45 protein-coding genes, 1 tRNA gene and 1 pseudogene are annotated in these 52,682 nt (G+C 64.3%); 25 read left to right on the top strand and 22 right to left on the bottom strand.

Annotated features, from left to right (window positions below; genetic code table 11):
* Window positions 1–260: pseudogene (locus AB2B41_RS16050) on the top strand (recombinase family protein); the annotation flags it as partial.
* 183 nt (window positions 261–443) lie between these two features.
* Here the strand turns inward: AB2B41_RS16050 and AB2B41_RS16045 are convergent.
* The 4 genes from AB2B41_RS16045 to AB2B41_RS16030 all read right to left on the bottom strand — a co-directional run bounded on the left by AB2B41_RS16045 (window position 444) and on the right by AB2B41_RS16030 (window position 3,648).
* A tRNA-Gln gene (locus AB2B41_RS16045) sits at window positions 444–518 on the bottom strand.
* A 61-nt stretch (window positions 519–579) separates the two neighbouring features.
* Complete coding sequence (locus tag AB2B41_RS16040; RefSeq protein ID WP_367878826.1) at window positions 580–1,899, bottom strand: mechanosensitive ion channel domain-containing protein; 1,320 nt, start codon at window positions 1,897–1,899, stop codon at window positions 580–582.
* Window positions 1,900–2,041: 142 nt separating this feature from the next.
* A complete protein-coding gene (locus AB2B41_RS16035) occupies window positions 2,042–3,031 on the bottom strand; it encodes an NADPH:quinone reductase (protein ID WP_367878825.1) in 990 nt (329 codons plus the stop codon).
* A gap of 113 nt (window positions 3,032–3,144) precedes the next feature.
* A complete protein-coding gene (locus AB2B41_RS16030; RefSeq protein WP_367878824.1) occupies window positions 3,145–3,648 on the bottom strand; it encodes an SH3 domain-containing protein in 504 nt (167 codons plus the stop codon).
* Between the two features lie 120 nt (window positions 3,649–3,768).
* On the opposite strand from AB2B41_RS16030, the gene AB2B41_RS16025 reads away from it, so the two are divergent.
* The 8 genes from AB2B41_RS16025 to AB2B41_RS15990 all read left to right on the top strand — a co-directional run bounded on the left by AB2B41_RS16025 (window position 3,769) and on the right by AB2B41_RS15990 (window position 14,684).
* A complete protein-coding gene (locus tag AB2B41_RS16025) occupies window positions 3,769–4,755 on the top strand; it encodes a 2-hydroxyacid dehydrogenase (RefSeq protein WP_367878823.1) in 987 nt (328 codons plus the stop codon).
* 132 nt (window positions 4,756–4,887) lie between these two features.
* Window positions 4,888–6,666 carry a gamma-glutamyltransferase gene (gene ggt / locus AB2B41_RS16020; protein WP_367878822.1) on the top strand — a complete coding sequence of 593 codons (1,779 nt, stop codon included), beginning with the start codon at window positions 4,888–4,890 and terminating at the stop codon, window positions 6,664–6,666.
* 37 nt (window positions 6,667–6,703) lie between these two features.
* Window positions 6,704–8,119: an FAD-binding oxidoreductase gene (locus tag AB2B41_RS16015; protein ID WP_367878821.1), complete on the top strand. Its 1,416-nt coding sequence runs from the start codon at window positions 6,704–6,706 to the stop codon at window positions 8,117–8,119.
* Entirely contained in the window at window positions 8,112–9,734 is a 1,623-nt protein-coding gene (locus AB2B41_RS16010; RefSeq protein ID WP_367878820.1) for an acyl-CoA dehydrogenase family protein, read from the top strand. The genes AB2B41_RS16015 and AB2B41_RS16010 overlap by 8 nt, the downstream gene beginning before the upstream one ends.
* Before the next feature lie 133 nt (window positions 9,735–9,867).
* Window positions 9,868–12,363 (top strand): GcvT family protein, encoded by a 2,496-nt coding sequence (locus AB2B41_RS16005; RefSeq protein ID WP_367878819.1) that lies wholly within the window; start codon window positions 9,868–9,870, stop codon window positions 12,361–12,363.
* Complete coding sequence (locus tag AB2B41_RS16000) at window positions 12,326–13,132, top strand: hypothetical protein (protein ID WP_367878818.1); 807 nt, start codon at window positions 12,326–12,328, stop codon at window positions 13,130–13,132. Before AB2B41_RS16005 ends, AB2B41_RS16000 begins: the two co-directional genes overlap by 38 nt.
* A gap of 10 nt (window positions 13,133–13,142) precedes the next feature.
* On the top strand, window positions 13,143–13,517 hold the full coding sequence (locus AB2B41_RS15995; protein WP_367878817.1) for a diacylglycerol kinase: 375 nt from the start codon (window positions 13,143–13,145) through the stop codon (window positions 13,515–13,517).
* 69 nt (window positions 13,518–13,586) lie between these two features.
* On the top strand, window positions 13,587–14,684 hold the full coding sequence (locus tag AB2B41_RS15990; protein ID WP_367878816.1) for a PAS domain-containing sensor histidine kinase: 1,098 nt from the start codon (window positions 13,587–13,589) through the stop codon (window positions 14,682–14,684).
* Between the two features lie 11 nt (window positions 14,685–14,695).
* On the opposite strand, the gene AB2B41_RS15985 is transcribed toward AB2B41_RS15990, so the two are convergent.
* The 5 genes from AB2B41_RS15985 to AB2B41_RS15965 form a co-directional block, all read right to left on the bottom strand.
* Window positions 14,696–15,481, bottom strand: coding sequence for a glycoside hydrolase family 25 protein (locus AB2B41_RS15985; protein ID WP_420014304.1), 786 nt, complete (start codon window positions 15,479–15,481; stop codon window positions 14,696–14,698).
* 5 nt (window positions 15,482–15,486) lie between these two features.
* Window positions 15,487–16,140 carry a DUF938 domain-containing protein gene (locus AB2B41_RS15980; RefSeq protein WP_367878814.1) on the bottom strand — a complete coding sequence of 218 codons (654 nt, stop codon included), beginning with the start codon at window positions 16,138–16,140 and terminating at the stop codon, window positions 15,487–15,489.
* Window positions 16,137–17,216: an NAD(P)/FAD-dependent oxidoreductase gene (locus tag AB2B41_RS15975; protein ID WP_367878813.1), complete on the bottom strand. Its 1,080-nt coding sequence runs from the start codon at window positions 17,214–17,216 to the stop codon at window positions 16,137–16,139. Before AB2B41_RS15975 ends, AB2B41_RS15980 begins: the two co-directional genes overlap by 4 nt.
* A complete protein-coding gene (locus tag AB2B41_RS15970; protein WP_367878812.1) occupies window positions 17,213–18,151 on the bottom strand; it encodes an aldo/keto reductase in 939 nt (312 codons plus the stop codon). Before AB2B41_RS15970 ends, AB2B41_RS15975 begins: the two co-directional genes overlap by 4 nt.
* Window positions 18,152–18,231: 80 nt before the next feature.
* Window positions 18,232–18,840: a glutathione S-transferase family protein gene (locus AB2B41_RS15965; protein WP_367878811.1), complete on the bottom strand. Its 609-nt coding sequence runs from the start codon at window positions 18,838–18,840 to the stop codon at window positions 18,232–18,234.
* Between the two features lie 77 nt (window positions 18,841–18,917).
* Here AB2B41_RS15965 and AB2B41_RS15960 point away from each other — a divergent pair, with 77 nt between their 5' ends.
* Together AB2B41_RS15960 and AB2B41_RS15955 are read left to right on the top strand one after the other, a co-directional pair.
* The gene (locus AB2B41_RS15960) at window positions 18,918–19,313 is read left to right on the top strand and encodes an ectoine synthase (RefSeq protein WP_367878810.1); all 396 of its coding nucleotides are present in this window, start codon (window positions 18,918–18,920) and stop codon (window positions 19,311–19,313) included.
* A gap of 251 nt (window positions 19,314–19,564) precedes the next feature.
* Entirely contained in the window at window positions 19,565–19,867 is a 303-nt protein-coding gene (locus AB2B41_RS15955; protein WP_367878809.1) for a hypothetical protein, read from the top strand.
* Between the two features lie 55 nt (window positions 19,868–19,922).
* Here AB2B41_RS15955 and AB2B41_RS15950 read toward each other — a convergent pair whose 3' ends face one another.
* The 7 genes from AB2B41_RS15950 to xdhA form a co-directional block, all read right to left on the bottom strand.
* Window positions 19,923–21,002: a BMP family ABC transporter substrate-binding protein gene (locus tag AB2B41_RS15950; RefSeq protein WP_367878808.1), complete on the bottom strand. Its 1,080-nt coding sequence runs from the start codon at window positions 21,000–21,002 to the stop codon at window positions 19,923–19,925.
* A 47-nt stretch (window positions 21,003–21,049) separates the two neighbouring features.
* Window positions 21,050–21,970 (bottom strand): ABC transporter permease, encoded by a 921-nt coding sequence (locus AB2B41_RS15945; protein ID WP_367878807.1) that lies wholly within the window; start codon window positions 21,968–21,970, stop codon window positions 21,050–21,052.
* A complete protein-coding gene (locus AB2B41_RS15940; RefSeq protein ID WP_367878806.1) occupies window positions 21,970–23,052 on the bottom strand; it encodes an ABC transporter permease in 1,083 nt (360 codons plus the stop codon). Before AB2B41_RS15940 ends, AB2B41_RS15945 begins: the two co-directional genes overlap by 1 nt.
* A 141-nt stretch (window positions 23,053–23,193) precedes the next feature.
* A complete protein-coding gene (locus tag AB2B41_RS15935; RefSeq protein WP_367878805.1) occupies window positions 23,194–24,714 on the bottom strand; it encodes an ABC transporter ATP-binding protein in 1,521 nt (506 codons plus the stop codon).
* A complete protein-coding gene (gene xdhC / locus AB2B41_RS15930) occupies window positions 24,714–25,502 on the bottom strand; it encodes a xanthine dehydrogenase accessory protein XdhC (RefSeq protein ID WP_367878804.1) in 789 nt (262 codons plus the stop codon). The genes AB2B41_RS15935 and xdhC overlap by 1 nt, the downstream gene beginning before the upstream one ends.
* Window positions 25,499–27,886 (bottom strand): xanthine dehydrogenase molybdopterin binding subunit, encoded by a 2,388-nt coding sequence (gene xdhB, locus AB2B41_RS15925; protein ID WP_367878803.1) that lies wholly within the window; start codon window positions 27,884–27,886, stop codon window positions 25,499–25,501. Before xdhB ends, xdhC begins: the two co-directional genes overlap by 4 nt.
* Window positions 27,883–29,274 (bottom strand): xanthine dehydrogenase small subunit, encoded by a 1,392-nt coding sequence (gene xdhA / locus AB2B41_RS15920; protein ID WP_367878802.1) that lies wholly within the window; start codon window positions 29,272–29,274, stop codon window positions 27,883–27,885. Before xdhA ends, xdhB begins: the two co-directional genes overlap by 4 nt.
* 275 nt (window positions 29,275–29,549) lie before the next feature.
* Between xdhA and dnaE the strand changes: the two genes are divergently transcribed.
* Together dnaE and AB2B41_RS15910 are read left to right on the top strand one after the other, a co-directional pair.
* On the top strand, window positions 29,550–33,074 hold the full coding sequence (dnaE, locus tag AB2B41_RS15915; protein WP_367878801.1) for a DNA polymerase III subunit alpha: 3,525 nt from the start codon (window positions 29,550–29,552) through the stop codon (window positions 33,072–33,074).
* Between the two features lie 95 nt (window positions 33,075–33,169).
* Entirely contained in the window at window positions 33,170–34,102 is a 933-nt protein-coding gene (locus tag AB2B41_RS15910) for a hypothetical protein (protein WP_367878800.1), read from the top strand.
* Between the two features lie 85 nt (window positions 34,103–34,187).
* Here AB2B41_RS15910 and AB2B41_RS15905 read toward each other — a convergent pair whose 3' ends face one another.
* The gene (locus AB2B41_RS15905) at window positions 34,188–34,382 is read right to left on the bottom strand and encodes a SlyX family protein (protein ID WP_367878799.1); all 195 of its coding nucleotides are present in this window, start codon (window positions 34,380–34,382) and stop codon (window positions 34,188–34,190) included.
* Between the two features lie 53 nt (window positions 34,383–34,435).
* On the opposite strand from AB2B41_RS15905, the gene AB2B41_RS15900 reads away from it, so the two are divergent.
* The 10 genes from AB2B41_RS15900 (at window position 34,436) to AB2B41_RS15855 (ending at window position 45,574) form a co-directional block, all read left to right on the top strand.
* Entirely contained in the window at window positions 34,436–35,239 is an 804-nt protein-coding gene (locus AB2B41_RS15900) for a crotonase/enoyl-CoA hydratase family protein (RefSeq protein ID WP_367878798.1), read from the top strand.
* 70 nt (window positions 35,240–35,309) lie between these two features.
* Complete coding sequence (gene hisS, locus AB2B41_RS15895; RefSeq protein WP_367878797.1) at window positions 35,310–36,806, top strand: histidine--tRNA ligase; 1,497 nt, start codon at window positions 35,310–35,312, stop codon at window positions 36,804–36,806.
* Window positions 36,806–37,885, top strand: a complete 1,080-nt coding sequence (locus AB2B41_RS15890) for an ATP phosphoribosyltransferase regulatory subunit (protein WP_367878796.1) — start codon at window positions 36,806–36,808, stop codon at window positions 37,883–37,885. The genes hisS and AB2B41_RS15890 overlap by 1 nt, the downstream gene beginning before the upstream one ends.
* Complete coding sequence (gene hisG, locus AB2B41_RS15885; RefSeq protein WP_367878795.1) at window positions 37,882–38,571, top strand: ATP phosphoribosyltransferase; 690 nt, start codon at window positions 37,882–37,884, stop codon at window positions 38,569–38,571. The genes AB2B41_RS15890 and hisG overlap by 4 nt, the downstream gene beginning before the upstream one ends.
* A gap of 230 nt (window positions 38,572–38,801) precedes the next feature.
* Window positions 38,802–39,563, top strand: coding sequence for an ABC transporter ATP-binding protein (locus tag AB2B41_RS15880; RefSeq protein WP_367878794.1), 762 nt, complete (start codon window positions 38,802–38,804; stop codon window positions 39,561–39,563).
* Window positions 39,563–40,567, top strand: coding sequence for a branched-chain amino acid ABC transporter permease (locus tag AB2B41_RS15875; RefSeq protein ID WP_367878793.1), 1,005 nt, complete (start codon window positions 39,563–39,565; stop codon window positions 40,565–40,567). The genes AB2B41_RS15880 and AB2B41_RS15875 overlap by 1 nt, the downstream gene beginning before the upstream one ends.
* Window positions 40,564–41,634 (top strand): branched-chain amino acid ABC transporter permease, encoded by a 1,071-nt coding sequence (locus AB2B41_RS15870; RefSeq protein ID WP_367878792.1) that lies wholly within the window; start codon window positions 40,564–40,566, stop codon window positions 41,632–41,634. Before AB2B41_RS15875 ends, AB2B41_RS15870 begins: the two co-directional genes overlap by 4 nt.
* A gap of 28 nt (window positions 41,635–41,662) precedes the next feature.
* The gene (locus tag AB2B41_RS15865; RefSeq protein ID WP_367878791.1) at window positions 41,663–42,868 is read left to right on the top strand and encodes an ABC transporter substrate-binding protein; all 1,206 of its coding nucleotides are present in this window, start codon (window positions 41,663–41,665) and stop codon (window positions 42,866–42,868) included.
* Between the two features lie 83 nt (window positions 42,869–42,951).
* Complete coding sequence (locus tag AB2B41_RS15860; protein WP_367878790.1) at window positions 42,952–43,749, top strand: ABC transporter ATP-binding protein; 798 nt, start codon at window positions 42,952–42,954, stop codon at window positions 43,747–43,749.
* A 10-nt stretch (window positions 43,750–43,759) separates the two neighbouring features.
* A complete protein-coding gene (locus AB2B41_RS15855) occupies window positions 43,760–45,574 on the top strand; it encodes an AMP-dependent synthetase/ligase (protein ID WP_367878789.1) in 1,815 nt (604 codons plus the stop codon).
* A gap of 275 nt (window positions 45,575–45,849) precedes the next feature.
* On the opposite strand, the gene AB2B41_RS15850 is transcribed toward AB2B41_RS15855, so the two are convergent.
* The 3 genes from AB2B41_RS15850 to AB2B41_RS15840 all read right to left on the bottom strand — a co-directional run bounded on the left by AB2B41_RS15850 (window position 45,850) and on the right by AB2B41_RS15840 (window position 47,928).
* Entirely contained in the window at window positions 45,850–46,344 is a 495-nt protein-coding gene (locus AB2B41_RS15850; protein WP_367878788.1) for a hypothetical protein, read from the bottom strand.
* 430 nt (window positions 46,345–46,774) lie between these two features.
* The gene (locus tag AB2B41_RS15845) at window positions 46,775–47,197 is read right to left on the bottom strand and encodes a phage minor head protein (protein WP_367878787.1); all 423 of its coding nucleotides are present in this window, start codon (window positions 47,195–47,197) and stop codon (window positions 46,775–46,777) included.
* Window positions 47,198–47,496: 299 nt separating this feature from the next.
* On the bottom strand, window positions 47,497–47,928 hold the full coding sequence (locus AB2B41_RS15840) for a DUF1489 family protein (protein WP_367878786.1): 432 nt from the start codon (window positions 47,926–47,928) through the stop codon (window positions 47,497–47,499).
* A 166-nt stretch (window positions 47,929–48,094) separates the two neighbouring features.
* On the opposite strand from AB2B41_RS15840, the gene AB2B41_RS15835 reads away from it, so the two are divergent.
* Window positions 48,095–50,362: an adenosylcobalamin-dependent ribonucleoside-diphosphate reductase gene (locus AB2B41_RS15835; RefSeq protein WP_367878785.1), complete on the top strand. Its 2,268-nt coding sequence runs from the start codon at window positions 48,095–48,097 to the stop codon at window positions 50,360–50,362.
* Window positions 50,363–50,454: 92 nt separating this feature from the next.
* Here AB2B41_RS15835 and AB2B41_RS15830 read toward each other — a convergent pair whose 3' ends face one another.
* Together AB2B41_RS15830 and AB2B41_RS15825 are read right to left on the bottom strand one after the other, a co-directional pair.
* Complete coding sequence (locus tag AB2B41_RS15830; RefSeq protein ID WP_367878784.1) at window positions 50,455–50,724, bottom strand: hypothetical protein; 270 nt, start codon at window positions 50,722–50,724, stop codon at window positions 50,455–50,457.
* A 49-nt stretch (window positions 50,725–50,773) separates the two neighbouring features.
* Window positions 50,774–51,454, bottom strand: a complete 681-nt coding sequence (locus AB2B41_RS15825) for an ankyrin repeat domain-containing protein (RefSeq protein WP_367878783.1) — start codon at window positions 51,452–51,454, stop codon at window positions 50,774–50,776.
* Between the two features lie 486 nt (window positions 51,455–51,940).
* Between AB2B41_RS15825 and AB2B41_RS15820 the strand changes: the two genes are divergently transcribed.
* Window positions 51,941–52,609 carry a DUF2461 domain-containing protein gene (locus AB2B41_RS15820; RefSeq protein ID WP_367878782.1) on the top strand — a complete coding sequence of 223 codons (669 nt, stop codon included), beginning with the start codon at window positions 51,941–51,943 and terminating at the stop codon, window positions 52,607–52,609.
* Window positions 52,610–52,682: the final 73 nt, after the last annotated feature.

The following is a 52,682-nucleotide window of genomic DNA, read 5'->3' as shown; positions in this document are numbered from 1 at the left end:
CGCTCGTGCAGAACATCATCAATGCACAGAAGTGGATGTCGCTGATCCTTGGCGGAATGACATTCTCAGAGATCGCCCAAGCTGAGGGCACATCAAAGCGGCGCGTCCAGGACGTCGTTGATCTGGCGATGCTCTCACCGGATGTTCTGGATGCAATCGCTGCCGGTGAGCAGCCAGATGGCCTAACGTCCGACTACCTGATCAAGTCAGGTGTTCCGGCACTTTGGGCAGAACAGCGCGAAACGTTCGCGAAGCTGTAACCCAAGCCCCCCCCCAAACACACCAAACTCGTACCGTCGGAATGGCAAACAGAGACTGCGGGCCGAAAAGGGCCACTTCTGTGCTTAACACGAAGTCTCTCTACAAACCCGCGTGCGTTAAGCGCCTGAACTTACGCACTTAATGCGCGGAAGTGTGTCGTTGGCTGAAATCGAGGAACTGTGTGGCTGGGGTGGTAGGATTCGAACCTACGGTACACGGTACCAAAAACCGCTGCCTTACCGCTTGGCTACACCCCAGCAATGGCGTGCTAATTAAGCGGACGGGCGGTGCAGCGCAAGACCCGTTTTGGCAAATTTCCTATTCTTGGCGAGGCTCGTCCGTCAGCAGGTCACTGCGCGCGAGTTCGGCGCGCTCCTGATCGACGATCTTTTCCAGTGCCTTGTCCTCGGATGCGTCCACATCCTGAACCGGCGCGGGGGCAGGCGCGGGCTTGGCGGGCTCTGCCGCCGCGCCTGACTCAGGGGCGGGCAGTTCGAGGCCGGCGGTCTCGATCCGGTAGGTAGGGAAGGGCGCGGCCATACCGGCACCATCGAAGGCCGCCTGGGTCAGCCGGATCGCCTCGGACCGGGCAAGCACGATGTTGGTCTCGTTCTGATCGATCCAGGCGGCCATGTTCAGCGTGACCCAGAAATCGTCCACGGATTCGATCCAGACAGAGGCCTCGGGCGATCTCAGCACGAAGGGCAGGCCGTTCAGCGTATCCATCGCCAGTTGTTGTGCCGCGGTCAGGTCCGTTTCGCCCGACACGGACAGGGCAAAGGTGAAGCGACGCTCGGCATTGCGGGTGAAATTCACGATCCGGCTCTTGAACACCGTCGAATTCGGGATGCGGATGTGATTGCCGTCGAAGCTGAGCAGGATGGTCGCGCGCGAGGTCAGGCGGATCACCTTGCCCGTGTCGCCGTTGATCTCGACCGTGTCGTTGGGCCGGAAGGGCTGACGGATCGACAGCATGATCGAGGCGATGAAGTTCTCCACCGTGTCCCGCACGGCGAAACCGATGGCAAGGCCGACGATCCCGGCGGCCCCGAGGATGCCCGACAGAAGCGCGGTGGCGTTCAGGATATCGAGCGCGACGACCAGCCCCGCGATCACAAAGATCAGACGGACGATCTGGCGGTAGATGTCGGCGATGAAGGCATTGGGCGACAGACGGTCCCAGGGCTGTTTCCGGCGCGCCAGCCAGAGGCCGAAGAAAACGACGAGCAGGAATACCACGAGCGCAATCAGGGCGAGGGGCAGGAAGGCGATCAGCTGGGTCGCCCGGGCCTTGAAACGGTCCACCGCCGGGTTCAGGCGCTCGACCACATCCGTCGTCTCGATCACCTCGTTCTCGATCGCGACCACGCCTTCGACGCGGCCCACCAGCTCGTTCAGCCGCGATGCACTTGCCAGGTCGAGGGTGGTGCCGCGCAGGGTAACGATGCCGGAGGATACCGTGACACTGACATCGTTGTAGCCCTGAAGCTCTCCGAGGATGTCGCGGATGCGGTTCGCGATGGCCGCATCCGCGTTCGCGTCGTCCGTGACGTTGATGGTCCCTGTGGGCTGATCGGTGGTCTGCGCGACGGCCGCAAGCGGCAGGGCGAGGCTGAGCAGGAGGACAAGTATGCGCATTCTGAAAATCCGGTCGAGATCAATGCCGAAACGATAGACCGCCCACATCGGACAGGCAATTCCGGAGCCAACGTTTCGGCGGGCAGCCGGTTCCTTCCAAACGCGCCGGGCCCGGGCGTTTCGCCCCGGGAATGCGACAGTCCTAGCCCTGGCAATCGACCAGGATCGCACCCGCGCGCCCCCCGGCCTCGACCGCCTGGTGGGCGGCGGCGGTCTCGGACAGCGGATAGATGCGTTCGACCGGGCAGTCGAGCGCGCCGTCGGCAAGTGCTGCGTGCAATTGGGCGATGCGTTCGCGACGCTCCGGCGGGGGCAGAAGGTAGATCAGGATGATGTCGATGTTCACCGCCTTGAAGAGCAGCGGAAAGAACGGCAATGCCGGTGTCATGTTCTTGGCCGACCCATAAACGGCGAGCCGCCCGTTGGGCGCGATCACCTCGGCGTTCATCGCGACGTTCACGCCGAATTCCACCTCGATGACCGTGGGGATCTGGGCGCCCTCGTTCGCGGCGAGGATCTGCACGGCCAGATCGTCTTCGCGGTAGTCGAGTACCCTGTCGGCCCCGGCCGCTCGGACGCGGTCCGCGTCGCGGGGACTGCAGGTCGCGATGACCTTGGCGCCGCCCCATTTGGCAAGTTGCACCGCCAGAAGGCCGACGGTCCCCGCACCGCCGCTGATCAGCACGGTCTGACCGGCGATGTCGCCGCCACCAAAGACCGCTTCCGCCGCCGTCAGCCCGGGAATGCCGAGGACCGCACCGGTCTCGAAACTCACCGCAACTGGGAGCGGGACAGCCATCTCCTCGGGCAGGGTGATGAATTGAGCGGCGGTGCCAAAGGGGCGTTGCCACTGGCCATTCCATATCCACACGCGCTGGCCCACGCGGGCCGGATCGACGTCGGGACCGACCGCCTCGATCACGCCCGCGCCGTCGCTGTGGGGGATGATCCGGTCGAAGGCGGGTTTGTCCAGTCCCGGCCGCCCGGCGCGGGATTTCACGTCAGAGGGGTTGACGCCGGAATAGACCAGCCTGACCCGCACGTCGCCGGATTTCGGGGCGATGTCCTCAAGCTCCTGCAGGTGCAGGACGTCGCGGGCCGCGCCGAACTTCGAATAGGTGATTGCCTGCATTTGCCTCTCCCTCCTGTACCGGGCTGCATCAGACTGGCGCAAAGGCCGGAGGCATGCAATCGCTTGCGGTCGAACCGCTCATGCCGGGTGGAAGGAAGAGGTCAGGGGAGAGGTCACTCCCTGATTTCGTTCGCGCCCACGCCCCAGATGCGCGACTTCGGCGCCCAGCCCTTGTAGCCGCCGGTTCGCAGCTCGCACCACTCAAGGTCGCAGTCGCCCAGCCGCGCAACCACGCCCATTTCGAGTGCGGCGGTCACCGGCGCATTCGGGTCGGGCCTGACGCGCAGCTTCAGCATGTCCTGTTCGACCAGCACCGTCCGCGTGCCCGACAGAAGGGAATAATGTACCCAGCCCCCCATGCCGTCGCGGTCCTCGACCCGGCGCCAGTGGCCGTGTTCGGCGGTGATGCGCAAGGGCATGTCGCGGCGGCGAAAGACCCAGTCGATGCGGTGCGACAGGCTCGGCCCGCGCCGGACGTTTCCTTCGGAGGCTTTCATCGACACGAAGCGCGGGATCGGCAGGTTGGTGACCGTGCCGACCTCCTGCGCGTGCAGGCCGGTTGCCAGCAATACCGTCACGAGCGCCGCAAGGACGCCTTTGCGCAAGGTTGGGAACATCGGTGCTGCCTGCACTCTCATCGATTTGCTCATTTTGCGGCGCGGGGTTCTTGTGCCTCGTCGCCGCTTGCGACACCATGGGCCCTGACAAGAATAAGGCCAAGGCCCGGGAGGACGCAAATGTCAAAGAAACGGTTGAGTGTTGTAGTCACGCGACGGTTGCCTGACGCGGTGGAAACACGGCTCTCCGAACTCTTCGACGTGAAGCTGCGGCTGGACGATGTGCCGATGACGCGGACCGAGCTGTCGCAGGCCATGAAGACCGCCGATGTGCTGGTGCCGACCATCACGGACGAGATCGACGCGGCCATGATCGGGCAGGCGGGCGACCAGCTGAAACTGATCGCGAATTACGGCGCGGGTGTCGACCACATCGACGTGGCGACCGCGCGCCAGCGCGGCATTCTTGTCTCGAACACGCCCGGCGTGCTGACCGACGATACCGCCGACATGACCATGGCACTGATCCTTGCCGTGACCCGCCGCATGTCCGAGGGGATGGCGCTGATGCAGAAGAACGAATGGACCGGCTGGGCGCCCACCGCGCTTCTGGGCGGGCGCATCAGCGGACGGCGTCTGGGCATTCTCGGCATGGGTCGGATCGGGCAAGCGGTGGCGAAACGCGCGGCGGCCTTCGGCATGCAGATCCACTACCATAACCGCCGCAAGTTGCATCCGGAGATTGAGGAGGGGCTGGAGGCGACATACTGGGAAAGCCTCGACCAGATGGTCGCGCGGATGGACGTGATCAGCGTCAACTGCCCGCACACGCCATCGACCTTCCACCTGATGAACGCACGGCGACTGAAGCTGATGAAACCCGACGCGGTTCTGGTGAATACCTCGCGGGGCGAGGTGATCGACGAGAACGCGTTGACGCGAATGCTGCGGGCGGGAGAGATCAAGGGCGCGGGCCTTGACGTCTACGAACACGGAACCGAGGTGAACCCCCGCCTGCGCGAGCTGAGCAACGTCGTGCTCTTGCCGCATATGGGGTCGGCCACCGTCGAAGGGCGGCTCGAGATGGGCGAGAAGGTCATCATCAATATCAAGACTTTCGATGACGGGCACCGCCCGCCGGATCAGGTCGTGCCCTCGATGCTGTGAGCCTGTGCGGGACGTGACCCCATTGAGCGGGCTTTCGCCCGCACGCGATTTTTTTCTTGGTGATGAGGGGCTCTGCCCCTCAAACTCCCCGGGACTTTATCTGGCCAGAAAGAGACGCAAAGGAGGTGCGGGATGCGCGTGGTTCTGACGATTTGGAGTTTGATCTGGGCTGGAGCGGTCGCTGCGCAGCAGGCGGCGGATGCGGTGGCACCCGAGGCGGCGGGGGCTGGGGCCTTTGAAAACCTGCCATCCGAATTTGCCGCAGCGCTGGAAGCGAAGAATGCCGGGCAGCCGGTGACGGCGTCGGACTGGATGGTCGCGGCGGCGAACCCCCATGCGGTCAAGGCCGGTGCCGACGTTCTGGCCGCGGGCGGCACGGCGGCGGATGCGCTGGTCGCGGTGCAGGTTGTTCTGGGGCTGGTCGAGCCGCAGTCCTCGGGCCTTGGCGGCGGGGCATTCCTTGTCTGGTATGACGCGGCCTCGGGCGAGGTTACGACGCTGGACGGGCGGGAGACCGCGCCCCTTGCGGCCACGCCCAGGCTTTTCCAGGACGCGAACGGCGAACCGCTGAAATTCTTCGACGCGGTGGTCGGCGGGCGTTCCGTTGGCACCCCGGGCACGCCCGCGCTTCTGGCCGAGGTGCATGCGCGCTGGGGCAACCGGGACTGGGCATCGCTCTTGCAGCCGGGAATCGATCTGGCCGAAGCGGGCTTTCCGGTTTCGCCACGCCTCGCGGCACTGGTGGAAGGCGATCAGGAACGGCTTGCTTCCTCGGGTGTGACGGCCTCCTACTTCATGCCGGACGGAGAGGTGATCCAGCCGGGCAATATCCTGAAGAACCCCGCCTATGCAGAGACGCTCCGCAGCTTCGCGGCGGAGGGCGCGGGCGTCTTCTATGGCGGGCAGATCGGGCGTGACATCGTGGCGACGGTGCAGGGGGCGGCGGGCAATCCCGGCGTCCTGTCCGAGGTGGACCTCGCGATCTACCGGGTCAAGGAACGGCCCGCCGTCTGCGCGCCCTACCGGGGTCACGAGGTCTGCGGTATGGGGCCGCCCTCATCGGGTGCGGTGGCGGTGGGGCAAATCCTGATGGGGCTCGAGCCTTATGACCTGAGCGCCGGGCCGCAGGATGCGACCGTGCGGCGGATCATGGGCGACGCGGCGCGGCTCGCCTTTGCGGACCGTGGGCGCTATCTTGCCGACAGCGACTACGTGCCGGTGCCGGTGACGGGGCTGCTCGATCCCGCCTACATGGCCGAGCGTGCGAAGCTGCTGGAAGGCGACCGGGCACTGGAAGAGGTGGCCCCGGGCAACCCGGCCTTCGACCACGCATTGAACTGGGCGGATGACGACAGCATCGAACTGCCCTCGACCTCGCATATCTCCATTGTCGACGCCGCGGGAAATGTCGCAAGCATGACCACGACGATCGAGAACGGCTTCGGCTCGCGCCTGATGGTCGGCGGGTTCCTCCTCAACAACGAGCTTACGGATTTCTCGTTCAGTTCGCAAAGTGACGGCGTGCCCATTGCCAACCGTGTGGAGCCTGGCAAGCGTCCGCGTTCGTCGATGGCACCGACAATCGTTCTGCGGGACGGCGCGCCGGTTCTGGCCGTCGGCAGCCCCGGGGGCAGCCGCATCATCGGCTATGTCTCCCAGGCCATCGTCGGGGTGATCGACTGGGGCATGAACGTGCAGGAGGCGGCGAGCATTCCGCATGCGGTGAACCGCTTTGGCACCTATGATCTGGAGGAAGGCACCGCCGCCGCGGAGCTTGAAGAAGCGTTGACGGAGATGGGTTTCGAGGTCGGCACGCGCGCACTGACCTCCGGGCTGCATCTGATCGCCATCGGTGACGGCCTGCAGGGGGGCGCCGATCCACGGCGTGAGGGGATCGCCTACGGGCAATGAAGAACAGCGCAGCGGACCTGCGCGGGGGGAGAAGACAATGGCAGACGGCGGCGCCCTGATGCGCAACGAAGAGGGGATCAGCGCGGCCCTTGGCGTGCTGAAGCAGCAATTCGGCGAAAGGTTCCAGACGGGGCAGTCGATCCGGGAACAGCACGGGCACACAACGACGTGGATTCCGAACCAGATGCCCGACGGGGTGGTCTTTGCGCAATCCACGGCGGAGGTGAGCGAGATCGTCAAGGTATGCGCCGCGCACCGCGTGCCGATCATCGCCTTTGGCACCGGCACCTCGCTCGAGGGTCATGTGAACGCGCCTGCGGGGGGGATTTCCATCGACCTCAGCCAGATGGACAAGGTGCTTGAGGTGAACGCGGGCGATCTGGACTGCCGCGTGCAGCCGGGGGTCACCCGCGAGGCGCTCAATTCCTACCTGCGCGACCAGGGGCTGTTCTTTCCCATTGATCCCGGCGCCAACGCCTCGCTCGGCGGGATGACGGCGACGCGGGCGAGCGGAACGAACGCGGTGCGTTACGGGACGATGAAGGACAACGTGCTGGCCGTCGAGGCGGTGATGGCGGACGGGTCTGTCATCCGCACGGCGCGGCGGGCGCGCAAGACCTCTGCGGGCTATGATCTGACGCGGCTCATGGTCGGATCGGAAGGGACGCTGGGGATCATCACAGAGATCACGCTGCGCTTGCAGGGCATCCCCGAGGCGATCTCGGCGGCGCGCTGTTCCTTTCCGACGGTCGAGGCAGCGTCCAGGGCGGTGATGGCCACGATCCAGTATGGCCTGCAGGTGGCGCGCATCGAATTGCTGGACACGCTGGTCGTGAAGGCATTGAATAATTACTCCAAGCTGGACCTGCCCGAAGGCCCGCTTCTGCTGCTGGAGTTCCACGGCTCGGAGGCCAGTGTGGCCGAACAGGCCGAGACCTTTGGCATGCTGGCCGAGGAAGAAGGCGGCACCGGCTATCAGGCGACCGCCACGCTTGAGGAACGCAACAAGCTCTGGCAGGCGCGGCACGATGGCTACTGGGCGATGCTGGCGCTGCGTCCGGGATGCAAGGCCGTCGCAACAGACGTCTGCGTGCCGATTTCGCGGCTGGCCGAGGCTGTGGCGGCGTCCGAGGCAAAGGCAAACGAGCTGGGGCTGATCGCCCCCGTCGTTGGCCATGCGGGGGACGGGAACTTCCATGCCTCGCTGCTGCTTGACATGGAGGATGCCGGGGAAGTCGCGAAAGCGCGTGAGTTCGTGAGCTGGCTGAACCACATGGCGATCTCCATGGATGGCACCTGCACCGGCGAACACGGGATCGGACAGGGCAAGCGGGCTTACCTCGAAGCGGAACTGGGGGCAGGTGCCGTCGCCGTGATGGGGGCGATCAAGCGTGCGCTCGACCCTGACAACATCATGAACCCGGGCAAGATCCTCACGGACCCGGATGCTTGATCCGCGCACGGAGCTTGCCACCCACGAGGTGAGCAACCAGCCGCCGCCGCGCGGTGATCTGGACCTGTGGGCCTCCGACATGGCCCTGCGCGAGGCGGCGGCGCGCGGCAGCGGTGATATCGAGGCGCTGGCAGGCTACGGCAAGGCGCTAGGCGCGGCAGAGACCCGCGAGGCGGGGCGGCAGGCCAATCGCCATGGCCCTGAGCTGACCCTGTTCGACAGCGGCGGGCGTCGGCTGGACGAGGTGACGTTTCACCCGACGTATCACCAGATGATGCGCCTCGGGATCGGCGCGGGCTATCCTTCGATTGCTTGGAACGGCGGGCAGGGCGGTCACGTGACCCATGCCGCGATGGTCTATCTCGCCTCACAGGTGGAGCCGGGCCACTGTTGCCCGATGACCATGACTTACGCGGCGGTCCCGGCACTGGCCGCCTCCGACAGCCTGTCGGCGATCTGGCGCGACAAGCTTCTGTCACGGGACTATGACCCCAGGGTGCGCCCCGTCGCCCAGAAGAAGGGGGCCACCCTCGGGATGGCGATGACCGAGAAACAGGGCGGCTCGGACGTGCGCGCCAATTCGACAGTGGCCACGCGGGACGGCGAGGGCTGGCGGCTGACGGGGCACAAGTGGTTCTGCTCGGCACCCATGTCCGACGGTTTCCTGACGCTGGCGCAGACGGATAAGGGTCTCAGCTGTTTCCTGGTCCCGCGCTGGCTGGAGGACGGGCGCAACCCCATCCACATTATGCGGCTGAAGGACAAGCTGGGGAACAAAGCCAACGCCTCGTCCGAGATCGAGTATCATGGTGCCTTCGCGCATCTGCTGGGCGAAGAAGGCCGAGGGGTGCAGACGATCATCGAGATGGTGCATCACACCCGGCTCGATACCGCGATGGCCCCCGCCGGGCTGATGCGCGCGGCGCTGGCCGAGGCACACCACTGGTGCGCGCATCGCTCGGCTTTCCAGCGGCGGCTCATCGACCAGCCGTTGATGGCGCGGGTTCTGGCCGATCTGGCGCTCGACTGGGAAGGGGCGCTGGCGCTCGGGCTGCGCGTGGCGCGGGCTTTCGGCGGCCACGCCCCCGAGGACCGCGCCTTTGCCCGGATCGGTGTGGCGCTGGCCAAGTTCCTGTCGAACAAGCGCTGCGGTTGGGTGATCGCGGAGGCGATGGAGGCGCTGGGTGGCATGGGCTACGTCGAGGACACGCCGCTGCCGATGCTCTACCGGGAGGCACCGCTGAATGGCATATGGGAGGGCTCGGGCAATGTGATATGCCTTGATATCCTGCGCACCCTTGCGCGGGAGCCAGCGGCGGGGGAGGCGTTGCGGGCGGAGCTTGAGGCGTCCACCGGGGCGGACGAACGATACGACGCGGCGCTTAAGGCCCACGTGGATCGCTGGCCCGCCTTGCCCGAGGAGGCCGAGGCACGCTGGTACGCGGAGCGTACCGCCATGCTCCTGACGGCGGCGATCCTGATCCGCTGGGCGCCTTCTTCGGTGTCGGACGCTTACGTGGCGACCCGTGTCGCGGGGGACCGCGGTCAGATCGCCGGGGCCATGGGCGCTGTCAACACGGACGCGATCCTGTCGCGTCTCGGCGCTTCGGGGTGAAACCGCGCGTCACGCGGCCATCCGCCGCACATCAATCCGAAGGTCGGTTTTTTCACATGACCTGTCGGAGCCTGTGAGCGGGAAAACCTCCTGTCCACTAAAACACTCCCAAACGCGCCAAGGGAGTCGGCACATGAAAACGAACGTCAAAGCATTGGTCGTGGGCGGCGGTGCCGTCGGTACCTCGATCGCCTACCATCTGGCCAAGGCCGGGTGGGAAGACGTGATGCTTCTGGAACGGGACGAGCTGACCTCGGGCTCCACCTGGCATGCGGCGGGTTTGCTGCCCTATTTCAACATGTCCTACGCGACGACCCACATCCACGACTATTCCATCAAGTTCTACAAGACCCTTGAGGAAGAGACGGGGCTGAACGCCGGTTTCGCCGTCGTCGGCAACCTGCGCATGGCCCAGACGGACGAGCGCATGGACGAATACATGCTCTATGCGTCGACAGCCGAGACCTGCGGCGTGCCTTACGTGTTCCTGACCCCGGACGAGATCAAGGAACGCTGGCCCCTCATCCGCACAGAAGACCTCAAGGGCGCGCTCTACCACCACACCGACGGCTATATAAACCCCGCTGACGTCACGATGGCCATGGCCAAGGGCGCGCGCCAGCGCGGCGTGATGATCGAGCGCAAGTGGCAGGCCGATGCCTTCCACTGGACGGGTGACGCATGGGAAGTCACCTGCACCAAGATGGTGGAGAAGGGCGGCAACCTCGTGCCTTCGGACGAGCAGATTGTGATCACCGCCGAGCATGTCGTCACCGCGTCCGGCAACCACGCGCAGCGCACGGCGAAGATGCTGGGCATCAAGATGCCCGCGATCCCGGTAGAGCACCAGTTCATCGTCATGGACCAGGACCCCGAGTTGGTCAGATGGCGCAAGGAGGGTGGCAACCCCGAGCATCCGGTGATCCGTGACGCCGATGCGCAAAGCTACGTGCGCGAGGAACGCGGCGGCTGGATTCTCGGTGTCTACGAACACGGCGCCCCCGCGCGCTTCGAATACGGCGTGCCCGACAGCTTCCGCGCGGACCTCTTCCAGCTTGATCTGGAGCGGATCGAGGACCAATACGCCGCGATGATCCACCGCGTCCCCTCTTGCGAGGAATGCGGCCTGAAGGACGATTTCAACGGGCCGATCTGCTACACACCGGACGGCAACCCGCTGGTCGGCCCCGCGCCGGGCCTGCGCAACATGTGGCTGGCGGAAGGGTTCTCCTTCGGCATTACTGCGGCGGGTGGCACCGGCTACTACCTCGCGCAGCTAATGACCGAGGGCGAGGCCGAGATCGACATGGCGTCCCTCGACCCCAAGCGCTACGGCGACTGGATGACGACCGAGTTTGCGGCCCGCAAGAACGAGGAATGCTACGAGCACGTCTACATCTTGCACCATCCCGACGAAGAACGCGAAGCCTGCCGCCCGCTGCGCACCTCGCCTGCCTATGACCGGCAGAAGGAACGCGGCGCGCAGTTCGGCTGGGTGAATGGCTGGGAACGGCCCAACTACTACGCCCCCGCCGGTTTCGACGACAAGGCAGCACGCTCCTTCCGCCGGGGCGGCTGGTGGCAGTATGCCGTGGAAGAGGCGAAAGCCATCCGCGAAGGCGTGGGCCTGATCGACGCCACCGCCTTTACCAAGCATCTGGTCAGGGGGCCGGGGGCGACAGAGTTCCTCGACTGGTTCACCTGCAACAAGCTGCCCTCCGTGGGCCGCATCAACCTGACCTATGCGCTGACCGGCCACGGCACGACGCGCACGGAATACACCATCGTGCGGCTGGCAGAGCACGAATACTACCTCGTATCGGCAGGGGCCTGGACGGCCTATGACTCGGACTACCTGCGCAAGGCGATCGAGGACAAGGCGCCCGAATTCGGCTACATCGAATGCCATGACGTGACGACCCAATGGGGCGTTTTTGCCATCGCCGGTCCGAAGTCCCGCGACGTGCTGAACGAACTGGTCAAGGATGCCGATCCTGCGACGGTCCTGTCGAACAAGCGCTTCCCCTGGCTCACGATGCGCAACATCGAACTGGGCATGTGCCCGGTGCGCGCGATCCGCGTGGCCTACACGGGCGAGTTGGGCTGGGAACTGCACCACCCCATCGAGATGCAGAACTACCTCTTCGACCAGCTTGAGAAGGCGGGCGAAAAGCACGGCATGAAACTGGTTGGCGCGCGCGCGCAGAACTGGCTCCGGCAGGAGAAATCCTACCGCGCCTTCGGCACCGAACTGGGGCGCGACGCGACCCCGCTGGAGGCGGACCTGCCGCGCTTCGTCGACCTCTCGAAGAACTTCCACGGCAAGACCAAGCTGGAGGAAACCGGCATCCGCGCGAAATGCGTGACGCTGCTGATCGACGGTCCGGACGATGCCGATCCATGGGGCCGCGAGGCGCTCTATGTCGGTGACGACCGTACGGGCCGTCTCACCTCCGGTGGCTATTCCGTCGCATTCGGCAAATCCATCGGCATGGGCTATGTGAAGCCCGAACATGCCGTGGTAGGTCAGAAGCTGAAGGTCAGGATGTTCGACCAGCTTTGGGACGCCGAGATTGTGGAGGACAGCCCCTATGATCCGAAAAACGAACGGATCCGCGCCGACGGCTAATCTCATGCGCGCCGTCCCGCTCATCGGTGCGGCACTCTGCATCCTCCTTGCGCTCTGGGTCGCACGCGCCGCCGACGACCCGCTGACCCGCGCCGCGCAGACCTATTCTGCAGACATCGCGACCAAGGCGGCAGGCACCTACGTGGTGCTGCGCACCCTCAACGCGGTGCTTTCGACCGCGCAGGAGGTCGAGGTGGGCGTCTCCTTTATCGCCTCGGGCAACGCGCAGCCGCTCAAGGTGCTGGAGCCGCTCGACGATACGATCGAACGTATCGCGGCGCTCGTCTTCGGTGTCACCGTCGCCACCGGAGTGCTTGCCGTGGCGCTGGGGCCGGTCAGTGCCGTGGGTCTGACGCTGCTTGCCATTGCACTCCTGATCGCGGGGCTAAGCCGCAGGCGCGTCATGGCGCGCAGACTGGGCTGGTACGGTGCCTTCCTGGGTCTCGCCCTGCCCATCGGACTGACGCTCGCCGCGCCGCTTGCGGAGGTGCTCACCGCCGCCACGCTCGCCCGGAACCAGGCGCTGGTCGCAGAGATCACACAGTCGGTTGGAGAGACCGATTTGCAGGCACCGGAGGAGATCGCGGACCTTGGTCTCAACGACTATCGCAAGATCACCGCGAACGTCTGGCAACGCGCCGATGAACTGATCGGCGCTCTGGTCGCCATCTTCGGCGTTTATCTCTTTCGCATCCTGATCCTTCCCGTGATGCTCATCCTCGGCATGTTCTTCGCCGCCCGGTCGCTCGCGCGGGGCGCGCCGGGCTGAAGGGGGCTGCATGGCAAATCAACCGCTCAGGGGCTTTGCCCGCCTCGCCGCCGCCTGGCGCAACTCTAAGGCCGGTTTCCGCGACATCTGGCGTGGCGAGGAAGCGTTCCGCATCGAATTGATCCTCTGGATCGTATCCGTGCCTGTCGCCTTGCTGATCGCCAAGGGCATCTTTCAGGCTGCGCTCCTGATCGCTGCGGGATTGCTGCTGTTGATCGTCGAGGTGCTGAATTCCGCCATCGAGGCAGTCGTGGACCGCATCGGACCCGAACGCCATGACCTCAGCCGCATGGCCAAGGACCTTGGCTCGCTCGCGGTTGTCGGCGCATCCCTTCTGTTGGGTATTCTCTGGCTTGCGGCCCTCTGGCAGTGGTTCTCCCCCTGAGGTCACCGTTTAACCCCACCTTTACGCGAGACATGCCAAGAACGCCGTGGCTCCGGAAAGGGGGACCGGGTGAGACTGAATGAACGCGCATTGCTGGATCAGATCGACCACGCGATCTTTGTGATCGAGCCTGACGCCGAGGGTCGGCCGGTCTATGCCTGCATCAATCGCTTTGCCTGTGCGATCCTGGGACGAAGCGAACAAAGCGTCATTGGCCTCAGCGCGAAGGAACTCTATCCCGGCAGGCTGGGAGAGATCGCTTTTCATCACCATGCCGGCGCTCTTGCCTCGGGTCAGCCCCGGAGCTACGAAATCCATCTGCCGATACGCGGCAGCGAGCGTCTGGTGCGGACGACGCTCAGACCTGTCACCGACGGTCGCGGCCATACCCTTCGCCTCATCGGCAGCTCGACCGATATCACGGGCAGCCACATCATGCGGCAGATGCAGGCCAACGTGGAGACGATGAACATCGAGGCCGAGGACTTTGTTGCCCTTGCCGCCCACGACCTGCGGGCGCCGCTGCGCCATGTCAGCGCCATTGCCGACATGCTGCGCGAGGGCTTCGTCGATATGGGAGACGGAAAGCTCGAGCTGATCGACATGCTCGAAGAGCTCGGCACGCGGGCGATGGAGCTGATCGCCGACGTGCTGTCCCATGCCGAGGCGACGTCGCTGACCCCGGAAAGCACGCAGTCCTGCTTTGATTTCAGCGACCTCGTGCGCGAGGTCATGGGCCTGCTCGATCCTTCCGGGCACTGCCACTGCGACATCGGGGAAGGCCGCATCAAAGGCGACCGCATCGTCACGCAGATCATCCTGCGCAACCTCGCCGACAACGCCATCAAGTACGCTTCCGGATCAGATGGGCACGCGACTCTGCACCTTTGCTTTTTGCACCGGGATTGCGGTGACGGTTTTGTCGAAGTGGTCGTGCAAGACAACGGAAAGGGTTTTGCCGATCCGGCGATCCTGTTTCTGCAGGAGGGCAAACTGAGGACGGGAAGCGGCTTTGGCCTGTTCGGGATTCGCCGCCTGATCCGCGCCCGAGGGGGCACGATGAAGGCGGAGAACCTGCGCGGCGGGCAGGGTGCGCGGGTGGTCTTCCGGCTTCCGGGCAGCGCCGTTTCGGCGCACGCCGCATTGCCAAGCAGCCGGGCAGGCTGAGCGTGCCGCCGCTAACGTGCCCGGCGGATCACCCAGTCATTCCAGTCTTCGCGGCTACCGTTGAAGGCATTCAGGTCTACTTCACCTGACACGCCCGGTATCAGTCCGGTTGCCGAGTACTGCCAGAAACGCCAGCCTTGCCCGGGATAGCTATCGCGCAGGTGTTCGGCGGTGCTGCGCAACCAGAAGTCGTAGCCGCGAAAGCGGCCAAGGCCGTTTTCCCGGTAGAAATCCGGTGTGGTGTAAAGGATCGGCCGCTGGCCATAATGTGCCTCGACGATCCGAAGCCAGACGCGCATCTGGCGCCTCACCTCCGCTGCCGGTGGGCGTACGGTGGCGCAGGTGGGCGAGAACGGGTTCCACTCCATGTCCAGCACCGGCGGCAGGCTGCCCGAGACGCGCGGCACATTGCTGATGAACCACCGGGCCTGCACCTCGGGCGGTGTGCAGAAATAGTAGAAATGATAGGCCCCGCGCCAGACCCCGGCGCGGCCCGCGCCGCGCCAGTGGTCCTTGAATTTCGGGTCCAGCAGGTCGCCCCCCTCGGTCGCCTTGAGGAATGCGAAGTTCACGCCGTTGGCGCGGGCCACGTTCCAGTCGACCGTGTTCTGGAAACGGGCAGCGTCAATCCCATGGACGGGAAAGGAGGACGGCCGGGGCGTCGGGAAATCCACCGGGTCCGCATCGCGGAAGTTCGGTGCAAAGAGCACGCCGGGATCGGCGGGTGGCACGTCCCTGCCGCCCCCTCCGCACGAGACCAGAAGCAAAAGACAGGCGCTGGTGAGGATATGCCGCACGCCCTTCATGCCCGGCGTCTCGCCACGATAGCAAGATTGTTCGCCGGCATCTCGTGCGGTGGTTCCGCCGCAATCCCGGCCTCCGTCAGCCAGCGATTCATGTCAGCGGTATCCTTGTAGCCAATCGCAGGATCGGCGGCGCGCAGCTGCGCGTCAAATCGGCGATCCCCGTCGCTTGTCAGCGCGCCATCCCTGGCGAAAGGTCCGTAGAGGAACAGCGTCCCGCCCGGGGCAAGCGCGGCGGCGGCCTCGGTGATCACGTTCCGGGTCTCATCGCTGCCGATCAGGTGCAGAAGGTTGACCAGAACGATCAGGTCAAGCCCGCCACGACTGGCGCCCCATCCGGGCACCGCGGCATCAAGATGCATCGCCGGGTTGATGTTGGAAAGCCCCGCATCCGCTGCGTGGGCGTCAATGCTGCGCAGGCGGTCGGGGTCGATATCGGTTGGCTGCCAGGTGATCCCGGGCAGGGCGGCGGCGAAAGCCACCACATGCTGGCCTGTGCCGCTTGCGATCTCCAGCGCCTTGCCCCGCGCGGGTGCGACCGCCGTCAGCATACCGCAGATGGTCTCTGCATTGCGCGCGGCGGCGGGCGCATGCAGCTTTGCCCCCTCGCGCGCTTCCGCGACGCTCGCGGTTGGGGGCAGCGCCCGGCTCATGCCCGGAACCTGTCGGGGGTCAGCTGCGCCACGATTTCAGCAGGCAGGGCGGGTGTGCGCCCCATGGTGAGGTCGGCCACCAGTTGCGAGGCAGCTGGCGATGTCTGGAAACCATATCCGCCCTGGCCCGCCGACCAGATGAAATCGGGCTCTGACGGATCCGGGCCCAGCACCAGCGCGCGGTCCGGCGCAAAACTGCGCAGCCCCGCCCATGAGGCAAGAAGCCGCGTCACCGGTGCCGTCACCATGTGTTCATAGCGCGCGATCCCCTCGGCCAGGGTCATATCCTCGGCCCATGCGTCATGCGGCTCGACCGGGTCCTCGTCTGCGGGCGACACCAGCATCGCGCCCGCGTCGGGCTTGGCGTACCATGTCTCGCCCACGCCAAAGAACATCGGCCAGCCGCGCACGTCATGCCCTTCGGGCGCCGGAACGCGCGCCATGGAGCGACGATGTGGCGTGATGCCGACGGGGACGATCCCGGCCATGCGGGCGACGGCGTCCGCCCAGGCGCCGGCGGCATTGACCAGCTTGGCTGCCTCATAGGCTCCGCCACCCGCGGTGATGCGCCAGCCGCGCCCTCTGCGCTCGATTGTCGTGACCGGCGCCTTGGTCACCACGCTGCCGCCGTTGTCGCGGATCACGCGGGCAAAATCCTGCATCAGCCGGTCGGTGTCGATGTCGTAGGCCTCGCGGTGGTACCCGGCAAAGGCCACGTGATCCCGGTTCAGGATGGGCACCATTCCGGCGGCGCGTTCGACGGAAATCTCCCCGGCGCCGAGGGTCTCTGCGTCCTTGTCAAAGGCTTCCCGTTCGTGCGTCTGCGCAAGGATCAGGAAACCGCGTTCGGAAAGGTATCCGCCATTTGCCTCGAAAAGGTAGGACTGGCTTTCCCGGTTCAGCGCCACGGTGCTTTGCAGCCCGTAGTTCTCTTCGTAGAGCGCGGCGGACCGGCCAGAGGTGTGATACCCCGTGGCGCTCTCCTGCTCGAGCACCGTGACGGTGGCATCCGCCGACAGGCGCGCGGCCGCAGAGAGCCCCGCGATCCCGCCACCGACCACGAGGATATCGGTCATCCCTGCTCTTCCAGCCGGTCCGTGGCCGGGGGAGGTGTCACGGAAAGGGCCGCAATACGCGCGTAGAGTTCCGGGGACATCTGGAAATTCAGTGCATCCAGCGACGGTCTGAGCTGTTCAAGCGAACGGGCCGAGATGATCGGCGAGGGCCCCGTCGGATGATGCGCCGCCCATGCCACGGCGAGCGTCGCCGGATGCACGCCCATCTCCGCGCCAAGCGCGGCCAGATCGGCGGCGGTCTTGTGCATGGCTTCAAGACCGTAGCGCGCGGCATAGCGGTCGTCCTCGGTCAGGCGCCCCTTGTCCCCGGCGCCGTACTTGCCGGTCAGCAATCCGCCGCCGAGGGGAGAGTAGGGGGCGACGAGAATTCCCAGATCGTCTGCCATCGGCAGGATCTCGACCTCGGCCTGCCGCTTGACGAGGTTGAACATCGGCTGGATCACGGCGACCGACAGATCGAACTTGGCCGCGATTCCCGCTGCCTTGACCGTCTGCCATGCCGCGAAATTCGACAGGCCAAAGTGCCGCGCGTGCCCCTTCTGCCTGAGCGTGCCGAAAGCCTCGAAGCTCTCGTGCATATCCGTATCCGGATCGAACCGATGCAGGTAAAGCACGTCAAGCGTGTCGATCTGCATGCGCTGGCGCGAGGTTTCCGCCGTCTTGAGGATGTTGTCCCGGCCCGCGCCGCCGGTATAGGCGCATTTCGTTGCGACGATCAGGCTGTCCCGCCGATCACCGAGGAACGAGCCCAGCAGCTTTTCCGATGCGCCGTCCGTATAGAGATTGGCGGTGTCGAAGTGGGTGATGCCCGCCTCGATGCAGGCATCGAACATCGCGCGGGACTGCGCTTCGTCCGCGCGGCCACCGAATTGCATGGTGCCAAATGCAAGGCGGCTGGCGGGGGTGCCGTTGGGGCTGGTGAGGGTCTGTTTCATGGTTCGATTGGTGCCATGCCGGACAGGCAGGTGCAATCATCCATGCAGGCTTTCCCGCGAGTCGGCCTGCGACCTTCCGCTCAGCTGTTCCCCTTCTCGACCGCGCGCTGGTAGGCGGGTCGCGCCTGCATCGCCTTGACGAAATTGGCAAGTGCCGGGAAGTCGTCACCGCGCCCCATGCGGATCGCGATCTCGGCAGGGAAACTCAGCATGATGTCGGCGGCGGACAGATCGTCCAGCACGAAATGGCCCGAGGGCCGCAAGAGCCCGTTCATATAGCTGAAGTGGCTGGTCAACTCTCCCTGAATGCGCGGATGCAGCGGCGCGCCAGCCTCGCCCAAGCGTCCGACATAGAGGTTCAGCAGGATCGGCGTCATGGCCGAGCCTTCGGCGAAATGGGTCAGTTCCAGATGGCTGATGTATCCATCGCTATCGCGGTCGGGGATCATCTGTGGCGCGAAGCGCTGGCAGAGCACCTCGACAATGGCACCGCTTTCGGCGATCAGCCGTCCGTCCAGCTCGATCATCGGGGATTTGCCCAGCGGATGGATGTGCAGCAACTCCGGCGGGGCGAGATTGGTGACGCTGTCGCGCTCGTAGTGCGCGACCTCGTAGGGCTTGCCGATTTCCTCCAGCAGCCAGAAGATGCGGTGCGAGCGGGACCGGTTGAGATGGTGCAGCTTGATCATTTGAATGGCTTTCTTTCTGCGGGCCGTGCCAGTCTACCCCAAGGGACCACAAAGGAAAGACGCTGGGGAGGCGTTCCATGATCATTCGTGAAAAGTCAGCGCTTCGGAACACCGCGCGCGATGCGTCGGGGCCGGGATGGACGTCACTGCGCCTGCTCGTGCGCTCGGACGGCATGGGGTTTTCCATGACCGAGACCGAGGTGCTGCCGGGTGCGGTGCTCAACCTCCACTACAAGCACCATGTCGAGGCCTGCTATTGCATCGCGGGCCATGGGACGGTGACCGAGCTTGAGACCGGTGCGCGGCACGATATCGGCCCCGGCACGCTCTATGCCCCCGACGCCCATGACAGGCACGAGGTCCGTGTGCCCGAAGGTGCCGGACCGCTGCGCCTGATTTGCGTGTTCTCCCCGGCGCTGGAGGGCGATGAGGTCCACGGGCCCGAGGGCAGCTATCCACCGGCGCAGGACTGATCGGGCGCTGCAACGGGTGCCGATGTCTCGGGCGCTCCCCTGACAAATATCAACCGGAGCGCGGAATTTCGCGTCATCATTCGCGCAATGGATGGCGACGCTTGATGCCGCGCGATGTCGCGCGGATGTGAACGGGAAAGGGCCCGGTCCGCTCGAAAACGATCCTCTCCGGCTTAGGTCGATCGCCAAGGATACATACACAAAGGCGATGCCTCATGCGGCACGCCAGAAGAGATAGAAAGGAATTTGCGATGATCCGTTTGATTTGTCTCATCGGTGCGGCGGCGATCCTGTCCGCCTGCGCGGTCCAGACCAGCGCCACGCGCACCGGCCCTTCGGGCCTCGAAATCCAGATCACCAATGGCCAGAACTGCTGGAACAACAAGTGCATCCGCTACAACGCCGCGCGCAACACCGTGTCGATACAGGGCCGGATCGGCGTTCCCGCCGGACCGATCGGCGACTACGTCAGTCCCGCGACCTTCGAGGCGCTTTACGGTGCCGCGCTCCGCGCTCCGGAACGGGTCAGCCGCTACGGCGACGGCATAATATAAGAAAGAAGGCCCCGCGCATTGCGGGGCCTTCTCATCTAGGTCTTCGGGATCGCGGTTACTGGGGGATGTCGCCCTCAATGCCTTCCACGTAGAAGTTCATACCTGCCAGCGTGCCGTCATCCGCAGTTTCACCTTCGGCAAGGAAAACGGATCCGTCCTGCTTGTTCAGCGGGCCGGTGAAGGGGTGGTATTCGCCGCTCGCAATCGCGTCCTTCAGCGCCAGCGCTTCGGCCTTCACGTCCGCAGGTACCGCGTCGGTGATCTCACCGATGCCCACCATGCCGGCACCAATCCCGTCCCAGGTGTCCTTGCTCTCCCAGGTGCCGTCCATGACGGCCTTGGTACGCGCCACATAATAGGGGCCCCATTCGTCAATGATGGAGGATACGCGCGGGAAGGGCGCGTATTGCGCCATGTCAGAGGCCTGACCGAAGGTCACGACGTTACCCGCTTCCTGAGCGGCCGCCTGAGGCGCTGTGGAATCGGTGTGCTGCAGGACCACGTCGGCGCCCTGTTCGATCAGCACCTTTGCTGCATCCGCTTCCTTAGCGGGGTCGAACCAGGTGTAGGCCCAGACGATCTTGAACTGCACATCCGGGTTCGCCTTGCGCGCGTGGATAAAGGCCGAGTTGATGCCGCGGATCACTTCCGGGATCGGGTAGGAGCCGATGTAGCCGATGATGTTCGATTTGGTCATCTTGCCCGCGATATGGCCTTGGATCGCGCGACCTTCGTAGAAGCGCGCGGAATAGGTCGACACGTTGTCGGCGCGCTTGTACCCCGTGGCGTGTTCGAATTTCACGTCCGGGAATTTCTTGGCCACGTTGATCGTCGGGTCCATGTAGCCGAAGGAGGTGGTGAAGATCAGGTCTGCGCCATCCAGCGCCATCTGTGTCATCACGCGCTCGCTGTCCGGTCCTTCCGCGACGTTTTCGACATAGACCGTCTCGACCTTGTCGCCCAATTCCTTCTCGACCATAAGACGGCCCTTGTCGTGCTCATAGGTCCAGCCGCCATCCCCGATGGGACCGACATAGACAAAGCCGACCTTGGTTTTCTCGTGGCCATCGGCCATCGCTGTCGTCGCGAGCCCCAGCGCGATGGCCGCGCTCGTCAGCAGTTTGGTGAGTTTCATTTTATTCCCCATGATGTCGCCCTTACCGGGCGTTTGCAGATTGGCCCCTATGACGAGGCATGGAAGGTCCGTCCAAGACATGCGGGTGCCGCAGACTTGTCACGGCTCAGGATCACCAGAACGATGATCGTGATCAGGTAGGGCGACATTGCCAGATACTCGACCGGAATGGCAACGCCCGCGCCCTGCAGATTAAGCTGCAACTGCGTGATGCCGCCGAAAAGATAGGCACCCAGCAACAGGCGCCATGGCTTCCACGAGGCGAAGACGACCAGCGCCAGCGCGATCCAGCCGACCCCGGCGGTCATCCCTTCGGTCCATTGCGGTACGCGAATGAGACTGATGTAGGCCCCGCCGACCCCCGCGCAGGCCCCGCCGAACATGATTGCCAGCGTCCGGATGCGCACCACCTTGTAGCCCAGCGCATGCGCGGCATCATGGCTCTCGCCCACCGCGCGCAGGATGAGCCCCGCGCGGGTGAATTTCAGCACCGCCCAGACCCCGGCCACAAGCGCGAAGCCCAGATAGAGGATGATATCATGGGTAAAGAGGATCGGCCCGATCACCGGAATATCGGCCAGCGGGCCAAAGTTGATGTCGCCCAGACGCGGCGGCTTGATCCCCACATAGGACTGCCCCAGGAGCGCCGACAGCCCCAGCCCGAAGAGCGTGAGTGCAAGGCCGGAAGCCACCTGATTGGCCAGCGCAATCTGTGTGAGAAAGGCAAAGAGGAGACTGAGCAGCGCGCCGCCGGCCGCGGCCGCGACGAACCCCAGAAGCGGCGATCCGGTCTCCACCGCCACGGCGAACCCGCAGATCGCCCCTGTGATCATCATGCCCTCGACCCCGAGGTTGAGCGTGCCTGATTTCTCGACGACCAGCTCGCCGATGGCGGCAAAGATGAGCGGCGTTGCGGCGACGAGGAAGCCTGCGACAAAGAGGACGGGGTTGATCGCGGAAAGATCCATCAGGCCACCTCCCGACGCCCAAACCGCAAGCGGTAATTGGTCAGCACGTCCAGCGCCAAGAGGAAGAACAGCAGCATCCCCTGAAACACCTGTATCGCCGCCGCAGGCAGACCCAGCTGCGATTGAGCGATGTCCCCGCCGATATAGGTCAGCGCCATCAGCAGCCCCGCCAGCAGAATGCCCACCGGATGCAACCGGCCCAGAAAGGCCACGATGATCGCCGTGAACCCGTAGCCCACGTTGAAATCAATCGTCACCTGACCGGCGGGCCCCGAAACCTCGAAAAGCCCCGCGAGCCCCGCCAGCAGCCCCGATGTGCCAAGGCAAAAGAGCACCAGCCGCGCCGGCCGAACGCCTGCAAAGCGCGCCGCGCGCGGCGCCTCTCCGGTCACGCGGATGGCAAAGCCCAGCCGGTGCTTGCTGAGAAGTACATAGGCAAAGATTACCGCCAGCATCGCCGCAACAACGCCCCAGTGCATCCCCGACCCCTCGATCAGGTCGGCGTTATGCGCACTTGGATACTGCTGCAGGTTCCGCGAACCCGGAAAGCCGAAACCTTCGGGGTTTTTCAGCAATCCAAGTGACATGGAGGCCAGGAATTGTTCCGCCACGTAGACAAGCATGAGCGACACGAGAATTTCATTCGTCCCGAATTGAACCTTCAGCAGCGCCGGGATCATCGCCCATATCCAGCCCCCGAGCGCCCCGGCCAGCACCATCAGCGGAAAGACATAGAAGGCCTCAAGCGGATAGAAGGCCAGCCCAACGCCCGCACCAAGGAGCGCCCCCATGATGTACTGCCCCTCCGCCCCGATGTTCCAGATCCCCGCCTTGAACCCCAGCGACAGCCCGATGGCGATCAGCACCAGCGGCGCCCCCTTGATCAGCAATTGCGGCCGGTAAAAGAACGCGTACTGCCCAAAGAGCGGCTCCCAGAAGATGGTGCGGATCGCCGCGACCGGGTCCTTGCCAAGCGCCGCAAAGAGCAGCCCGCCAAAGACCATGGTCGCCAGCACCGCCAGGAGCGGCGTCGCCAGCGAGAAGGCGCGGCTCGGTTGGGGTCTTTTCTCAAGCCGGATCACGCGCAGCCCCTCGCTTCATCTTTCCAATACAACTCACGGCGCAACAATGGCCACAGATGCAACGACAGGATAACGCGAGACGCCCGCCACCATTTCCTTTCAAGGAAATGGCCAAAAGTCTTCCAAGACTTTTGCCGTCCCTCACACATGGGCCACCTCCATGCCGTGCGCGCCGCCCATCATCAGCCCGATCTCATCGACGCTCAGCCCCTGCGCCGGGCGCGGCTCCGACAAACGTCCCTCGTTCAGCGCCGCAAAGCGGTCGGAGATCTCCATCAGTTCGTCGAGGTCCTGGCTGATCACCACGACCGCCGTACCCTGCTCTGCCAGATCAAGCAGGGCCTGCCGGATCGCCGCGGCGGCGGAGGCATCGACCCCCCAGGTCGGCTGGTTCACCACGAGGAGCTCCGGCCGCTGCAGCACTTCCCGCCCGATCACGTATTTCTGCAGGTTCCCGCCCGAGAGGGACCGCGCGGCGTTCTCAGGCCCCGGTGTGCGCACGTCGAAGGTCTCGATGATCCGCTCTGCAAAACGCTGCGCCGCGCGCCAGTTCAGCAACCCGCCGCTCTCCAGCTTCTCGCGCTGCGCTGCCGTCAGCATCGCGTTCTCGGTCAGCGACATATCGGGGACGGCGGCATGGCCCAGCCGTTCTTCGGGCGCGCTCAGAATGCCCATGGCGCGCCGCGCCGTTGGCCCCAGCGCGCTCACGTCCTGCCCGCGAAACGCGACCATCCCGCGCCCCACCGGCATCTCGCCCGAAAGGGCGGCCAGCAATTCGTCCTGGCCGTTGCCCGCAACGCCGCCGATGCCCAGCACCTCGCCCGCGCGCACTGCGACCGAGATGTCGCGCAGCGGCATGCCGAAGGCGCTGGGCGAGCGTGCCGACAGACCCTTGAGCGCCAGCACCACATCGCCCGGTGCTTTCCCCGCGCGCTTCGGCGTCTGCAAGAGCTTGCCCACCATCAGCTCCGCCATCTCCCGCGCCGAGGTCTCGCGCGGCGTGCATTCCGCCACCACCTTGCCCAGACGCAGGATCGTGGCGTTGTCGCAAAGCGCGCGGATTTCCTCCAGCTTGTGCGAGATATAGAGGATCGCGGTCCCCTCCGCGCTCAGCTTGCGCAGGGTTTCAAAGAGGATATCCACCTCCTGCGGCGTCAGCACCGAGGTCGGCTCATCCATGATCAGCAGCTTTGGCTCCTGCAAGAGACATCGGATGATCTCGACTCGCTGACGCTCCCCCGCCGACAGATCGCCGACCACCCGGTCGGGGCTGAGCGGCAGGCCGTAGGTGTCCGACACCTCGCGGATCTGCTGGCTCAGGTCGCGCAGCTTGGGCGCGTTCTCCATCCCCAGCGCGATGTTCTCGGCCACTGTCAGCGCATCGAAAAGCGAGAAATGCTGGAACACCATCCCCACACCCGCCGCCCGCGCCGCGCGCGGCTCGGGCGGGGCGAAGGGGCTGCCGAACATCTTCATGGCCCCGGCGTCCGGCTTGACCAGCCCGTAGATCATCTTGACCAGCGTGGACTTGCCCGCGCCGTTCTCGCCCAGAAGCGCGTGGACCTCGCCCGGCGCGATGGAGAGCGACACGTGATCATTGGCGACCACCCCCGGATAGGCCTTGGTCAGGCCGGATATTTCGAGAAGGGGGGTATCAGTCATCAAACGGCCGCTCTTGTCTTGGGCGCACTATCGTGCAGGTGCGCGTCCCAGCGCAAGAGGGCGGTCGCGGTGGAATGGGCGATGGTGTCGGGATGTTTCCCCCGCGCCGGATCGCCGATGGGGCAGGTGATGCTTTCGGGATCAAGCTGCATCGCCCGCAGGCGGTTCTGAAACCGCGCCCACTTGGTGGCCGACCCGATCAGCCCGCAGGATGCAAAGCCGCGTCTCAGAAGGGCCGCGCAGAGCGCAAGGTCGATGTCGTGGGCATAGGTAAAGATCAGATGATGTGCATCGCGCGGCGCATGGGCGGCAAGGCGCGGCATGTCTGCGGCAGGTGTGATGGCGACGCCTGAAGGCACCTCAGCCGGAAACCGCTCCGCACTGCTGTCGATCCAGGTAATACTGAAGAGCCGCAGGGGCCCCAGCGCGCGCACCACGGCACGCCCCACGTGTCCAGCCCCCCAAAGCCAGAGCGCCCCGCCGGTCGCCCGGGCGACCAGCGCCGGATCAAGCGGCAGGTCCAGTGGCCTGTCTACCGCGCGTGCGCCCTCCGCATAGCGCAGCGTCACCGCGCCACCGCAGCATTGGCCGAGGCCGGGGCCCAGCGGCAGCGTCTCCTCATAGGTCGACCGCCCTTCCGCCAGCATCCGCCGTGCCGTCGCAATCGCCCGGTGCTCAAGTGCCCCGCCGCCGATGGTCCCATGGCTCTCCAGCGTATCCACCACCATCACCGTGCCCGCATCGCGCGGGGCCGACCCCCGCACCCCGATGATCTCGACAGAGATCACGCCCGCGCCCTTTCGACCGCCGCCAGCACCGCTTCCGCCGTCGCCGGGGCTTGCAAATCTCCCCAACGAGGACCACAGGCCGCCACAGCGTCAGACAGCGCCATGAAGGCCGAGATGCCGAGCATGAAGGGCGGCTCGCCCACCGCCTTGGAGCGGTAGATCGTCTGCGCCGGATTCGGTTGATCCCAGAGGGCCACATTGAACACGTCAGGCCGGTCCGAACAGGCGGGTATCTTGTATGTCGACGGCGCATGTGTTTTGAGCACGCCCTTGTCGTCCCAGACCAGCTCCTCCGTCGTCAGCCACCCGGCCCCCTGGACGTAACCGCCCTCGATTTGCCCGATGTCGATCGCGGGGTTCAGCGATGCCCCCGCATCATGCAGGATATCAGCCCTGAGGATGCGGTTCTCGCCCGTCAGCGTGTCGATCACCACCTCGGTGCAGGCCGCGCCATAGGCGAAGTAGAAGAACGGGCGGCCCTTGCCGGCGATCCGGTCCCATTCGATGTCAGGTGTCTTGTAGAACCCCGTGGCCGACAGTGAGATGCGGTTCTCATAGGCCGATGTCGCGGCCTGGGCAAAGCTGATTTCCTCGCCGCCCACGCGCACCATGCCGTCCGCAAAGACGATGTCCCGTGTCTGATACCGCTCCCCCAGATGCTCTTCGATCCGGCGTCGGATTTCATCGCAGGCTTTCTGCACCGCCATGCCGTTGAGGTCCGAGCCGGAGGAGGCTGCCGTGGCCGAGGTATTGGGCACCTTGCCCGTGTCGGTGGCGGTGATCTTGACGTTGTCCAGCGGCACGCCAAAGCGGCTGGCGGCCACCTGCGCCACCTTCTGGAACAAGCCCTGTCCCATCTCCGTCCCACCGTGGTTCAGGTGGATCGAGCCATCCTGGTAGACATGCACTAGCGCGCCCGCCTGGTTGAGATGGGTCAGCGTGAAGGAGATGCCGAACTTCACCGGCGTCAGCGCGATCCCCCGCTTCAGGATCGGCTGGGCGGCGTTCCATGCCGCGATGCGCTGGCGACGGGCGTGGTAGTCCGAGGTTTCGGTCAGCCGGTCGGTGAGGGCGCCGATCACGCAATCGGTGACCGGCTGGTGATAGGGCGTGGTCTGCGCACCTTCGGGCGGCGCAGGGACATCGGCAGGACGCGCGCCGGAGGCCCCGCGCGTGGCGCTGTCCTGCGAGGGATTGGCCGCGGGGGAAGGATCAGATGTGGCCGCGATACTCTCTCCCGTCCGGTCGGCATAGTAATTCGCCCGCCGCACCTCCAGCGGATCGCGGCCCAGCTCCTGTGCGATGTGGTCCATGATCCGCTCGATCCCCAGCATGCCCTGCGGCCCGCCGAAGCCCCGGAAAGCGGTCGCACTTTGCATGTTCGTGCGCAGCCGGTGCGAGGTAATGCGCACGTCGGAGAGGTGGTAGGCATTATCCGTATGCAGCATCGCCCGGTCGGCTACCGGCAGCGACAGGTCCTGCGCCCAGCCGCAGCGGGTGTAATGCTTCACGTCCAGCGCTGTGATCCGGCCCGCGTCGTCGAAGGCCGCATCGTAGTCGATGCGGAAATCGTGGCGTTTGCCGGTGATGATCATGTCGTCATCCCGATCGTAGCGCATCTTGCAGGGCTTGCCCGTGAGAGACGCCGCCACGGCGCAGGCCACGGCCAGCGCGTTGCCCTGACTCTCCTTGCCGCCAAAGCCGCCGCCCATGCGCCGGGTTTCGACCCGGACCGCGTGCATCGGCCGCCCGAGGGCGTGGGCCACCTTGTGCTGAATTTCCGTGGGGTGCTGGGTGGAGGCATAGACAACCATGTCCCCGCCTTCCTGCGGCAGGGCCAGCGCCGCCTGGCCCTCGAGATAGAAATGCTCCTGCCCGCCCATGAAGATCGACCCGGAAAGACACCTTTTGGCCTGCGCCAATGCTGCCTCCGCATTCCCCTTCTGCCAGACGCGGGGGCCTTCCTCGAAACGGGCATTGGCGGCCAGCGCCTCTTCGATGCTCAGGATCGGTGTCTCTTCCGCGATCTGGACACAGGCCTCCCGCGCGGCGCACCGCGCGGCGAGATGCGAGGTGGCGATCACCAGGAACAGCGGCTGGCCCGCGTAGTGCACGCGGCCATCGGCAAGCAACGGTTCGTCATGGGCCGAGGGCGAGACATCGCAATCCCCCGGCAGATCGTCGGCCGTCAGCACACCGACGACGCCCGGCGCGCTCTTCACCTTTTCAAGGTTCATCGCACGGATACGCCCCGCCGCGACGGGGCTCGTACCGAAGGCAAGATGCAGCGTGCCCGCGGGCGTCGGGATATCGTCGACATAACGCGCCGCCCCGGTAACGTGAAGCCGGGCTGCGTCATGGGGCAGGGGCTTTGCGATGCTCATGGCGAGACCTCAAGCACATCGGTCGCGGTGCCTGACATCTCGTGAAAGTACCGCAGCAGCATGTTCTGCGCCGCCTTCATCCGGTAGGTGGCAGAGGCGCGCATGTCGGAAAGCGGCTCGAAATCCCGTGTCATCGCCTCCATGGCATCGCGGAACGCAGCTTCGGCAAAGGGCTGCCCGACAAGCGCCTCTTCCGCCTGTGCGGCGCGTTTCGGCGTACCCGCCATGCCGCCGTAGGCCAGCCGGGCGGCGGTGATTATCCCGCTCTCCCGCGTGATCGCAAGACAGCCGCAAACCGCCGAGATGTCCTGATCAAAGCGCTTTGACAGCTTGTAGCAGCGCAGGGTGTCCGGCTGTCTCGGGATACTCACCGCCTCGACGAATTCACCGGGCGCGCGGTCCTGCTTGCCGTAGGCGATGAAGAAATCCTCAAGCGGGATCGCGCGCCGGGCATCGCCCTTGCGCAGATGCAATGTCGCACCGAGGGCGATCAGGGCTGGCGGACTGTCCCCGATGGGCGAGCCATTGGCGATATTGCCGCCGATGGTCGCAGCGTTGCGCACCTGCACCGACCCGTAGCGGCGGATCATCGCGGCGAAGCCGGGGTGATGCGGCGCGATTGCCGTCTCCACATCGCTGAGCGTGGTCATGGCCCCGATGCGGATGCCGGTCCCGCTTTCCTCTACGCCCCTCAGATCGTCGCAGCGGTTGAGGAAGGCCACGGGACCGAGGCCGCGAAACTGCTTGGTGACCCAGAGCCCGACATCGGTTGCCCCGGCGATCAGCGTGGCATCCGGGTTCTGCAGGTACCATTCCGCAAGCGCATCGGCCGAACGCGGCTGGATGGCGCGGGCCGCGCCATTCGGGGGCTCTGCCCCCGGACCCCCGGAATTGTAATTGGAAAGATGAAGCAGGTGCGGTGGGACGGGTTTTCTGGCGGTTTCCTCGGCGGCGCGGATGATCGGTGCATAGCCGGTACAGCGGCAAAGGTTGCCCGCAAGCTGCGTGTCATGATCCGTCGCGCCATTGAGATGCGCCGTGGCCATGGAAACCACGAAGCCCGGCGTGCAGAACCCGCACTGGCTGCCGTGGTGGTCGATCATCGCCTGTTGCGCCGGATGCAGGCGACCGTCGGGCGCGGCTAGTCCCTCGATGGTGGTGACATGTTTGCCGTCGAGCTGCGGCAGGAAGAGGACGCAGCCGTTGAGCGCGCGGCTCCCGTTCTCATCGGTCACCATCACCGTGCAGGCCCCGCAGTCGCCCTCGTTGCACCCTTCCTTGGTGCCGGTCAGCTGCCGATCCTCGCGCAGCCAGTCAAGCAATGTGGTGGTGGGGGAGACGCCCCGCAGCGACACACTTTCCCCGTTGAGAAGAAACGTGATGTCCATGAAGCGCCCTGCCGCGGTACCTAGCCTGCCAAAGATGCGCCCGTTCGATGCGGCGTAGAACGGGGGCGGCTGTCTTTCAGGAGAGGCTAATCAGCGGAGGCGCTTCTGGCAAGTTCAAATGCGTGCGAGGAAAGGGCGGGGCCATCAGTGACCCAGGGTTCATGCGAAATTAGGTCATTTGGATCAGATACTTGTGCGGCATCTGCCGGGAAAACCGGCACGCAGGCCTCCTTGGTGTCTGGCGGTGCTGGCGGGGCGGGGATAAGCTTGCCCCCATGACCGACGCCCCCCGATTCATTCACCTGCGCACCCACTCCGAATATTCGCTTCTGGAGGGCGCGTTGCGGCTCAAGAAACTGCCGCAGATGTGTCTCAATACGGGCATGCCCGCGCTGGCGCTGACCGATACGAACAACATGTTCGCGGCCCTCGAATTCTCCGTCGCCATGGCCGGGTCGGGGGTGCAGCCGATCATGGGGTGCCAGATTGACCTGGCCTATGTCGCCGTCCAGCCGGGAGAGAAGCCGAAAGACCCCGCGCCTGTGGTGCTGCTGGCGCAGAGCGAGGCGGGCTACGAGCATCTGATGAAGCTCAACACTTGTCTTTACGTGGACAAGGGCGGGCAGGTGCCGCAGGTCACGCTGGAGGAACTGGAGGCGCATTGCGCTGACGTGATCTGCCTCACCGGTGGTGCTGACGGGCCGGTGGGCCAGCTCTTGCAGCAGGGTCAGCGCCCCGCGGCTGAGGCGCTGATGGCGCGGCTGCATCGCGCCTTCGGAGACCGGCTTTATGTCGAATTGCAGCGTCACCCGGGCGAGGGCGGTCAGCTCGAGGCGGAGCGGCTGACCGAGCAGGGCTTTGTCGAGATGGCCTATGCCATGGGCATCCCGCTTGTTGCCACCAACGACGTCTACTTCCCCAAACCGGACATGTACGAGGCACATGACGCGCTGATCTGCATTGCTGAGGGCGCCTATGTCGACCAGCAGCAGCCGCGCAGGCGGTTGACCGCACAGCATTACTTCAAGACCCCTGCGGAGATGGCGACACTTTTCGCCGATCTGCCCGAGGCTGTCGAGAACACGGTCGAGATCGCCCGGCGCTGCGCTTTCATGGCCTACAGGCGTGATCCGATCCTGCCGCGCTTCGCCGATGACGAGGTCGCCGAATTGCGGCGTCAGGCGCAGGAAGGATTGCGCGCGCGGCTCGAGATCATCCCCCATGCGGCCCCGGTCGAGGACTATGAGAAACGGCTCGAGTTCGAGCTGGGGATCATCGAGGGCATGGGCTTTCCCGGCTACTTCCTGATCGTGGCCGATTTCATCAAATGGGCCAAGGACCAAGGGATCCCGGTGGGACCGGGCCGTGGCTCCGGTGCGGGCTCGCTGGTGGCCTATGCACTTTTGATCACGGACCTCGATCCGTTGCGCTATTCGCTGCTGTTCGAACGCTTCCTGAACCCCGAGCGGGTGTCGATGCCCGACTTCGACATCGACTTCTGCATGGACCGGCGCGAGGAGGTGATCCGCTACGTGCAGGAGAAATATGGTCGCGACCGGGTGGGGCAGATCATCACCTTCGGTGCTTTGCTGTCCAAGGCTGCCGTGCGCGACATCGGGCGCGTGCTTCAGATGCCGTATGGGCAGGTGGACAGGCTGTCAAAGATGATCCCGGTCGAGGGCGTCAAACCTGTCTCCATCGAGAAGGCGCTGGCCGATGAGCCCCGGCTCCGCGAGGAGGCGAAGAACGAAGAGGTCGTGGCGCGTCTGTTGGAATACGGCCAGCAGGTCGAGGGGCTGTTGCGCAATGCCTCGACCCACGCCGCCGGCGTGGTGATCGGCGACCGCCCGCTGGATCAGCTGGTCCCGCTCTACCAGGACCCGCGCTCGGACATGCCCGCGACGCAGTTCAACATGAAATGGGTGGAACAGGCGGGGCTGGTGAAGTTCGACTTCCTTGGCCTCAAGACGCTGACCGTGATCCAGAACGCCGTGGACCAGATCAAGGCCAGCGGACGGCACCTTCATATTGCCGCCGACGGCACCGAGCTGTTCACGCCGCCGGAGGGGCTGCTCGACGATATCGCCACCATCCCCCTCGACGACGAGGCCAGCTACAAGCTTTATTCCCAGGCCAAGACCGTCGCCGTCTTCCAGGTGGAAAGTTCTGGCATGATGGATGCGCTGAAGCGTATGAAACCGACGTGCATCGAGGACATCGTGGCGCTGGTGGCGCTCTACCGTCCCGGTCCGATGGAGAACATCCCCACCTATTGCGACGTCAAGAACGGCAAGCGCGAGCTGGAATCCATCCACCCGCTGATCGACGACATTCTTGAGGAAACCCAAGGCATCATCGTCTACCAGGAACAGGTGATGCAGATTGCGCAGGTCATGGCGGGATATAGCCTTGGCGGTGCGGACCTGCTGCGCCGCGCGATGGGTAAGAAGATCGCCGAGGAAATGGCCAAGGAGCGCCCGAAGTTCGAAAAGGGCGCGATGGAAAACGGGGTGGACAAGAAGAAGGCCACCGAGGTTTTCGACCTGCTGGAGAAATTCGCCAACTACGGTTTCAACAAGTCCCACGCGGCGGCCTATGCGGTGGTCAGCTACCAGACCGCATGGCTCAAGGCGAACCACCCGGTCGAATTCATGGCCGGTGTGATGAACTGCGATATCCACCTGACCGATAAGCTGGCGATCTACTTCGAGGAAGTGCGCAAGCGGCTGGAGCTGCCCTGGGTGCCGCCCTGCGTGAACCGGTCGGATGCCACCTTCAAGGTGGTGGATGGGGCATTGGTTTATGCGCTTGGCGCGCTCAAGAACGTCGGCGTCGAGGCGATGAAGCTGATCACCGAGGGACGCGGTAGCAAACCCTTCGCCACCCTCTTCGACCTCGCCCGCCGCGTCGACCTCAAGCGCGTGGGCAAGCGACCGCTGGAAATGCTCGCCCGTTCCGGTGCCTTCGACCAGCTCGACCCGAACCGCCGCCGCGTCTTCGAAGGGCTCGACGCGCTCGTCGCCTATTCTGCCGCCGTGCACGAACAGAAAAACTCCAACCAGGTCTCGCTTTTCGGCGAGGCGGGCGATGACCTGCCCGAGCCGCGCATGATGCAAGTGGACGACTGGCTGCCCGCCGAACGGCTGACCGAGGAATTCAAGGCCGTGGGTTTCTACCTCTCCGGCCATCCGCTCGACGATTACATGACCCCGCTCAAGCGCAAGTGGTCGCGCGACACCGGCGTGCCGTTCCTGACGCTGGACGAACTGACCGAGAAGGTCAGCGAACGCGGGGCCATGAACGCGCGCCTTGCCGGTGTGGTCGCCGGACGGCAGGAGCGTAAATCGGCCCGCGGCAACCGCTTCGCCTTCGCGCAACTCTCCGACCCCACGGGCGGTTACGAGGTCACGCTTTTCTCTGACACGCTGGAACAGGCCCGCGACCACCTCGAGACCGGCTCAAAGGTCGTCATCACCGTCGAGGCGACGATGGAGGCCGACCAGCTGAAACTGCTTGGCCGCTCCGTCGCACCCGTCGACATGGCCGTCGCCGATGCGGGCAACATCGGCCTGCGCGTGTTCATCGACGCCCCGCAGGCCATCGCGGCGGTCGCGGACGTGCTGGAAGGCGCGCGCAACGCCGCGCGCAAGGCCGCGCGCGGCCCGGTGCAGCTTTGCCTGATGGACCCGGCGCTGCCCGGCGAGGTCGAGGTCGATCTCGGCGCGGAATTCCCGGTAACACCGGAGATCAAGGGCGCGATCCGCTCGCTCGGCGGGGTGCTGGAGGTCGAGGAAATCTAGGCGGCGAACCGCGACAATTTTGCCAAAATGCTCCGGAATGTGGACGATCCGGCCTCTTTGCGATACACCGCCGAGTGATCGGACGGGGGGAGACCATGATCAGACCGGGGATGATGATTGCAGCACTTGCGCTGCTGGCCGCCTGTGGCGACCCGCTTGCCGGGGTGCCGCGCATCTCTGACGTGGATATCGCCGAAACCGATCCCGTAGCGCAGGCCCTGCCGACCGACGCCGAAATCGCGCGCGAAGGGTTCTTTGGCGGCGACGCGGCACGCACCGGCACAACCGCCGCAACCGAAGTGGTCGACACGCCGGAACCCAAACGCCGGGGCGGGTTCCTTGGCCTGTTCAGCCGCGCTGCTGCTGGCCCGACTGTGATCGCGGCCGAGGGTGGCAGCACCGAGGTTGCCGGTGCCGAAACGAACGCTTCCAAAGAAGAATCCACCCAGCTCGCCTCTCTCGAACCAGAAGCCGACCAGCCCGCGCAATCCGGCCTCTTCTCGCGCCTCCTCGGCAGCGGCGCTACACCGGCAGCCGACGACGACATCCTCGACGTGGCCCATGGCACCGTCCTGCCCTACGGCGTCATCGCCCGCAGCTGTGAGACCAAGCGCCGCGCGCTCGGCAAGAAAGTCGAAAGCTCCGCCAGCGGCTTCAAGCTCTACGACACCAACCCCGGTATCTCGGGCCAACGCACCTATTACATCACCGGCTTCGCCGACGGCTGCCCGCGCCAGCTGACTGCCGCCAACGTGCTGCTCGGCGCGCCGTCCTTCTACGAACTCCTGCACTACGGCCCGGCGGGCGCGCATCTGCCCGTGGGCGAAACAGACCGCGCCTATGAAAAGGTCAAGCGTCAGGTATGCGGGACCGGTAAGGGCAAGCCCTGCGGGTCGCGCATCAAGAGCCTCGAGCGCAATACGGTCTTCGTGAACGCCTACGCACGGCCAAGGGACAACACCAGCTGGTCCGAAATGCTGATCCACGACGGCGAAGTGCTGGCGACAACCGAGAAATCCAGCGGCTAAAGCGCTCACCCTATCGTCAAACCCGCGGATCGGAAATTTTCAGAACTTCCGGCCGTTCTCTTTCAAAGAGAACGATCCCCGCCGATCAGTAGTGCGGCGGCTTCTCATCCCCGAACACCACGCCGCCACCGCTCGACGCCTCCCGCTCCCCCTCGCGCTGCATCAGCATATGCACCCGGCGATTGAGCGTGACGATCTCGCCTTCCTGCCGGGCGACGATATCGCTCAGGTCATCCACGATCCGTGTCAGATGGGCGATCTGTTCTTCTAGCTTTTCCATGAGCCTTCCTTTTGGATGGGCCCTAACATGAGACCGACGAGGAGGGAAATGGGATGAGCGTCACCATCACGCAAGAGGAACGGGTCACGGTCGTCACCATTGACCGCCCGCAGGCGCGCAACGCTGTGAATCCCGACACCGCGCGCAGGCTCTACGACGCCTTCACCGCCTTCGAAGCGGACAACGACAGCTATGTCGCCATCCTCACCGGCTCGGACGGTGCCTTCTGCGCGGGCTTTGACCTCAAGACCGCCGCCGACGGCAGCGCGCAAGGCTGGATCGAAGAGGTCGATATCCCCGACGACTGGACCGACCCCATCGCCGATCCGCTCCCCGCCCCCATGGGCCCCTCGCGCCTGATGCTCACCAAACCCGTCATCGCCGCCATCGAAGGCCCCGCCGTCGCAGGCGGGATGGAGCTGGCCCTCTGGTGCGACCTGCGCGTCATGGCCGAGGGCGCGGTCATGGGCATCTACTGCCGCCGCTGGGGTGTGCCGCTGATCGACGGCGGCACCTTCCGCCTGCCGCGCGTGGTGGGGCAGGGGATAGCGAGCGAGCTCATCCTCACGGGCCGCCCTGTCGAGCCTGCCGAGGCCGCCCAGATCGGCCTTGCCAACCGCACCGTCCCCCGGGGCGAAGCGCTCAACGCCGCCATGGCCCTCGCCCGCGACCTCTGCCGTTTTCCGCAGTCCTGCATGCGCGGCGACCACCTGTCGTCCCGCATGCCCCCTGCCGACCTCGCCGCAGCCCTCCGCCGCGAATGGGCCTCCGCCGCCAACTTCGCCGCCGAAGGGCAAAAGGGCGCCGCGCGCTTTGCCTCCGGCAAGGGCAGGGGCGGTGATTTCGACACGATCTGAGCCGCTTCTTGCCCTCAAATGGGGGCTGGGGTAGGAGCAGGGCGAAATCTCGCGTCAGGGAACCGACGACATGGCCAAGCCCAAGAAAACACCGCGCCCCAAGGCCGAAACCCCCAAGGGTTTCCGCGACTATTTCGGGGCCGAGGTCACGCATCGCGCCGAGATGCTGGGCAAGATCGCCGCCGTCTACCACCGCTACGGCTTTGACGCGCTGGAATCCTCTGCTGTCGAGACCGTCGAGGCGCTGGGCAAGTTCCTTCCCGACGTCGACCGCCCCAACGAGGGCGTCTTTGCCTGGCAGGAGGACGCGGATGCCGACAAACCCGGCGACTGGCTGGCCCTGCGCTATGACCTGACAGCACCCTTGGCCCGCGTCTACGCGCAGCACCGCAATGACCTGCCCACGCCCTATCGCCGCTATGCCATGGGGCCCGTCTGGCGGAATGAGAAGCCGGGGCCAGGCCGGTTTCGCCAGTTCTATCAATGCGATGCCGATACCGTGGGCGCGCCATCTGTCGCGGCGGATGCGGAGATCTGCGCGATGCTGGCGGATTGCCTCGAAGAGGTCGGGATCGAACGCGGCGACTACATTGTGCGGGTGAACAACCGCAAGGTGCTGAACGGCGTGCTCGAAGTCGCGGGCCTGTCCGGCGACGATAGGCACGCCGAACGCGGCATCGTCCTGCGCGCCATCGACAAGCTGGACCGGCTGGGACCGGAGGGCGTGCGTTCGCTTCTGGGCGAGGGGCGCAAGGACGAAAGCGGCGATTTCACCAAAGGCGCGGGGCTGACGGAGGCGCAGGCGGATGTCGTCATGGGCTTCATGGACGCCAAGCGCGATACCGGCCCCGAAACCGTCGCGCGGCTGCGTGACTTGGTCGAGGGCTCCGACATTGGCACCAAAGGCGTCGATGAGTTGGAACAGATCGCCGAACTTCTCGGTGCGGGCGGCTACGGCCCAGACCGCATCGTCATCGACCCTTCCGTCGTCCGTGGCCTCGGCTACTACACCGGCCCCGTCTACGAGGCCGAACTCACCTTCGAGATCAAGGACGACAAGGGCCGCACCCGCAACTTCGGCTCCGTCGCAGGCGGGGGGCGTTACGACGACCTCGTCAAGCGCTTCACCGGGCAGGAAGTGCCCGCCACCGGCGTCTCGATCGGCGTCGACCGGCTGCTGGCTGCGCTCGACGCCAAGGGCCGCCTCGACACGAGCGCCACAGGTCCCGTCGTCGTCACCGTGATGGACCGCGACCGCATGGCCGACTACCAGGCCATGGTGACCGAACTGCGCGCCGCAGGCATCCGCGCCGAGGTCTACCTCGGCAACCCCAAGAACTTCGGCAACCAGCTCAAGTACGCCGACAAGCGCAATTCCCCCGTCGCGGTGATCGAGGGCGGGGATGAGAAAGAGCGCGGCGTCATCCAGATCAAGGACCTGATCCTCGGTGCCAAAATCGCCGAGGGGGCTAGCCACGAGGAATGGGCAGAGCGGCCCCAGCAACAAGAGGTGCCGCGCGCCGATCTGGTCGCCAAGGTCCGCGAAATCCTGGACGCCCACCGCTGATGCCCACCCGCGCCGAAACGAACGAGCGGGCCGCCAGCCTGCGCGCGCTGTTCGAGGCGCAGGGTGCCGCCGTGGTCGAACCGCCCATCCTGCAGCCCGCAGACACGCTGCTGGACCTCTACGGCGAGGACATCCGCGCCCGCGCCTACATCACCTCCGACGCGCTCAGGGGCGAACAGATGCTACGCCCCGACTTTACCGTGCCGGTGGTGCAGATGCACATGGCGCATGGGGCCGAGCCTGCGCGCTACACCTATGCAGGCGAGGTCTTTCGCCGCCAGGAACAGGACCCCGAGCGCGCCAATGAATACGTGCAAGTCGGCTACGAGGTCTTCGACCGCACCGACCCCGCCGCCGCCGATGCCGAGGTCTTCGCGCTCATCGCTGAGGCGCTCAAGGGCCAGCCCGTCACCCCCATCACCGGCGATATCGGCATCCTCATGGCCGCTGTTTCTGGCCTTGAGACCACTGACGACCGCAAGGCCGCCCTCATGCGCCACATCTGGCGGCCCTCGCGCTTTGACGCGCTCCTCAACCGCTTCGCCGGTCGTACGCCTGTCCCCGAAACCCGCGCCGCCCTGCTGGCGGGCGAGGTCACCACCGACGCCCCGCACATCGGCCTGCGCAGCGGTGCCGAGATCGACCGCCGCATCGCCGCCCTGCGCGCCGACGCCGAGGCCCCGCCGATCTCAGCCGAACAGGTCGCGCGGATCGAAACACTTCTCGCGGTCAAGGGCACGCTCACCGACGCGCTGGTCAAACTCCAGACCCTCGCCCAAGACTTGCCCGAAATCGCCGAGGCCGTCGCCCGCCTTGCCGCCCGCGCGGCCGCCCTTGCCGCCCGCGACATCCCCACCGACGCGCTGCCCTTCGCCGCCAGCTACGGGCGCACGTCCATGGAATACTACGACGGCTTCGTCTTCGGCTTTCAGGCTGACGCCCACCCCGACTGGCCCGAAATCGCCACCGGCGGCCGCTACGACGCGCTGACCCGCCGCCTTGGTAACGGTGCCGAAATCCCCGCCGTCGGCGGCGTGATGCGCCCCGGCCTCATGCTCGAACTGGAGGCCGACCGATGACCCTGAAACTGGGCGTGCCCTCCAAGGGGCGGCTTATGGAGAAAACGTTTGACTGGTTCGGCGCACGCGGTATTCAGCTTCAGCGGACCGGGTCCGAACGGGAATACGCGGGCCGCGTCGACGGGATCGCCAACGTCAGCCTGATCCTGCTGTCCGCCGGTGAAATCCCCCGCGAACTTGCCGCGGGCCGCGTGCATCTCGGCGTCACCGGCACCGACCTCGTGCAGGAGAAACTTGCCCACTGGGACCAGGTCGTCGAGCCGCTGGAAGAGCTGGACTTCGGCCATGCCGACCTTGTCATCGCGGTGCCCAAGGCCTGGATCGACGTCGACACCCTCGACGATCTCGACGGCGCCGCCGCCGCCTTCCGCGCTCAGCACGGGTTCCGCATGCGCATCGCGACCAAGTACCACCGCCTCGTGCGGGAATTCCTCCGCACCCATGGCGTCGCCGATTACGCCATCGTCGACAGCCAGGGTGCCACCGAGGGCACCGTGGCAAACGAAACCGCAGAGCTGATCGCCGACATCACGTCGAGCGGCGAGACCCTGCGCGCCAACCATCTCAAGATACTCAGCGACGGGTTGATCCTCCGCTCTCAGGCGACGCTCTGGCAAAGCCGGGCCGCCGAACTCGATCCAGAGGACGAAAAGACGCTGGATGCACTGCGGGCGATGCTGTTCTGACGCTGCGTCACGTACAGTTGAACAAAAAGGCGTTCTGACGCAAAGGCGCTTTAAATCAGGTAATTACCGAAAACTGGTTGAATCCGTCCACTGACACGCGCCACCAAATCCACTTGCAGCGCACCGCGTCATGGATAGTGTGCGCGCCAATTCAGGAAAGGCCGCGCGAAAGCCACACGCAAAGGTCGAAAAACTGATCGCGCCGCACCGGCGCAACGGGGAGGGACACGTTGCTCAGGATCGAAGACCTACATCTGTCGTTCGGCGGGATCAAAGCGCTGCAGGGCGTGAATTTCGAGGCCCGCGCGGGCGAGATCACCGGCGTGATCGGCCCCAACGGCGCTGGCAAAACCTCGCTCTTCAACGCGATCTCCGGCTTCTATACACCCGACAAGGGCAAGGTGTTCTTCGAAGGTCAGGACATCACGGGCCTCAGCCCCGACAAGCGCGCCGAACTGGGCCTCGCCCGCACGTTCCAGAACATCGCCCTTTTCCGCGGCATGACCGTGCTCGACAACATCAAGCTCGGTGGGCACACGCGGCTCAAGACAAACGTCTGGCAGGCGCTGCGCTACTTCGGCGCGGCACAACGCGAAGAGCTGGAACTGCGCCGCGAGATCGAGGAGCGGGTCATCGACTTTCTAGAAATCGACCACATCCGCAAATACCCGATCACCATGTTGCCCTACGGTCTGCAAAAGCGCGTGGAACTGGGCCGCGCGCTCGCCATGCGGCCCAAGGTGCTGCTTCTGGACGAGCCCGTTGCGGGCATGAACCGCGAGGAAACCGCCGACATGGCCCGCTTCATCCTCGACGTTCAGGAGCAGTTTGGCACGACGATCCTGCTCGTCGAGCACGACATGCACATGGTGATGGACATTTGCAGCCACATCGTCGTGCTGAACTTCGGTCAGCAGATCGCAGACGGGACGCCAGCCGAGGTCTCCAAGGCCCCCGACGTCATCGAAGCCTACCTGGGAGCAGCCGCATAATGGGACAGTTCCTGCAATTCGCCATCAACGGCCTGATGTCGGGCGCGATCTACGCGCTCATCGCCATCGGCATCGTAAGTGTTTTCAAGGCCACCAAAGTCGTGAACTTCGCCCACGGCTACCTGATCATGTTCGGGGCCTATTTCTATTTCACCTTCTCCGTCGTCGTCCCCGGCCAGCCATGGGCACCGGAATGGCTCGCCTCTTGGCAGCCCGACTGGCTGGTCACGGCCAAGGAAGGGCTGCCGATGTTCTCACCCATGGGCGCCGTGCTCGACTGGGTGTCGAACCTGCCGCGCATCGTGCTGGGCATCATCGGCGCCCTCATCGCCAACGCCATCGTGGGCCGCATCATCGAACGCACCTTGATGCGTCCGCTCATGGGCCAGAGCGTCTTTGCCATGATCATGGTGACGGTGGGCCTCATTTCCATCATGTCGGGCTCGGCGCAGCTGATCTGGACGGCGGATGCCGCCAACGTGCCCTATATCGCGCCCAACATGCCCATCCGGTTCGAGCTTTTCGGGACGATGATCTTCATCTTCGGCACCGATCTGGTGAACATGTTGATCGCGCTCATCCTCTTCGGCGGCATCGTCGCCTTCGTCCGCTTCACCAAGGGCGGCATCGCCATCCGCGCGACGGCAGAGGACCAGTCGACCGCCTACTCCATGGGCATCTCCGTGCCCAAGGTCTTCTCCCGCGCCTGGGTCCTCGCCTCGACCACCGGGGCCATCGCGGGCGCCATCCTCGCCACCCGCAACGGCATCTCGCCGTCGCTCGGTCTTTTCGGCTTTTCCGTCCTCGCCATTGTCCTGATGGGCGGGCTGGATAGCTACGTCGGTGTCTTCATCGCCGCCATGGCCGTCGGCGTGATGGAGGCCATGACCCAATGGCAATTGGGCGGCGACTGGGCCGAGATCGTGCCGTATGTCGCGGTGCTGATCGTGCTGATCTGGCGGCCCCATGGGCTCATGGGCCAGAAAGAGGTTGAACGGATATGATCAATGCGAACCTCAAATCGACCTACGCCGCCGACGAGCGTGTCCTTAACAACCGCTACAAGCAGTTCTTCGTCTATGGCATGGCGCTGCTGCTCGCAGTCTTCGGGGCTTTCGCCAACGACTACCTCATCCTCATCGCCTGCAAGATGGGCCTTCTGCTGATCGCCGTCGTGGGGATCAATGTGCTGACGGGGTACACGGGCCTTGTCTCTCTCGGCCACGCAGCCTTCGTTGCCATCGGGGCTTATGCGGTGACGATCTTCAACAACCTCGCCACGGGGATCATCCCGGCAGGCATCATGCCGTTCTTTTCCATCCCCTTCGCGGTCTTCCTCGCCGCCGCCATCGGCGTTCTGGTCGGCCTCCCCTCATTGAGGGTAAAAGGCCTCTACCTTGCCGTCGCGACGCTGGCCGCGAACTTCATCGTGATCTTTCTGATCGAACAGGATCTCTTTGCCCCCTGGACCGGCGGCATGACGGGTCTCACCACCAATGCGCCCAACTTCTTCGGCTGGGTGCTCGACAGCAAGCGCGAGATGTTCGGCATGATCGCGGTGATCGGTTTCGTCTCGCTGCTAGCCGCGCAGAACCTGATCCGCACCCGCGTCGGCCGCGCCTTCATCGCGATCCGCGACCGGGATTATTCAGCGGAAATCCTTGGCATCTCGCTCCTCAAATACAAGCTCACCAGCTTCGCCATATCCGCCGCCTACTGCGGCCTCTCCGGCGCGCTTTTCGCCTATTTCTACGCCCGTATCCTGCCCGAGCAATTCGAACTCGACCTCTCGCTGGAACTGGTCGCGGCACTGATCGTCGGCGGCATGGGCCGCACCTTGGGGCCGGTTTTCGGCGTCATCGTGATCGTCATGGTTCCCGAAGTGATCAAGATCACCTTCGGTGCTATAACCGGAGACGCGGCGGGCATGGCGCAGTTGCGCGCCCCGCTGCAGGAGATTGCCTTCGGTGTCCTTCTGGTCTTTTTCCTGCTGAAAGAGCCGCTGGGCATCAACCAGATCGTGGACCGCATGTTGCGGGCCGCAAACCGCTGGCCCTTCGCCCGCGGATGACAAGACTACCATATCAGGGAGAAAAGATATGAAACTGAACAGACGGTCCTTCCTCGCCTCCTCCGCCGCCGCAACGGCGGTCATGGGCACACCGATGATCCTGCGCGCACAGCCGACCGAATACGTCGTCGCGTCCTCGCTGCCGCTGACGGGTCCCTTCGCCACGGCGGGCCAGCTTGTCTCGCCCGCGATGAAGATGTTCGAGGCACTTGTGAACGAGGACGGCGGCATCGGCGGCGTGCCGATCCGCACCACCATCGAGGATTCGGGCTATGTCCCCGCCACCGCGCTTGCCAACTACCAGCGCGCGCTCGCGACCGAGCCGAACCTCGTGATGTACTACGGCGACAGCACCGGCTTCATGAAGCTCGTGGCCCCCGAGCTCAAGGGCGAGAACGCCACGCTCATGGGCTCCACCTCCTTCGCCTCGGACCTCGCCAACCCGGCCGAGAACCCCTACCAGTATCTGCCCGGCCCATCTTATGAGGACCAGGTCGATATCCTGCTGCAGAACATCAAGGACGCGGGCGGCTCTACCGTCGCCTTCATCTTCTCCAACACCGAGTTCGGACGCGACCCCATCGAGCACGGCAAGAAGAAGGCCGAGGAGCTGGGCATCAAGGTCGTGCTGGAAGAAGCGACCAAGGCGCAGGGTGCCGACATCCCGACCCACGTGACCAAACTTGCGCAATCGGGCGCCGAGCACTGCATCCTGCAGGGCTATGTGACCGGTGTCTGGCCGCAGCTCATCGGCGGCGCGCGCCAGTTCGGCCTGCCCACGCAGTTCCACGGCACCTTCTGGGGCATGGAAAAGCTGATCGCCGACCGCGTCACGGCAGAGGCCGGTCCCTTCCTCGAAGGCTACTCCGGTGTCATGCCCTACCGCTATTCCTACGATCAGGAAGAGGCGCCCATCTACCAGCGCTACGCCGCCTTCCAGAAGAAGGCTTTCGCGGGCACGCCGCTTGAGAACTACATGCCCACCTGGGGCCTGCAGTCGCTCATTTCCCTCAACCTAGGGATCGAGGCGCTGCGCCGCGTGGCCAACAAGGGCCTTGAGATCACCGCGGACCGCGCGGCAGAGGAACTGGCGGGCATCAATGACTACGATTCCGGCGGCTTCTTCGGCGGACCGGTGTCCATGGTGGACAACAAGATCGGCACCGGACGGGTCTATACCTACAAGGCGGAAAGCGGCCTGTTCGAGCCGTCGTCCGACTGGTTCACCGTTTGATGTGATGTGAACGCCGGGGCGTTTCGGGGGCTCTGCCCCCGGACCCCCGGAATTGTAATTGGAAAGATGAAGAGGACGCCCGCGTGCTGACCATCGAGAACATCGAAGTGACCTATTACCACACGGTTCAGGCGCTGCGCGGGCTCTCGCTCGAGGTGCCGGACGGCAAGATCGTCACGCTTCTGGGGACCAACGGCGCGGGCAAGACCACGACGCTGAAGGCGGCGAGCAATCTGCTGGCGCTGGAAAACGGCGAGGTGGGCGAGGGGCGGATTTCGTTCAACGGCAAGTCCGTTCTGTCGATCCAGCCCGACAAGCTGGTGCAGCAGGGGCTGTTCCACGTGCGCGAGGGGCGGCGGATCTTCACCGAGATGACCGTGGAGGATAACCTCGTCGCCGCCTCCTACGCGCTCGACGACCGCAAGGAAAAGCCCGACTACGACAAGGTCTACGACTTCTTTCCACGCCTCAAGGAACGGCGCCGCCAGATCGCGGGGTACCTGTCGGGCGGCGAGCAGCAGATGCTGGCCTTCGGACGGGCGATGATCGCGCGGCCCAGCCTGATCCTGATGGACGAACCCTCGCTTGGCCTCGCGCCAAAGGTGGTGGAGGAGATCTTCACCACCATCAAGCGTCTCAACGAAGAAGATGGCGTCGCGATCCTGCTGGTTGAGCAGAACGCGGGCGTGGCCTTTGGCGTGGCCGATTACGGCTATATCATGGAAAGCGGCCAGATCGTGATGGAAGGCGATGTGGCCAAGCTGAAAAACGACAAGGACATCCAGTCCTTCTATCTCGGCATGTCCGAGGATGGCTCGGAAGACCGCCAGTCCTTCCGTGACGTGAAACACTACAAGCGCCGCAAGCGCTGGCTGAGCTGAGGAGACCGCCATGGCCTTCGACGAGAAACTCCCCGGGTTCAAACCAGCCGTGCAACTGGTGCACGACCACGCAACCGCGCGTCCCGATGCGGTCGCCATGCGGCAGAAGGAATTCGGCATCTGGAACGAGATCACCTGGTCCGGTCTGCGCGACATCATGCAGGCCGCCGCCGCCGGGCTGATGGACCTGGGGCTGGAGCAGGGCGGCCACGTGGGCATCCTGTCGGAAAACCGCAGCGAATGGGTGCAGGCGCAGTTCGGCGTGAACGCGGGCGGCGGCGTGGTGGTGGGAATGTATCCGACATCCCCCGCGGCGGAGCTCGATCACCTGATCAACGCCTCCGATACCACGATCCTTTTCATCGAGGACCAGGAGCAGCTCGACAAGATCAAGGAGCTTGAGGGCCGCGTGCCCAAGCTCAGGCAACTCATCGTTTTCGATCCCAAGGGGACGAAGGGCGATGAGACGCTGGGGCTGATCAGTTTCGAGGACTTGCTCGAACGCGGCCGCAAGCGGCTCTCCGATCTGGAAGACGACCTGCGGGCGCGATTGTCGAACGTGCAGCCCGACGATACCTGCATGATGGTCTTTACCTCCGGCTCCACCGGTCTGCCCAAGGCGGCGGAGATCTCCTATGGCAACATCCACGCCGGTGCCGCCGTGGCGGCGGATGTCTTCGGCAGCTACCCGCCCGGCACGGATGTGCTGAGCTACCTGCCGCTCTGCCATATCGCCGAACAGGCGGTGACGGTGATCAACGGCCTGTCGCGCCAGTTCGTGATGAACTTCGGCGAGAGCCTGCGCACCATCACCCTCGACCTGCGCGAGGTCGCCCCGCAAATCTTCTTCGGCGTCCCGCGCATCTGGGAAAAGATGCAGGCGGGCGTGCTTGTGCAGGCGCAGACGGCGGGCAAGCTGCGCGCGCCGATGACGCTCGCTGCTCTCAAGGGCGCGCAGCGCCGCGGTGCCATCCGCCGCGATCAGTGGTCCTTCAAGGACCGCGTGGCCAACGTCTTCTGGGACGCGCTCGTCTACCGCCACATCCGCAGTTATCTCGGCCTTGGCCGCGTCACCTTCGGCATCTCCGCCGCCGCCCCCATCTCGGCCGATTTGCTGGCCTTCTTCCGCGGCATAGGTGTGAACATCCGCGAAGCCTGGGGCATGTCCGAGACTTCCGGCGTGGGCACGATCCAGCCCGACTGGGGCCTATGCGAGGGCCGCATCGGTTTCCCCGTCGCCAACGTCGACTGCAAGCTGGGCGAGGATGGCGAGGTGCTCTTCCGCGGTCCCACGATCTTCAAGGGCTACTACAAGAACCCCAAGGCCACCGCCGAGACCATCGTCGATGGCTGGCTGCACACCGGGGACGTGGGCGAGATCAAGCCCGACGGCTCGCTCTCCCTCGTCGACCGCAAGAAGGACATCATGATCAACGCGGCGGGCAAGAACCTGTCGCCCGCGCTCATTGAGAACGTGATCAAGGCGAGCCCCTTCATCAAGGAGGTGATCGTCATCGCCGACAAGCGACCCTATGTCGCCGCCCTCGTGCAGCTCGACATGGACACCGTGCGCCTCTGGGCCGAGGGGCAGGGGATCGCCTATACGACTTTCCGCTCGCTGGCGGAGAACCCGCGCGTGCAGGAGTTGATCGAAAAAGAGGTCGAAAAGCAGAACCAGAACCTCGCCCGCGTGGAGCAGGTCAAGAAGGTCTGGCTGATGCGCAAAGAGCTGGATCACGACGACGGCGAGGTGACCGCGACGATGAAGGTGCGCCGGGCGAAGATCTACGAGATCTACGCGGAGCAGATCGAGGCGCTGTACTGAGGGTTGAGGGCGCAGGGCGTTTCGAGCCTGGGTAAGTCGCGGCGCACGTCGGTTGTTGGGCCGGTATTGCGGATGCTGCACCATGATCGAACGACGGCTTTGAGCCCATTGTGACCGATGGTGTACGAGCTACGAATGTCGGATTTGGCGCACCGCTTTGCCAGATCTTCGTGGAATTGAACTAGTGGGGCATCGAAACGCTAGGGGCGGCAAATGGCAGCGACTACCGTGCGGAATACAATAACGGCGAAAAACGGTGTTGAGCGAGTGGGTTGTTAGATACCTGAGTTGCCGACTGCGATCCACCGCGTCCAGCAGGTTTGATCCGCATATGCAGGCTGCTTTTGAAGTTGCCGCATAATGATTTCTGATCCGAAACCACCGTACCGCGTGCCTTCAAGTAATGGACCAGCTTCCTCAATAAGACGTTGATATCTTGCGGGGTCTTCGTCTTTCCGGATTAGCCCCGTATCCATCCGCCAAACAAACAGAAAATCATCATCCGCGTCGTTTGCCTCTGCGGTTCCATAAACTGTTGTTTCGGTTGTAAAGAATGGCCATGCATCTCCGGGAAGTAGAGACTTCCCGTTTTGAAATTTTGGCACAACTTCGGGACGAAAGTATGGCTTGGCCAGATCAATAATTGCCTGCTTTCCAATGTTCATGCCGTTCGGAAGCTGAACGCAGCGTGTTGGGACCCCCCATGAGAAGGCGAGTGCAAAGATTGCAGCACATATTCCGGTAATGAGAAGGCCGCGGAATTTATCCATAGTTACTTCGCGCGGGATCTAGGCAGATTTGTCCTCTCAAGGTGCCTGACCAATTGTCAGTTATTGGATACGGGTCGCCAGTTTGAATCCCGAGCCGTTGAGGACCACGGGGTGGAAGGCCGGTGCGGCCTCGAAAGTAATTCTCTAGCGGCCTGTGTATGTTCTCAAAAATCGTCTCGCCAGAATCAACGACCTCAACACCTATGTCAGCCGGATCAGCAAATTCGTCCCTTAAGTGAAAATCAAACGAGCCTTCTACGTTTAAGACACCATGCTGTTCCTCTACGCTCCCCGAAAATTCACCGCCGATTACGGTGTTCCCAATGCTGAAAACAACACTCGTCATGATGTAAGGTCTACCAAATGGATAGGTGAAACTGCCCGTGCGTCTATTTCGTGCTTCAGTAGCAATTTGATCTTTCAGTCTTTTTTATATTTTCGTCATGTATTCATCGACTATTGCGGACAGATGACCGGTCTCGCGTGCAGTGACGCCGCGCCCGTTTCCACGGTAGTAGTGGCGGACAAAGTCCCGGCTGCTCCAAGCTCCACCGCCCGCTGAAACACCCTGCAACGTGATTTCCATAAACTCGGAAGCCTCGGGCAGATACGGTTCCGCTGTGCAACGGCACCCGTAGTCTTCCCCTGGGTGCCCGCCTTCTGGTGGATTGTCCCATGAAAAAATCTGGCCTTCGCGTTCGGCATGTGATGACCGAACCTGGCCGTCACGTCGCGTTCGCCAGATGTAATGGGTGGTAGGCTTGGTGTTCTTCGTCTCAAAATGGATTGGAGTTCCCTTGCGCAGATATTTCACAAAGGCTTTTCGATATTCTTGGGGATCAATCAGAGACATATCACACGCCAGGCCTTTTCCTCAGCACGTGTTCGTGCCGCCAAGCATTTTAGAAATAGTTAACCACGAGCGCGCTCGTCCTACTTCGTTGCTTGACCGTCAAGGGCGACAACATGTCTCCGACGGTTCCCGTGATCCGCGCTCTTCGACATGAGCAGCGACGCGATCAAGAGCCGCTAGCGCTGCACTTATGGTAAATGAACGTTGCGGCCCTTTGTTTCGCACTGGTATTGATTTTCGTTGAAGCGTACCTTTGAAGGAAAAGATCGAACGGCAGCTCCGTCCCGCACCCCCGATCCTCAAAGCACCCCGATCTCGGCCAGCGCCCGGTTCAGATCCGCAGGCAGCGCCGCCTCGTTCTCCCGCCCCTTCGGCAGGTCCATCGGGGCATCTTCGGGCTCAAGATACCGCCACCCCTGAAACGGCCGTTTCAGCGTCGGCGTCACCCGGATCACCTCCGGGTCCAGCATCAGCGCGCAGCGCCTGATCCCGTCCTGACCGATCCGCTCGCGAAATTCCAGCACCCGCTGGCGCGCCTGAACCTCGCCCTTGATCACCCAGTAGATCGACCCGCCGTTCAGCACATCGGCCTCGCGCTTGGGCCACATGCGGGTGACGTGGTAGTAATGCCCGTCCTCGATCTGTTTGGAGCGGTGGCGCTGCCATGCTTCCAGGTCCTCGACACTTTCCGTGCCGACGCTCAGCTTGATCAGGTTGACGAATTTACCCATCACTTACCCACCGCGTTATCCACAGACTCACCCCTGAGCCACGACATAGGGTAGCCTTTCTTGGGTCCGGATCAAAGTGTGGTGGTTTAACGCATGATTTGCCATAGCCAGCGGGTGCAAATCTTGGTACCTTGGCAACCTTCCGTCACCAATCGAAGGAATCGTCATGTCCCGTTTCGCCGCCCCCATCGCCGAACAAATCTGGGACATGAAGTACCGCTTCAAGAAGCCCGACGGCACCCCCAACGACGTCACGGTCGAGGACACCTGGCGCCGCATCGCCCGCGATCTGGCGAAGGTCGAAAAGGACCCCAAGCACTGGGAAGACTGCTTCTACCACGCCCTTGAGGATTTCAAATACCTCCCCGCCGGCCGCATCACCGCAGGGGCAGGGACCGCGCGCCAGGTCACGCTTTTCAACTGCTTCGTCATGGGCACCGTGCCCGACAGCATGGGCGGCATCTTCGACATGCTGAAAGAGGCCGCGCTCACCATGCAGCAGGGCGGGGGGATCGGCTATGACTTCTCGACCATCCGCCCCAAGGGGGCCGACGTGAAGGGCGTCTCCGCCGATGCCTCCGGTCCCCTCAGCTTCATGGACGTCTGGGACGCCATGTGCCGGACGATCATGTCCGCAGGCTCCCGCCGGGGGGCGATGATGGCCACCATGCGCTGCGATCACCCGGATATCTTCGACTTCATCACCGCGAAATCCGACCCCGCCCGCCTGCGCATGTTCAACATGTCAGTACTGGTCACCGATGCCTTCATGGAGGCGGTCAAGGCCGATGCCTCGTGGGAGCTGGTCTTTGACGAAAAGGTCTACCACACGGTGCAGGCGCGCGATCTGTGGAACAAGATCATGCAGGCGACCTACGATTACGCCGAACCCGGCGTGATCTTCATCGACCGCATCAACCAGCTGAACAATCTCAGCTACTGCGAGACCATCGCCGCCACCAACCCCTGCGGCGAACAACCCCTGCCGCCCTACGGTGCCTGCCTTCTGGGTTCGATCAACCTTGCGCGGCTGGTGACCGACCCCTTCGAGGAGGCCGCGCAACTGGACGAGGGCGCGCTGCAGGACCTCGTCGCGACAGCCGTCCGCATGATGGATAACGTCGTGGACGTCTCGAAATTCCCGCTTGAGGCACAGGCGCAGGAAGCGCAGGCCAAGCGCCGCATCGGCCTCGGTGTAACCGGGCTGGCCGATGCGCTCTTGATGCTGGGCCTGCGCTACGGCTCGGATGAAGCGGCAGAGCAGACCGAGCACTGGCTTCACGCCATCGCCCGCGCCGCCTATCTCGCCTCCGTGGATCTCGCGAAAGAGAAGGGTGCCTTTCCCCTCTTCGACGCCGAGAAATACCTCGCCTCCGGCACCATGAGCCAGATGGACGAGGACGTCCGCGACGCGATCCGCGCCAACGGCATCCGCAACGCGCTCCTGACCTCCATCGCGCCGACCGGCACGATCAGCCTTTATGCGGGCAACGTCTCATCCGGAATCGAGCCGGTCTTCGCCTATGCCTACACCCGCAAGGTCCTGCAAAAGGACGGCAGCCGCACCGAGGAAGAGGTCGTCGACTACGCCGTCCAGCTCTGGCGCGACAAATACGGGGACCGCGAGTTGCCGGACTATTTCGTCAATGCCCAGACCCTCGCGCCGCTCGACCATGTCAAGATGCAGGCCGCCGCTCAGAAATGTGTCGACTCAAGCATTTCCAAGACCATCAACTGCCCCGAGGACATCGACTTCGAGGCCTTCAAGGACGTCTACATGGAAGCCTGGGACACCGGCTGCAAGGGCTGCACCACCTACCGGCCCAACGATGTCACCGGCTCGGTCCTTTCGGTCAGCGAGGACACCAAGGCCGACAAGCCTGTGCCCGTGTCCGAAGGGGGCGAGGTGGTCTATATGTCAGAACCGCTCGACCGCCCGCAGGAGCTGGAAGGCAATACCTACAAGGTCAAATGGCCCGATTCAGAGCACGCGCTCTACATCACCATCAACGACATCGTGCTGAACGGGCACCGGCGGCCCTTTGAGGTCTTTATCAACTCCAAGAACATGGAACATTTCGCATGGACCGTCGCGCTGACGCGGATGATTTCGGCGGTGTTCCGGCGCGGTGGCGACGTGTCTTTCGTGGTGGAGGAACTCAAGGCCGTCTTCGACCCGCGCGGCGGCGCGTGGATGCAGGGCAAATACGTCCCCTCGATCCTTGCGGCCATCGGTGGCGTGATCGAACAGCACATGATCGCCACAGGTTTCATCGCGGGTGAGGGGATGGGGCTGAAATCAGACCCCCAGGCACAGGTCGTGGGACTCGATCAGCCACGTGGCCCGGCCTGCCCCTCCTGCGGTCAGTACGACATGCGCATGGTCGAGGGCTGCATGACCTGCGGCTCCTGTGGGCATTCGAAATGCGGCTGACAGGGCCAAGACTATTGCAATAGTCTTGCCAATTCTTTTGCAAAAGAATTGCTGCGCTCTCAGTTCCGGACCTTTCCCCGCCAAAGCAGCGACTAGCGGTTCAGTGCATCGAGATCGGCCTCGCCTTCGATGATCGCCTCGCAGAGCGCCACTGCCCGCGCCGCCTGTTCAGGCGTGAGATGCTTGTAGGCGGGCCGCGCGATGTGGTCGTACCACACCCCGCCGCTGATCGCGTCCAGCACGATCCGCTGAAAGCAGTGATCGTCCCGCACCGGCCAGCGATGCGTGCCCGCGCGCGCCATCTGCGGCATCACCTCGCGGGTGAGCGTGAGGTAGCGGTCAATGAGGGTCGTCTGCGCCATAAGGGGCAGTTAGAAGTCTTGCCCGCAGCGAACAGGGCATCGCCCGCATTTATCGCCCCGTTCCATCCCGAATGATCGTGGCAATCTCCGCATACCCCCGCCGCTCCGCATGCTCCAGCGGTGTCACCCCCGCGTTGTCCGGTATCGTCACATCCGCCCCCGCCGCCACCAGCGCCCGCGCGCAGGCCTGATGCGCAGGCCCGCCGTCCCCCAGCACCACCGCCTCCATCAGCGCCGTCCAGCCAAGGTTGTTCACATGATCCAGCGGCGCCCCCGCCGCGATCAGCCGCCGCACCACCTCCGCATGCCCCAGATGCGCCGCCGCGATCAGCGCGGTGCCGTCGTAGACGCTGGTGATCAGGTCCGCCCGGTTTCCCAGTTCGATCGCCAGCGACATCAGCTCCGGATCGTCCGCCACCGCCGCAATGGTCACGACGTCATAGAAACGGTTCTCCAGCGCGTTCATGTCCGCGCCCGCCTCCGCCAGCGCCCGTAGTGCGGCGTCATGCGAGGCAAAGGCCGCCACATGTGCCGCCGTCCGCCCGGACCCGTCCCGCGCATTCAAATCTGTGCCTTCCGAAACCAGCCGCCCGATCTCCGCCACATCCCCCCGATGCGCGGCCTGGTGCAGCCCTTCGTACCGCGCGATCTCCGCGGCCGAGGGCGGTGTCTGCGCTGAGGCCCAGCCGGCCATCAGCACCGGCAACACGCTGAACAGAAGCCTTTTCATATGCCGCACCTCCCGGATGATCCGCCCAAGCCTAGCACGGTCCGGCCATCGGCGCAGCTTTCCAATCCTGGATCAGTGGTGCATTCGCAGTAGCTTCGGCATATCATCCGCAGTCAAGACCACACGCAAGAAGGGCCGGTGACGTCTCAGACGAAACCATCACCATTGCAGGTCCGGCAACGCATGGTCTTAAGGCCATAACAGCACGTACAGCGTCCGTACCGGATGTTGCCCTTCATATCCCTGCTCAGAGCAACCTCGCCCCTGCCGTTACAGAACTCGCAAGGAACCCGGCGCGAACCGCGGCACCTCGTGCAGGTCGCTCTCTGACGCAATGGCTTTGACTGGCTCGACTGACCCCACATGCCTCCGTCCTCATCTTTCAAGGGTTGCGTACTCTACCCTCAGCACAGAAATCTGGCATACTTGCGGTGAAATGGCGGCAGCTCTGTGATGGGGCGCTCCGAGACTGCAAAGGGCATTCCCATGACAACCGATGGCTTCACCCGCATGATCGACGACAGCAACGCCTTCTTTGCCGAGCTGAGCCGGAACAACACCAAGGAATGGTTCGACCCGCGCAAGGATCATTACAACGAGAACGTCAAGAAACCGGCGGAATTCTTCGCCGACCTGATGGCCGACGACCTCAGCCGCATCGCGGGCCGCGCGATGAAACCCAAGGTCTTCCGCATCTACCGCGACGTGCGCTTTTCCAAGGACAAGACCCCCTTCAAGACGCACCTCCACATTCTCTGGTCTCCCGCCGAAGAGGCACCCTTTGCCCCCGTCTATTTCTTTGGAACAGAGCCGGGGGATATGACTGTTGGCTTTGGCCTGACCCCGATGAAAGGTGCGAAGCTGACCCGCTTCCGCGCTTTCGTCGACACATGGGGCGACCAGCTTGCCGAGGCGATCGCGCAGACGGGCATGACCTTCTCAGACTGGGGCGACCCGCCCCTGAAACGGGTGCCCAAACCCTATGAGCAGGACCATCCCCATGCGGATCTGCTCAAGCTCAAGAAGCTGATTCTGCACCACAAGATGACCGACGACTGGCGCAGCGCCGAGGGTGGACTGCTGTCAGCGGTCCGCCAGCGTTTCGAGACAGCGGAGCCCGTTCGCCGCCTGCTGGTTGAGAAGCTGGTGGGCTAGCCACGTTCAGCAGACGAACACCGCCAAAGCTTTCGGCAACCCGTCCCGAAACCGCCGATTTCCCAAAGCGTCC

It is taken from the genome of Sulfitobacter sediminis (genome assembly GCF_040811725.1).
GTDB lineage: Bacteria > Pseudomonadota > Alphaproteobacteria > Rhodobacterales > Rhodobacteraceae > Sulfitobacter > Sulfitobacter sediminis.
This window is presented reverse-complemented; position numbering and strand designations above follow the sequence as displayed.

Coding starts and splice junctions, on each gene's coding strand:
- AB2B41_RS16040 (WP_367878826.1), bottom strand. CDS start 1,899: ATGCGCATACTTGTCCTCCTGCTCAGCCTCGCCCTGCCGCTTGCGGCC.
- AB2B41_RS16035 (WP_367878825.1), bottom strand. CDS start 3,031: ATGCAGGCAATCACCTATTCGAAGTTCGGCGCGGCCCGCGACGTCCTG.
- AB2B41_RS16030 (WP_367878824.1), bottom strand. CDS start 3,648: ATGTTCCCAACCTTGCGCAAAGGCGTCCTTGCGGCGCTCGTGACGGTA.
- AB2B41_RS16025 (WP_367878823.1), top strand. CDS start 3,769: ATGTCAAAGAAACGGTTGAGTGTTGTAGTCACGCGACGGTTGCCTGAC.
- ggt (WP_367878822.1), top strand. CDS start 4,888: ATGCGCGTGGTTCTGACGATTTGGAGTTTGATCTGGGCTGGAGCGGTC.
- AB2B41_RS16015 (WP_367878821.1), top strand. CDS start 6,704: ATGGCAGACGGCGGCGCCCTGATGCGCAACGAAGAGGGGATCAGCGCG.
- AB2B41_RS16010 (WP_367878820.1), top strand. CDS start 8,112: ATGCTTGATCCGCGCACGGAGCTTGCCACCCACGAGGTGAGCAACCAG.
- AB2B41_RS16005 (WP_367878819.1), top strand. CDS start 9,868: ATGAAAACGAACGTCAAAGCATTGGTCGTGGGCGGCGGTGCCGTCGGT.
- AB2B41_RS16000 (WP_367878818.1), top strand. CDS start 12,326: ATGATCCGAAAAACGAACGGATCCGCGCCGACGGCTAATCTCATGCGC.
- AB2B41_RS15995 (WP_367878817.1), top strand. CDS start 13,143: ATGGCAAATCAACCGCTCAGGGGCTTTGCCCGCCTCGCCGCCGCCTGG.
- AB2B41_RS15980 (WP_367878814.1), bottom strand. CDS start 16,140: ATGAGCCGGGCGCTGCCCCCAACCGCGAGCGTCGCGGAAGCGCGCGAG.
- AB2B41_RS15975 (WP_367878813.1), bottom strand. CDS start 17,216: ATGACCGATATCCTCGTGGTCGGTGGCGGGATCGCGGGGCTCTCTGCG.
- AB2B41_RS15970 (WP_367878812.1), bottom strand. CDS start 18,151: ATGAAACAGACCCTCACCAGCCCCAACGGCACCCCCGCCAGCCGCCTT.
- AB2B41_RS15965 (WP_367878811.1), bottom strand. CDS start 18,840: ATGATCAAGCTGCACCATCTCAACCGGTCCCGCTCGCACCGCATCTTC.
- AB2B41_RS15960 (WP_367878810.1), top strand. CDS start 18,918: ATGATCATTCGTGAAAAGTCAGCGCTTCGGAACACCGCGCGCGATGCG.
- AB2B41_RS15955 (WP_367878809.1), top strand. CDS start 19,565: ATGATCCGTTTGATTTGTCTCATCGGTGCGGCGGCGATCCTGTCCGCC.
- AB2B41_RS15950 (WP_367878808.1), bottom strand. CDS start 21,002: ATGAAACTCACCAAACTGCTGACGAGCGCGGCCATCGCGCTGGGGCTC.
- AB2B41_RS15945 (WP_367878807.1), bottom strand. CDS start 21,970: ATGGATCTTTCCGCGATCAACCCCGTCCTCTTTGTCGCAGGCTTCCTC.
- AB2B41_RS15935 (WP_367878805.1), bottom strand. CDS start 24,714: ATGACTGATACCCCCCTTCTCGAAATATCCGGCCTGACCAAGGCCTAT.
- xdhB (WP_367878803.1), bottom strand. CDS start 27,886: ATGAGCATCGCAAAGCCCCTGCCCCATGACGCAGCCCGGCTTCACGTT.
- xdhA (WP_367878802.1), bottom strand. CDS start 29,274: ATGGACATCACGTTTCTTCTCAACGGGGAAAGTGTGTCGCTGCGGGGC.
- dnaE (WP_367878801.1), top strand. CDS start 29,550: ATGACCGACGCCCCCCGATTCATTCACCTGCGCACCCACTCCGAATAT.
- AB2B41_RS15910 (WP_367878800.1), top strand. CDS start 33,170: ATGATCAGACCGGGGATGATGATTGCAGCACTTGCGCTGCTGGCCGCC.
- AB2B41_RS15905 (WP_367878799.1), bottom strand. CDS start 34,382: ATGGAAAAGCTAGAAGAACAGATCGCCCATCTGACACGGATCGTGGAT.
- AB2B41_RS15900 (WP_367878798.1), top strand. CDS start 34,436: ATGAGCGTCACCATCACGCAAGAGGAACGGGTCACGGTCGTCACCATT.
- hisS (WP_367878797.1), top strand. CDS start 35,310: ATGGCCAAGCCCAAGAAAACACCGCGCCCCAAGGCCGAAACCCCCAAG.
- AB2B41_RS15890 (WP_367878796.1), top strand. CDS start 36,806: ATGCCCACCCGCGCCGAAACGAACGAGCGGGCCGCCAGCCTGCGCGCG.
- hisG (WP_367878795.1), top strand. CDS start 37,882: ATGACCCTGAAACTGGGCGTGCCCTCCAAGGGGCGGCTTATGGAGAAA.
- AB2B41_RS15875 (WP_367878793.1), top strand. CDS start 39,563: ATGGGACAGTTCCTGCAATTCGCCATCAACGGCCTGATGTCGGGCGCG.
- AB2B41_RS15870 (WP_367878792.1), top strand. CDS start 40,564: ATGATCAATGCGAACCTCAAATCGACCTACGCCGCCGACGAGCGTGTC.
- AB2B41_RS15865 (WP_367878791.1), top strand. CDS start 41,663: ATGAAACTGAACAGACGGTCCTTCCTCGCCTCCTCCGCCGCCGCAACG.
- AB2B41_RS15855 (WP_367878789.1), top strand. CDS start 43,760: ATGGCCTTCGACGAGAAACTCCCCGGGTTCAAACCAGCCGTGCAACTG.
- AB2B41_RS15850 (WP_367878788.1), bottom strand. CDS start 46,344: ATGGATAAATTCCGCGGCCTTCTCATTACCGGAATATGTGCTGCAATC.
- AB2B41_RS15845 (WP_367878787.1), bottom strand. CDS start 47,197: ATGTCTCTGATTGATCCCCAAGAATATCGAAAAGCCTTTGTGAAATAT.
- AB2B41_RS15840 (WP_367878786.1), bottom strand. CDS start 47,928: ATGGGTAAATTCGTCAACCTGATCAAGCTGAGCGTCGGCACGGAAAGT.
- AB2B41_RS15835 (WP_367878785.1), top strand. CDS start 48,095: ATGTCCCGTTTCGCCGCCCCCATCGCCGAACAAATCTGGGACATGAAG.
- AB2B41_RS15830 (WP_367878784.1), bottom strand. CDS start 50,724: ATGGCGCAGACGACCCTCATTGACCGCTACCTCACGCTCACCCGCGAG.
- AB2B41_RS15825 (WP_367878783.1), bottom strand. CDS start 51,454: ATGAAAAGGCTTCTGTTCAGCGTGTTGCCGGTGCTGATGGCCGGCTGG.
- AB2B41_RS15820 (WP_367878782.1), top strand. CDS start 51,941: ATGACAACCGATGGCTTCACCCGCATGATCGACGACAGCAACGCCTTC.